Genomic DNA, 57671 nt, shown 5'->3' with positions numbered 1-57671 from the left:
GTGCGCCGCCTTGCTGAGGATGTCGAGCACATCGCCCACGCGGTAGCCGACCGGGTCCACCAGGTGAAAGCACTTGCCGCCGACCCGGTCCTGGTGGCTGATATGGTGCAACGCATCGACGACGAAATCGACCGGAACAATATTGATCCGGCCGCCTTCCAGGCCGACCATGGGCATCCAGGACGGCAGCAGCTTGCGGATGCGCTGGATCAGCTTGAAGAAATAGTACGGCCCGTCGACCTTGTCCATTTCGCCGGTCACGCTGTGGCCCACCACCATGGCCGGGCGAAATACCGTCCACGGCACCTTGCATTCGCTGCGGACGATTTTTTCGCTCTCGTGCTTGGTCCTGAAATACGGATGCTCGTAGTTTTCCGCCTCCTCGAACATGTCCTCGCGGAACACGCCTTCGTACAGGCCGGCTGCCGCAATCGAGCTGACATGGTGAAAATGCCCGGCATCGATCGCCTTGGCAAACTCGACCGTGTTGCGGGTGCCGTCGATGTTGACGGCGATCTGGCTTGGCTCGTCGGCCTCCAGGTCATAAACTGCCGCGAGGTGGTAGAAATGGCTGATTTCGCCCTTCAACTTTTTGATTTCCTCGGCCTTCACGCCAAGTTTCTTGCCCGTCAGGTCGCCATGCACCGGAATCGCCCGGCCAGCGCCCACGCCCCAGAAGTCGCGCAGTCCGGCCACCTTGCCCGCGCTCTCGGGCCGGATCAGGAAATAGACCTTGCTGCCCTTGCGCTCCAGCAGTTTCCTGACCAGCCGCTTGCCGATGAAACCGGTGGCGCCTGTGACGAAATAGTTCATTGAATTCTCCGCATTGACGTGGCTGACAAAATTTTCATTTTGTTCAGCTTTGCGGCTTTCTTCATTCAGCACAAACCCGCGAACCCGGCCCCATCCAGCGCAATTGCATAGAGCGACCCGCCTAACGATCTAGAAGCCTGTCCCTAAACACCGGCACGCCACAGGCTTACATTCTTCATGGTGTGCGGCGATGGGCCGCAGTCCTTTATTCATCCAACCCTCCAGGAGACTTTCATGGTCAAGAAACTGCAAAAAATGAGCGCCGCCCAAAAAACCGGCCCCCAACTCTCCAGCGCCGTCAAGGACTCTGCCCAGCAGATCTGGCTGGCCGGGTTGGGGGCTTTTTCCAAGGCACAAGAGGAAGGCAGCAAGGTGTTCGACACCCTGGTCAAGGAAGGCATGGCGATCCAGCGCAAGACCCAGGCCAGCGCCGAAGAAAAGATCAACGAAGCCACCAGTCGCATGAGCGACATGGCCAGCGACATCCAGTCCAAGGCAGGCAACCGCTGGGACAAGCTGGAAAACATTTTCGAGGAGCGCGTGGCCAAGGCTTTGGGCAAACTCGGCGTGCCATTGGCCCGGGACGTGAACGCACTGGCAGAACGCATCGACCTGCTCGACCAGCAGGTGCGCAAACTGAAGGGCGCTGGTGCGGCCGCAGTCTCGCCCGCCAGGCCGGCGGCAAAACCAGCCGCCAAGCCACGCGCCCAGGCCGCAGCCAAGACCGCCAAGCTGCAGGCCGCTACGCCTGCGGCCAAAAAAGCCGCGCGGCCAGCCGCCAAACGCGCAACCAAAAAATCGGCCGCCGCGCCCGCCCAGGGCAGTACAGGCGCCGTGCCAAGCGCAGCTGAATAACTTACAGCTGGCACGCGCCTGCGATGGGTTTGGCACGCAGTCGATGCTTGAGGCGCAATGACGGCCTGAGGGCGGACAGCTCCGCAAAAATGGAAAAGGGACGTCATGTCCCTATTTTTCGACGGTACGCCCAGAAATCTTTCTCGCTCGAATGCCCTGCATGCGGTTTTCCTGATTCCTTCCCACGGGCCGCTGGGGTAGAGTCAGCGAACAAAACAAACAGGGACAACTATGGTGAAAAAAGCGCCGCGTCGCACCGCCGAGCGCATCCTGGAGGTCACGCTCGAACTGTTCAACCGGTTTGGCGAGCCCAATGTATCGACCACCCTGATTTCTGCCGAACTCGGCATCAGCCCGGGCAATCTTTACTACCACTACCCGGCCAAGGACGAGCTGATCAACTCGCTGTTTGACCGCTACGAGCAGGCGCTCAATGAACTGCTCAATGCCAGCGACGGCGTGCGCAACGTCGAGGACGCCTGGTTTTTCATGCACACGCTGTTCGAGCTGATCTGGCAGCACCGCTTTCTGTACCGCGACCTGAACGACCTGCTGAGCAAGAACCGGCGGCTGGAGACGCATTTCCAGTGGGTGCTCAAGAACAAGGCGCGCGCCGTCAGGACCATGCTCGGCGGCATGGGCCGGTCTGGCGCCATGGCGATGGATTCGCGCGAAGTCGATGCCACGGCCACCAGCATGGTGGTCCTGCTGACCTACTGGCTGAGCTTTGAATATGTGCGCAATCCGCGCCATGCCCTGGAGCCGGAGAATGCCCAGTCGGCCCTGATGCGCGGCGCGCTCCATGTGCTGAGCCTGCTGATACCCTATCTGGAGCCCGCCGAGAAAAGCCATCTGCAAAGCCTGGCGGGCGCTTACAGCAGCCCGGCAAGCCTGCCGGCCTGAAGCATTGCGGCACGGGCTGCAAGACTGCATAAAAATGACGCAAGGAGACAACAACATGGCCAAATGGAACCCTTTCACCCATCCCGGCGCCTATGCCTTTGACACAGCCAGCCTGACGCAAAACTGGGCCCGGCTGCACCAGGGCGACTGTGAACCGCTGCCCACGGATGCAGCGGTGCTCAAGGCCTGGGTGCTGTTTCACAACGGCGAATTCCAGAAGGCGGCCGAGGCCGGACTGAAAGCCGGCGGCGATGGCATCACGGTGGCCAACAAGGCCACCTGCATCTACGCCAATTACCTGGAAAACAAGGAAAAATCCAAGCTCGACCTGTTCCTGGAAGCGGCGCAACGGGCCGAGGCGCAGCAGGCAGCCGACCCGAAAAATCCGAATGCCTGGTACTGGCAGGCTTACGCCCTGGGACGCTACGGCCAGGGCATCAGCGTGGCGAAAGCGCTGGCGCAGGGACTGGGCAGCAAGGTCAAGACTGCGCTGGAGCAGACCCTGCAACTCGCGCCCCGGCATGCCGATGCGCATATCGCGCTGGCCGCCTTTCATGCCGAGGTGATCGACAAGGTCGGCTCGCTGATCGGCAGCATGACCTACGGCGCCCGCAAGGACACCGGCCTGACCCTGTTCAGGGAAGCGCTGAAGCTCAATCCCGGCTCGGCCATCGCCATGACCGAATATGCCAACGGCATGGTCATGCTTGAAGGCGACAAGCGGATGAAAGAGGCCACCCGGCTCTACGAGCAGGCCGCAGCCTGCGAAGCGCTCGATGCCATGGAGCGACTGGACGTGGATATGGCCCGGGTGGAACTGCAGGACTGAAACGCTGGCCGGGCTGGCGCCGGCAAGCCTGGGCAGAGCCAACAAGACACTCTCTTTTTAATAGCTGTCAACGCATGCTGTACTTGCGGAAACGGCCTTTTTTACTGCTATTTTTGCCTGCGACGGGCAGCCATGGGCTGCGCGGCAACCTCAGCGCGGGCAGCGCACCTGGCCGCAGTAGCGCTCGCAAAACGGGCAACCGGTCATGGGCAGCCAGGCCGGTATGTTGTAGAACTGCCGGAAGGCCTCGCCCAGCACGCCCTGGCGGTAGGCCGGGTAATTGAATCCGCTGCCTTCGACCACGTAGAACGGCACGCCGTCCTGGATAAAGCCCTGCACGGCGACGCTGTCAAAGTAAGGCTTGAAGGCTTCCGGGTCGGGCTTGTCGGGCGTGAGGATTCGCACGGCCCTGCCCTGGTAGAGCGAAAAATCCACCAGCATGTCGTCCTGCCGCGCATGGAACCGGCCCACGCCGAACACCGGCATGTACTGGCGGCGCTCGAAACCATAGATTGACGCGGCGGTGTAGGAGTCGGCCATCAGCACCGCGCCCGGGCGGTCGGCCTGCCGGAGGATTTCGGCCGTCTTGACGCTTCGAACGATTTGCGGATAGATCTTGGCATTGCGCCAGGTGTCCAGCGTCGTCAGGTACAGTCCGGCGACCACCAGGACATGCAGGCCGGCAAACAGCGCCAGTCCTTTGGCGCAGGTCTTGAGGCGGTCGGCCGGCAGGGCAAACGCCAGCCAGGCAAAACCGAAGGGGTAAAACGACAGCACCCAGTGCAGGCCAATGACTTTTTTGGCCGACAGCAACATGAAAAACAGCAGGGGCACGACCACCAGGCAGGCCAGCAGGCGATGCGACCGGGCGCTGGCCCTGAGCGCCTGGCGGTGCTTCACAGCCAGCCAGACCGCCACCGGCGTGGCGAGGTAAACCATCATGCCGACATACAGCAGCGGCTTGCGCCATTCGAACGCCGCATCCTGGTTGCGGTTGTAGACGTTGAACATGATGTTCGACCAGCCGTGCGACGCGTTGTAGGCAATGTTGATGGCCGGGCCGGGCAAGGCGCAGGCTACCAGCAGGGCCAGGCCTGCCAACCGCTCGCGGCGGTAAAGCAAAAAGTACAGCCCGTAGGTCAGCCCCAGCACCACCGAGAAATACTTCGACAAAAAAGCACAGCCCAGGAACACGCCTGACAGGGCATACAGCCCGTAGGCAGCGCGGTCCAGACGGATGCGCTGGTCGGCCCGCATCAAGGCAGCCACCGACAGCATCGACCAGAAGATCAGCGGCGTGTCGGTGGTGATGATGGCGTAGAGCCAGTTCAGCGGCGCCAGCCAGAACAGCAACACCGCCCAGGCTGCCCGCACCCGGTCCAGCGGCGCCAGCGCCCACCACAGCGCCGCGCCCAGCGCCAGCGGCAGCAACACCGCCGGCAGGCGAATCGACACGACGCTGTCGCCCAGCGTGGCGCGCATCAACGCAATCAGCCAGCCGACCATCGGCGGATGGTCGGAGTAGCCCCAGTCGGGGTAAACGCCCCACCAGTAGAAAAACGCCTCGTCGCCGGAAATCGGAAAGGTGGCCGCAATCCAGAAGCGCAGCAGCAGCGACGCCAGCCCGGCGACCAGCAGCCAGCGGCTCAGCGTGGCAGAAACCGCCTGCGGGGAAGAAGCAATGACAGGATGGTGGGACATGGCAAGGATCGGATAAACAGCAGGAAAGCTGCAGACAGGCAACAGGCACGCAGCAGTCCAGGGACCGGCTGGCGATGACGTGCCGCAACGCAGTCGATAGAGAAAAAAATGAAATGGAAAACAGCTAGCGAAAACTGATGTCCCGGGCGATGGCCGCACTATAAAGCAAGGCCAGCAGGCCCATGGCCACGGCCAGCCACAGCGTCAGCAGCCGGACCATCACGGTCATGCCCAGGGCGCTGCCTGCCGCTGCGCCATAGGCCACCAGCAGCCCGGTCAGCACCGCCTCGGTGCCACCCAGGCCCGCCGGCAGGGCCGACAAGGCGCCGCCGACCATGGCCACGGCATAAAAACCTGTCGCCGTCGCCAGCCCCAGCGACAGGCCCATGTCATTGCAGACAAGCCAGACCGCCACGCCCTGCGCAGCCCAGGCGGCCAGCGTCAGGCCAAACCAGGCCAGCGGCCGCAGGCGCAGGCACGTCCAGGCGTCCTGCAGCCAGCCAGGGAGCCGAAGCCCGCCCGACCGCAACCTGAACAGCACAGCAGCCCCAAGCATTGCCGCGACCGCACCGCCCAGCAGCGGCCACACCACCCAGGCTGGCATCCGCTGTACCACGCCCTGCTCCCAGGCCCAGGCGGCGGCAGGCAGGCAGAGCAGCAGCAGGCACAGCAGGTCGGCCAGGCGCTCTGCGCCAAACAGGGCCAGGCTTTGCCGCAGGTTCAGGGGTTCGCGCGCCAGCACCAGGCCCCTGACGGCCTCGCCGACATTGCCCGGCGTGGGCGTGAACGCATAGCCAGCCAGGTACAGCCGCAGCCCCTGCAGCAGGCCGAAGTGGCGCCCGTAATGCGCCATCCAGAAGCGCCAGCGCAGGCCGCGCAGGCCGTAGTTCAGCACGCACAGGCTGGCTGCCAGCAAACCGTTCAGCGACCACAGGCGGGCCAGCGACGTGCGCGGGCTGTCGCCCCAGACCAGCAGCGCCGCCGCATACACCGTGGCCACCAGACCCAGCACCAGCAGCAACTGCTTGACCGGCAGTCTGACCTGTGGGCGTGATGGCGACGGGTCTGGCTCGGGGCGCTGCTTGTACGCCGTCAAAACCGCTGGCTCAGAAAAATGAACAGCCACAACGCGCCGGCGCCCAGCAGCCAGCCATCGCGCAGCAGGTCGCGCGCCACGTCCTCGCCCTGGCCGCGATGCACCTGGTAGGTGTAGCGCAGCAGCGCAAAAACCACCACCGGCACGGTGTACATCAGCCGCTGGCCGTGCTGGAGCTGCGCCTCGGGACTGGTGGTGAACAGGCTGTAGGTGGTCAGCGTCGCCGTCATGGTGGTGGCGATGAAGGTGTCGATCAGCGCTGGCGGGTAGCCCGCCATCACCGCCCGCTGGCTGGATTCTTCCTGGAAGCTTTCGGCCTTGCGCTTGCAAAAGCCCAGGTACAGCGTCATGAAAATCCCGGTCAGCAGCAGCCAGCGCGAAGGCGGAATCCCGACCGCGACCGTTCCGGCCAGCAGCCTGAGCATGAAACCGGCCGCAATGATGGACACATCGACCACCGCCACCTGCTTCAGGCCCCATGAGTACGCGATGTTCAGCGCCACATACAGCGCCAGCAGCAGCAGCAGCGTGCGGTTGCCGGCGGCCAGCGCAACGCCAGCGGCCAGCAGCGCGGCGGCAAGCAGCAGCGCAGGAACAGCCGTCACCGCGCCACTGGCCAGCGGACGCTTGCGCTTGACCGGATGCAGGGCGTCGCTGGCACGGTCATGCCAGTCGTTCAGGATGTACACCAGGCTGGAAACGCAGCAGAAGGCGGCAAAAGCCTGCAGGACCGAAAAGTCCAGTGCAAGAACGTCCCAGCGCTGGCTGAACACCAGTCCGGCAAACACAAAGACGTTCTTGACCCACTGGTGCGGCCGCATCAGGCGAACGAGCGCCAACAGGCTTGAAAAAGAAAAAAGCATCGTAACGACTCAGGCCTTTTTTCAAAGTTAACGCGCAATGACAGGAGTCTGTGTCGTCCCGGCACCGGATCAGGTCCGGGGTTTCAGCACCCCGGATCCATGCCAACCTGGCAAGGACATGAATTGCGGGTCAGGCCCGCCATGACAAAACAGAAAATGAAAAGCTTGGGATGCTGACCGGCGACGCACGCACGCAGCCCGGATCTGCTTTCAAGCATAACTGACTCTCCCGCCCGACGATGGCTGGCCAGCGGGCAAAAAAAAGCCTGAACGGGTCAGGCTTTGCTTGCGCCACCCGCCGGGCGGGTCTGACCGGCCGCTCAGGTCCGCACGCGTCCGTCGCCGGTCAGCATCGAAAGTTCGACAAAGCTCGACGCCACATGGTCGCCGGGTCCGAACGACACCGCAAAACCGCCAAAGGACTGGGTGCCGATGCTCTCGAGGCCGGCCATCAGCGATTCGCGGGTCGTCTTGCTTCCGGCCCGCTTGAGGCCCTCGGTGAAAAGCTTGGCGGCCAGGTAGCCCTCCATGCTGGAAAAGTTGGCCTGCACGTCCTTGTTGCCCACGGCCTTCACCGCGTCGGCGAATTCGCGCGCAATCGGACGTGCCGGGTTGTAGGGCGACGGCACGACCTGCGACACCACCACGCCCGCGCCTTCCTTGCCCAGTTCGTCGGCCAGCGCCTGCGTGCCGACAAACGACACGTTGTAGAAGGTGCCGCCGTAGCCAGCCTTGCGGGCCTCGCGGATAAAGGCCGCGCAGGCCTTGTAGGCGCCGATCTGCACCACCGCATCAGGCCCGGCGGCGACCAGGGTCTTGACGGCCTGCGCCACATCGACCGAATTGCGCTCTACCGTGGCCTGGGCCACCGGCTTGAGGCTCAGGCGCCCCAGCGCCAGGTTGACACCGTCCAGGCCGGCCTTGCCGTAGGCATCGTTCTGGTAGAACACGGCGATTTTCTTCAGCCCCAGATTGGTCAGCTGTTTCACGATCAGCGCGGTTTCGTCGTTGTACGACGCCCGCACATGAAAGGCATAGCGGCTGAACGGTTCGCGCAGGGCCATGGCGCCGGAGAACGGCGCGATGAAGGGAATTTTTTCCTTCACCGCCATCGGCAGCGCCACCACGCTGGTCGGTGTTCCGATGTAGCCAAACAGCGCGAACACGTCGTCGGCAATGAATTTTTTGGTGTTTTCGGCGCAGCGGGCCGGTTCGTAGCCGTCGTCCAGCTTGCGCAACTCGATCTGCTGCCGGCCAATGCCACCCTGGGCATTGACCTGGTCGAAATAAACCCTGGCACCCTGGTGAAACTGGATACCCAGCTGTGCGGCGGGACCCGTGAAGGCGGCCGACTGACCCAGGACGATGCGGCCTTCGGACTGGGCGCGCACGGTGGCAAAGCCGGCCAGCAGGGCTGCGCCCGAACTGATGGAAAATTTTCTGCGTGTCAGCGTCATGGCTTGAATTTCCACAAGTTGTATTGAATTTGTACGACTGTATCAAAAAGCATTATTGGTACAGGCCATTTCACCGGTCCGGGCGAACCCGGCATCAGGGTTTCCCGGGCAAATGGCCGGAAACGCTGGCCAATCGCTATAAAGTGCAGGCATGCATTCAAATTCCATCCCGCTTCCTGCGGCAACCCCGTCGGCCCGTGCGCCGCAACCGGCCAGCCTGCAGGTGCGCGGCGCCTGTCCGCACGACTGCCCGGACACCTGCTCGCTGCTGACCACCGTGGAAAACGGCGTAGCCATTCGCGTGCAGGGCAACCCCGACCATCCGCAGACCGGCGGCGTGCTGTGCAACAAGGTGTCGCGCTACACCGAGCGCACCTACCATGCCGAACGCCTGCTGAGCCCGCTGCGGCGCGCCGGCCCCAAGGGCAGCGGCCGCTTCGAGCCGGTCAGCTGGGACACAGCGCTGGGCGAGATTGCCGAACGCCTGAAAGCCATTGCCGCGCGAAACCCGGAGGCGATTGTTCCCTACAGCTACTGCGGCACCATGGGCCAGGTGCAGGGTGAAGCGATGGCCGGGCGGTTCTTCAACCGGCTGGGTGCGTCGCTGCTCGACCGCACCATCTGCGCAGCGGCCGGCGCCGAAGGCCTGACGCAGACGCTCGGCGGCAAGGTCGGCATGCGGGTGGAGTTCTTTGCTGACTCGAAACTGATCATCATCTGGGGCAGCAATTCGATTGGCAGCAACCTGCATTTCTGGCGCTATGCGCAAGTGGCCAAGCGCAATGGCGCCCGGCTGGTCTGCATCGACCCGCGCAAAAGCGAAACCGCCGAAAAATGCCATGAACACATCGCCCTGCTGCCGGGAACCGATGCCGCGCTGGCGCTGGCGCTGATGCACGAGTTGATCACCCACGACTGGCTCGACCATGACTACATCGCCCGCCACACACTGGGCTGGCCGGCGCTGCGCGAGCGCGCGCTGCAGTGGAGCCCAGAGCGCGCTGGTGGTGTGTGCGGCGTGCCGGCCGAACAGATCCGCACCCTGGCACGCGACTACGGCCAGTGTTTTGTGGACCGGCAGCCGGCGGCCATCCGCCTGAACTACGGCATGCAGCGGGTGCGCGGCGGCGGCAATGCCACCCGCGCCGTGGCCTGCCTGCCGGCGCTGATTGGCGCCTGGCGGCACCGGGCCGGCGGCCTGCTGATGAGTTCGTCCAGCCTGTTTCCGCTGGACCGTGCGGCGCTGCAGCGGCCCGACCTGCTGGCCGGGCGCACGCCGCGCACCGTGAACATGAGCACCATCGGCGACGACCTGTTGCGCCCAGGCTCGCCTGCCTTCGGCCCGAAGATCGAAGCGCTGATCGTCTACAACAGCAACCCGCTGGCGGTGGCGCCCGAGTCCGCCAGGGTGGCGCAGGGCTTGGCGCGCGACGACCTGTTCACGGTCGTGCTGGAGCAGTTCCAGACCGACACCGCCGACCAGGCCGATTTCATCCTGCCGGCCACCACGCAACTGGAGCACTGGGACCTCCACACCACCTACGGCCACACCGACGTGCTGCTCAACCGTCCGGCGATTGCGCCATTGGGCGAGAGCCGGCCGAACACCCAGGTGTTTCGCGAACTGGCCGCGCGCATGGGCTTTGCCGAGCCGTGCTTCCGGGACGACGACGAGACGCTGTGCCGCGCGGCTTTTGGCGACCGGGTGGACTTTCAGACGCTGCTGGACCAGGGTTTTGCGACCTTGCCATTGCCCGAGGCGCCGTTTGCCGACGGCGGCTTTCCCACGCCGTCGGGAAAATGCGAGTTCTTCAGCGAACGGCTGGCCGCGCAGGGCCTGGACGGGCTGCCCGACCATCTGCCCAACCATGAGGCCGCCGGCTCGTCGGCCGACTTTCCGCTGGCCATGATCTCGCCGCCGGCGCGCAACTTCATGAATTCGACCTACGTCAATGTCAAGACATTGCGCGCCATGGAGGGCGAGCCGGTGCTGGAAATGCACCCGCACGATGCCGCCGCGCGCGGCATTGCCAGCGGCGCCGTGGTGCGGGTGTTCAATGCGCGCGGCGACTACCGGGTCAAGGCAGAGGTCTCGCTGCGCGCCCGGCCCGGCGTGGTCAATGGCCTGGGCATCTGGTGGCGCAAGCTCGGCCTGGACGGCACCAACGTCAACCAGCTGACCAGCCAGCGCCTGACCGACCTGGGGCGCGGGCCGGTGTTCTACGACTGCCTGGTGCAGGTGCAGGCGGCTTGAGAAGGAACACCCGGACATGGCCTGGACCCGACGCCACCAGCTGCTGGCTGCCGCCCTGACGGCAGCCAGCCTGGCGGGCTGCGCCGATCTGGGCTACTACTGGCAGTCGGTCAACGGCCACCTGACGATGCTTAATGCCGCCCGCCCGGTGAACGACTGGCTGGGCGATGCGCAGACGCCGGCGCCGCTGAAAACCCGGCTGGCGCTGGCGCAGCGCATCCGCCGCTTTGCCGTGACCGAACTCGGGCTGCCCGACAACCCGAGCTACCAGCGCTATGCCGACCTGCACCGCAGCGCCGTCGTCTGGAACGTGGTGGCGGCGCCCGAGCTGTCGCTGACGCTCAGGACCTGGTGTTTTCCGGTGGCCGGCTGCGTCGGCTACCGGGGGTATTTCAGCGAGGCCGAGGCCCGTGCGGAGGCGGACCGGCTGGCCGCTCAGGGACTGGAAACCAGCGTCTATGGCGTGCCGGCCTATTCCACGCTGGGCTGGATGAACTGGGCCGGCGGCGACCCGCTGCTGAGCACCTTCATTGGCTACCCGGACGGCGAACTGGCGCGGCTGGTGTTTCACGAGCTGGCGCACCAGGTGGCCTACGCCCCCGGCGACACCGGGTTCAACGAATCGTTCGCCACGGCTGTCGAGCGGCTGGGCGTGGAGCGCTGGCTGGACGCGCCTGCCGGTAAGGGGAACGACGACGCCCGCCAGGCCTACCAGCGCTTTGACGGGCGGCGTCGGCAGTTCCGGGCACTGGCGGCGGCCACACGCCGGGAATTGACCGCCATTTATGAGTCAAACAAGGCTTCTGCGCAGGACCCACGGGCGCAGCTAGCTCTTAAAAAAATAGCAATGCAGCATTTCAGGGAAAAGTATGCCGAGCTGCGGGCCACCTGGGACGGTTATGCCGGCTACGACCCGTGGGTGGCGCGCGCCAACAATGCGTCCTTTGGCGCCCAGGCGGCGTATGACGAAGGGGTGCCGGCTTTCGAAGCCTTGTTTGAACGCGAAGGCCGCGACTGGCAACGCTTCTACGGCGCTGTCAGGCAGCTGGCCGCGCTGCCCCGGGCCGAGCGTGATGCACGCCTGAAGGCCGACCCCCTGCCCGCTTGGGCCGCCATGGCCGAATCCGGCCATCTGCCGCTCAGGCAGTGAGCGCCTGCCGGGGAAGCGTGAAGTAAAACGTCGCCCCGAGCCCGGGTGAGGCGTCAGCCCACAGCCGGCCGCCGTGGCGCCCGATGATGCGGCTGACGGTGGCCAGGCCGATGCCGGACCCGGGGAATTCCGACAGTGTATGCAGGCGCTCGAAGGGCAGGAACAGCTTTTCTGCATGCGCCATGTCAAACCCGGCGCCGTTGTCACGGACAAAAAACACCGGCTGGCCGGCGGCATCCAGTTGCTGGCCGACGCTGATCCGCGCCTCGGCCTTCCGGACGCTGAATTTCCAGGCATTGCCCAGCAGGTTTTCCATGACCACCCTGAGCAGCGTTTCGTCCCCCTGGGCCAGCAGGCCGTCTTGAATCTGCGTTGTGACCACACGCTCCGGCTGGCGCACTTGCCACTCGTCCAGAATACGGCGCGCCATGGCGGACAGATCGACCTGCTGGTAGCACAGGCGGGTACGCGTTACCCGCGCCAGCGACAGCAAGTCCTCGATCAGGCCGCCCATTTTCGCCACGCCTTGCTGGATACGTGTCAGGCAATGCCTGACCTTTTCGTTGCCGTCTGCCGTCAGCTGCCGGGCCAGCAGGGAGCTGAAGCCGTTGATGGTGCTCAGCGGCGCGCGCAGGTCATGCGACACCGAATAGGAAAAGGCTTCAAGCTCTTCGTTGGACCGGCGCAGGGCCTCCTCGATCAGCTTGAACTCGGTCACATCGGCGTCAATGCCAACCCAGAAGGACACTGCGCCCTGCGCGTCAAGCACCGGGGAAGCGCGGTACGCCATGGTGTGAATGCTGCCGTCATGGCACATCCAGCGCCGAATGCCGGCAAAAGGCAGGTTGCCTGCCCGCGCCAGTGTCCAGTTCTGCTTCAGATCGGCGATGTCTTCGGGGTGGAGCGCGGCGGTCCACTGCCACCCCCTCCAGTCTTTCAGCGTACCGCCCATCAGATCGAACCATGCGTGGTTCAGGTAGGTGACCTCGCCGTTCGGGTCGGTGGTCCAGATGATCTGCGGCGCCTGCTCGGCCAGGGCGCGAAACAGCGCCTCCTGGTGCGCCAGCGCGGCCGTGCGTTCGCCGACCTTCTTCTCCAGCCCGGTGTTGAGCTGGCTGACCTCCTGCATAAGGCGGGCATTTTCTATGGCAATGCACGACAGCTGTGCCATTTCTGTCGCGACGTACTCATCTTGCTGGGTGAAATCGCCTTCGTACTTGCCAGACAACTGAAGCACGCCGATATGCCGGCCATCGCGGCTTGTCAGGGGCACGGCCAGCCAGCCGCGCATCATGCGGTCCCGGTCGGCAGGGCTGCCGACCTGGCACCAGCCGGGATGCGTCTGCACTTCGGCCTGTGTCAGGCGGACCGGACGGGTGCGGTTGGTGCCACGGGTGTAGATGCTGCTGCCGTGGGCCAGCGGCAACTGGCTGCGGCAGGGTAAATAGTCGCCGGACAGCGAAAGCGCATGAACGGCATTTGTCCAGTCGCCATCCACGGCAAGGCTGACCGCCGCCTGGTGTGCGCCGATCACGCCGCGTGCCTGGTCCGCCAGTTCCTGCACCATGCCGTCGATGGTCAGGTGCACGGTGATCGCCTGGGCAGCGTCGGCGGCACGCTGCAGGGTGAACAGATGCTCGCGCACCTCCGCTTCGGCCCTGACCTGGGCCGTGGTGTCCAGCGCCAGCAGGAAACACGCCGGCTGACCGTCGAACTCGATCGCCCGGGCCATCACATCAACGAAAAACTGTGAACCGTCCTTGCGCCGATGCGGGTACGGCCCCTGCCGCTTCTGCGCGGCATCGGCTGAATCATGGGGCAGGCACGCCGGTTCGGTGCCGGTGTGAATGTCGGACAGCGTCATCGCCATGAACTCGGCTTCCGAATAGCCATACTCATCAGTGGCGGCCTGGTTGACCTTCAGAAGCTGGCCGCCCGCCGGCTCGAACACCCACATCGGCAACGGTGCCGAGGCAAACAGCGTGGCATAGCGCCTTTCGCTGTCCACCAGCGCCTGCCCGGCCCGCTTGCGCTCGGTGACGTCGCGCTGCACCGAAACCCAGTGGGTGAAGCAGCCCTTGGCATCGGCGACGGGAACGATGTCGATTTCGACCCAGAAAGCCTGTCCGCTTTTGGTGTAATTGATCAGTTCGACCCGCACCGGCTGCCAATTCCTGAGGGCTGCGCCAATACGGTCGAGTTCGGTCCGTTGTGTCAGCGGGCCCTGCAGCAGGCGCGGCGTTTTCCCAATCACCTCTTCGCGGCTGTAACCGGTGTGGCGCTCAAACGCGGCATTGACAAAAACGATGCGCGGCCCCGGTACACCCACCGGCTCGGCTTCGGTGATGACCACCATGTCGTTCAAGTGGGAAATGCTGACTTCCAGCAGCTTGAGTCGAGCCTGCGAGGCGTGCAGGCCGGTGATGTCTCGCACAATCGCGGTGTACAGCTTGCCTTCGGGCGTATCGACTTGCGAGATCGAGACCTCGACTGGAAATTCGTCTCCATTGGCCCTTAGCCCATAAATGACAGTGGCCAGGTTTCCCATGCTCCGCAGCGTCGTGCCCTTGGTTCCAAACTGATCGATCTGCCCGGCATGGTTATGGCGAAAGCGTCCAGGAATCAATCTTTCGAGCGGCTGCTGCAGCACTTCCTGCCGGGACCAGCCAAACATCTTCTCGGCCGACTCGTTGAACAGGATGATTTTTTGCCGCGCATTCACCGTGATGATGGCGTCCATGGCCGACTCCAGCACACCCGCCAGGAGCGAGGCGGTGATGGAATAGCCCATCGGCTCGCTTTCAGTCGTCATGTCCAGACCGTGAAGGGGAAAAACAGGTCATTGAATGGGCTCCCGCGACCTGTGGGCCGCTTTGCATGTGTCCGTGGCGAAATGCCGCTGGCGTTGAAGGCACAGGCCAGCCGGCCTGCAGGAACGATGTGCTGAGGTATTCTGCGGACGGCTGGTTAGCGCCAATTCAGCAAAATCAACAGCAATGTAAAGCGTTGAATTGAAAGCGCTTTACGACTCTAGGTTAACAGTTTTCATAAAAATTTACACTTTGAACGAATTCAACGTTTTATGCCGTTCCCGATTTTTCAAAAATAGTTGTCAACATTTCGCCGCAGGGCTGTCTCGCTGTCTCGCTGTCTCGCTGTCTCGCTGTCTCGCTGTCTCGCGCTGCAGTTTTATGATGCGGTCCAGTGGTCTGCCCGATTGCCCTGGTGGCAGGCGGCAAACCATCCTGACCCATTACCTACCCGGAGAACCCATGGCTGACATTCACATTCATCGCGAACACACTCTGGGGTTGCATGAAGCACGCCTGATCGCCTTCAAATGGGCCGAGCAGGCCGAAGCGGAATTTGGCATGGAATGCACCTATGAAGAAGGCACCACCAGCGACCTCGTCAGTTTCAGCCGGACCGGCGTCCACGGCACGCTGAGCGTGACGAAAGAAGGTTTCGAACTGGCAGCGAAGCTGGGTTTCCTGCTGGGCGCCTTCAAGGAAAAAATAGAAGCCGAGATTGTCAGGAACCTCGATACGCTGATTGCCAAAAAGGCCGACGTACCCAAGGTGGCGGCCAAAAAAACAGGTCACCGCAAGAAAACCGCCTGAACAACCAGGCCAGCCATGCGCTACAACCTTGCCCGGTTTGACCTGGTGTCGATCCGCCTGGCGGTGGAATGTGCCCAGACCGGCAGCCTGACGGCAGCGGCACGCGGCGCGCACCTGGCGCTGGGCGCGGCCAGCCGGCGCATCCGGGAACTGGAGGATGCGCTGGGCGAGCCCCTGTTTGACCGCCATGCGCGCGGCCTGCAGCCGACCGCCGCCGGACGCGTCTTCGTCAAGCACGGCTTGAGGCTGCTGCAAACCATGGACCAGCTCGGCGCCGAGCTGGCCGACCTGCGCCGGGGCACCGCGCACCACATCCACCTGTGCGCCAGCAGCGCAGCCATCAGCCAGTTTTTGCCGCCCCTGCTGGCGCAATACGGCCAGTTGCATCCGCAGGTGCAGATCGACGTGGAGGAACAGGTGTCCGACGCCGTGGCCACCGCGCTGCGTGAACGGCGCACCGATGTGGCCGTGTTTGTCGAGGGGCCAGCCACCGACGGGCTGGACACACGGCTGTTTCGCCAGGATGAGCTGGTGCTGGTGCTGCCCGCCGGGCACCGGCTCGCCGGAACCAAGACACCGCTGGCCTTTGCCGATGCGCTGGACGAGGAATGGATCAGCCTGACCGCCGGCGCAGCGATGCTGCAGCAGCAGCAACAGTCGGCGCTGGCCGCGCACCGGCCGTTCAGGCTGCGCATGCAGGTGCGCAGTTTCGATGCCGTGTGCCACATGGTGGCCTCTGGGCTGGGCATTGCCATCCTGCCCAAGGCGACCTGCCTGCCGATGGTCAAGGCCATGAACATCCGCTGGCGTCCGCTGGCCGATCCGTGGGCGCAGCGCCGCCTGCTGGTGGCCTGTGCAAAGGGCCAGTTGGACGCGGGCATCTTGTCGCTGCTGGATTTTCTGGCCGGGCCTTCGCAAAATGCGAACGCCGGCACGGCAAAGCAGGAATAGACGGCCCGCGCCTGCGGCGGCACACTCGCCGCCATGCCTACCCAAGACTGCTCAACCCCCTCACCCGTCCCCGGTCCGCTGGCCGGCCTGAAGGTGCTGGAACTTGGCCAGCTGATTGCCGGCCCGTTCGCCGCCAAGACACTGGCCGACTTTGGCGCCGACATCATCAAGATCGAGACGCCCGGCGCAGGCGACCCGCTGCGCAAGTGGCGGCTGCTGAAAGACGGCACCTCGGTGTGGTGGCAGGTGCAGTCGCGCAACAAGCGCTCGATTGCGCTGGACCTCAAGCAACCGGCGGCGCAGGACATCGTGCGCCGGCTGGCCACTGAATCGGACGTGCTGATCGAAAACTTCCGCCCCGGCGCGATGGAAGGCTGGGGCCTCGGCCCCGACGCGCTGCTCAAACTCAATCCGCGCCTGATCATGCTGCGCATCAGCGGCTACGGCCAGACCGGTCCCTACCGCGACAAGCCGGGCTTCGGCGTGGTGGCCGAGGCCATGGGCGGCCTGCGCCACCTGACCGCCGAGCCCGGCCGGGTGCCGGTGCGCGTCGGCGTGAGCATCGGCGACACGCTGGCCGCACTGCACGGCGTGATCGGCATCTTGCTGGCGCTGCAGGAGCGCCAGCGCTCGGGGCAAGGCCAGGTGATCGACGTGGCACTGTACGAGGCAGTGTTCAACTGCATGGAAAGCCTGCTGCCCGAATACAGCGCGTTCGGCGCGGTGCGCGGCGCGGCCGGCAGCGCCCTGCCCGGCATCGCGCCCAGCAATGCCTACCGCTGCCGGGACGCGGGCTATGCGCTCATTGCCGGCAATGGCGACAGCATTTTTAAAAGGCTGATGAATACCATCGGCCGCCCTGAATTGGGCGCGGACCCGGCGCTGGCCGACAACGCCGGCCGCGTCGCCCAGGTGGAAAAAATCGACGACGCCATCGGCCAGTGGGCCGCCCAGCGCACGGTGGACGAGGTGCTGGCGGCGCTGGACGCCGTCGCGGTGCCGGCCGGCCGCATCTACACCGTGGCCGACATCGCCGCCGACCCGCATTACCGGGCGCGCGGCATGCTGGACGAAGTGCGCATGGACGACGGCAGCCTGCTGGCCGTGCCGGGCATCGTGCCCAAGCTGTCACGCACGCCGGGCAGCCACCGCCGCAACGCACCCGGCATTGGCCAGGACACCGACGCCGTGCTGAGCGAGATGGGCCTGTCGCCCGAACAGATCAAGACCCTGAAAGACCAGGGCATCGTTGCAGGAGCAAGCCAATGACACGCATCGTGCGCCGCGCAGGGCCGCCCCAAGCAAGCACAGCCCCCTCGGGGGGCAGCGCATTACACGCAGTGAAAAGCGTGGGGGCCCTGTTCTTTAACGAAGTCGCCACGCGCGACGGCTTCCAGAACGAAGCCCGCTTCATCGCCACCGACGACAAGGTCGCGCTGGTCGATGCGCTCGGCGAGTGTGGCTACGCCAAGATCGAGGTGACATCCTTCACCTCGCCCAAGGCCATCCCGATGCTGCGCGATGCCGAGGAAGTCATGGGCCGCATCCACCGCGCACCGGGCGTCGAATACACCGTGCTGGTGCCCAACCTGCGCGGCGCCGAGCGGGCGCTCGAATCGCGCGCCGACGAACTGAACCTGGTGATGTCGGTGTCCGAGACGCACAACCTGGCGAACCTGCGCATGCCGCGCGACAAAAGTTTTGCGGCGCTGTCGGAGGTGATTCGCCATGTCGATGGCGGCACGCCCATCAATGTCTCGCTGTCGTGCGGCTTCGGCTGCCCGATGGAAGGCGATGTGCCACAGGGCGAGTTGCTGCGCTGGGCCGAGCGCTTTGCCGGTCTGGGCGTGCGCGGCTTGACGATTTGCGACACCACCGGCATGGCGCATCCGGCACAGGTCAGCCGCATGGCCGAGGCGCTGCAACAGCATTTTCCGGCCCTGCAGCTGACCCTGCACTTTCACAACACGCGCGGCATGGGCCTGGCCAATGTGCTGGCCGCCGTGCAAAGCGGCATCACGCGCCTGGACGGCTCGCTCGGCGGCCTGGGCGGCTGCCCGTATGCGCCCGGCGCCAGCGGCAACGTGACCAGCGAGGACGCCATCCACATGCTCGACGCGATGGGCTACGACACCGGCATCAACCTGCCCAAGCTGCTGGCCGTGGCGCGCATGATGCCGCAGATCGTCGGCCATGACGTGCCCGGCCAGGTCGCCAAGGCCGGACGCATCACCGACCTGCATCCGGCACCAAGCTTCGTGGCGTCGCTGCGCGCGCAGTTCGCCTGAGCGTGCAGCCCGGGCCCCGGCCCGACCCATCACCCGACAACAAACCAACCCAGAGACAGACATGAACCCTATTTCCCGCAGAACCCTCATGACCACCGTTGCAACACTGAGCGCGGCCGCCTGGCTGAACCCGGTGCGCGCGCAGCTTGCCGGCAAGACACTGACGCTGGTGGTTCCCACGGCGGCCGGCGGCACCACCGACATTGCCGCGCGCATGCTGGCCGAGCCGCTGGGCCGCATCCTGCAGACGGCGGTGGTGGTGGACAACCGGGGCGGCGGCAACGGCAACATCGCCGGCCAGCTGGTGGCGCGCGGGCCGGCCGATGGCACCAGCCTGCTGGTGCAGTATTCAGGCTACCAGTGCATCACGCCGCTGATCCAGCCGGTTGCAGGCTTCGACCCGGCCACCAGCCTGAAGCCGCTGGGCCACCTGATCGACGCGCCGCAACTGCTGGTGGTACGCGCCGATTTTCCGGCCGACACGTTTGCCGATTTCCTGAAATACGTGAAGGCCCATCCGGCCAAGGTCAACTACGCGTCCAGCGGCAACGGCTCGCTGCAGCATGTCACCACCGAACTGCTGAAGGACCTGACCAAGACCTTCATGGTGCACATCCCGTACCGTGGCACCGGCCCGGCGCTGAACGACCTGCTGGCCGGCACGGTGGACTTCACCATCACCACGCCGCCGCCGCTGCTGCCGCACATCCGCGCCGGCAAGCTCAAGGCGCTGATGGTGACCGGCCGCACGCGCCTGGCGGCCCTGCCCAGTGTGCCGACCGCCACCGAAGCCGGCGTACCCTTGGTTGCGACCTCGTGGTTTGCGGTGTATGGCCCGAACAGCTTGAGCGCCGACCTGCAGGGCCGGCTGTCGCTGGCCATCCGGCAGGTGGTGGAATCGGAAAATTTCAAAAAGCGCGCCGAAGACCAGGGTGCCAAGGCCGTCGCCATGGACGGCCCGGCGCTCGCTGCGCTGGGCACCAGCGAACGCACCATGTGGAGCCGCGTGATAAAGCTGGCCAACATCAAGGCCGACTGAAACCGCCGGGCGCACGGATAAGCTATCAAATCAATAGCTAAATACGACGGCCCTGCCTGCGGAAAAGGCTTTTTTTATGATTTTTTTGACGAAAGCCGGATCAACCGAGTTCCTTGATCTGGTCGATGTACTGCTGCATCGCCTCGTCTTGCGACGTTCCCTTGAGCCGGCTCCAGGCGTCCCATTTGGCGCGCGCCACCATGTCGCTGAAGCCAGGCTTTTTCTCCAGGTTGTCGCCCGCGCTGCCCTGCTTGTAGAGCGCGTAAAGCTTCAGGAGCGTGGCATTGTCGGGCCGCTCGCTGAGGTTTTTGGAATCCAGCATGGCTTGGTCAAAAGCCGCTTTCAGGTCTGACATGGGAAATGCTCCGTTCGATTTTTTGCAGTGAGTCCCCGAAGGGAAGGCTTCGGGTAACTGCCGGTTATCTTAGCGACAAGTTCCCCGCAAAATAGGCGGGCCTCTCCAGTCCGGAGCGGTTTTGCACAGGGGGAATGATTGATGGTCACACGCGTTACAGGGTCTTCGGCAGGCAAAAGACCAGCCCGTATCCTGCCGAAACAAACAGCGCTCCGAAAGCCGGAAAAACCTGCCGACCCCCCGCCTTGGCGAGCGTACTTGCCGGATGAACGCATGAGCAAGGTTGACACCGCCTGGCTGCGCATGGACAACCCGGGCAACCTGATGCAGATCACCGGCGTGTGGCAGCTGGCCCCTGGCGTGAAGTACGCGGCAGTCTGCGAACGCATTGAAAACACCCTGGTCCGCTACGACCGTTTCCGCCAGTGCGCGGTGCAGGACGCGACCGGTGCTTCCTGGATGGCTGACCGCCACTTTGACCTGGCGCGCCATGTGCTGCGTGAAAAGCTGCCGGCCTGCGTCCCGGGCGCCGAAGAATCAGCCCTGCAGGCGCGCGTGGCCGAACTCGCCAGCCAGCCGCTGGACCGCCACCGGCCGCTCTGGCAGTTCCACCTGATCGAGCACTACATCAGCCCCGAGGGCGTGCGCGGCAGCGCGATGATCTTGCGCATCCACCACTGCATTGCCGACGGCATTGCGCTGCTCGGCGTGATCATGTCCATGGCCGATGGCGGCGCGCCGCCGCCCGTTCCCGGCGAACAGGGCGCGGCAGCCGCACCCCAGGACGCGCAGGCGTGGATGGTCGGCAGCGTGCTCACGCCGCTGACGCATCTGGCGGTCCGGGCGCTCGATGCGCTGGGCGACGGCGCGGCGCGTTCGTTCGGCCGGCTGAACCAGCCGGGCGGCGGGCTGGGGCTCGAGCGCGGCATCGAGGCGGGCGTAAAGGGCTCGCTGGACACGGCCCGGCTGCTGCTGCAGGTGGCGGGCGATTCGGCCGCGCTGGCACTGATGCCGGACGACTCGGCCACGCGGCTCAAAGGCAAGTCCTGCGGCCGCAAGCAGGTCGCCTGGTGCCAGCCGCTTCCGCTGGATGAGGTGAAGGCGGTTGGCAAGGTGCTGGGCTGCTCGCTCAACGATGTGCTGCTCAGTTGCCTGGCCGGCGCGCTTGGCGAATACCTGAAGTCGCACGGCGACGACGTGGACGGCCAGAACATCCGCGCCATGGTGCCGGTCAACCTGCGGCAGCCATCGCCCAGCCCCACGCTGGGCAACCACTTTGGCCTGGCGCCGTTGCTGCTGCCCATCGGCATGGACAACCCGGTCGAGCGGGTCTACGAGGTGCGCCGGCGCATGGCCGCGCTCAAGGGCAGCTACCAGCCGTTGCTGGCCTTTGGCCTGCTGGCTGTGGCGGGCCTGCTGCCCAAACCTGCGCAGGACGCGATGCTCGACATCTTCTCGAAAAAGACCACGGCGGTGATGACCAATGTCCCGGGGCCGGGCGAAAAGCTGCGGTTCTGCGGCGCCACGCTGGAGCAGACTATGTTCTGGGTGCCGCAGTCGGGCGATGTCGGGCTGGGCGTGTCGATCCTGAGCTACGGTGGCGGCGTTCAGTTCGGCGTCATCACCGACAGCGCGCTGTGCCCCGAGCCGCAGCGCATCGTTGACGAATTCATGCCGGAGTTTGCCCGGCTGTCGATGGTGACGCTGATGCTGCCGTGGGACCGGGCATGAAGGCGGACTGTTGCGGCACGCACTTCATACGCATCAAATATGAATAAAAACAGCCTTCCACGCTTTATCCACGGGCACAAGATGCTATTAATTAAATAGCATCAAACCTTGAAACGCCGGGAGGCAATCTCCAGCAGGCCGTCGAAGATCAGGTTGTCGACCAGTTCGAAGCCGACCGTCATGCTGGGCGCCATTTTCCAGCCGGCGCCGCCGGTCATGATGCATTCGGGCGCCTCGCCGCAGTGGCGCGTGAGGTTGTCGACCATGCGCTGGACTGCGCCGGCAATGGCAAAGGTGCCGCCGCTGGTCAGCGCATCGCTGGTGTTGGTCGGAAAGTCGCGCACCTCGCCGGTCGGCACATGCAGCCCGGCCGTACCCGACTCGAGCGCGCGCAGCATGATGCCGTGGCCGGGCAAAATGATGCCGCCCAGAAACCTGCCCGATGCGTCGATGGCCTCGACCGTGACGGCGGTGCCCACCATCACCACCAGACAGGGCTTGCGGATGCCGCGCGCCAGCAGCCGGTGGTGCGCGCCTATCATGGCCACCCAGCGGTCGGAGCCGAGCCGCGCCGGATGGTCGTAGCCGTTGCTCAGGCCGGCCTCCTCCGGACTCGAAATCACCCAGCGGGGCAGAACGTCCCAGATTTCCATCTGCTCGGCCAGGCGCCGCTTGATGGCGTCGCCCGCCACCACGCAGCCCAGGATGGCTGAAGGCTCGGCCAGCCCATGCCAGTCTTCCTCGGCGAGCCGGTCGATGTTTTCCAGGAACACCGCGCCATGGGCCAGCAGCTTGGCGCCCAGCACCGGAGCGTCGTACTGGGCCCATTTCAGGCGGGTGTTACCCACATCAAGCGCAAGGAAAGTCATGGGGCTGAATTATGAACAGGTTTGTGCCACGGCCAGCACCTGATCGATGAAGGTTTTCCAGTCATGGGGTACCCCGCCGCGCGGGATCAGATCAGGCCGAACCAGCAGGCGCGCTGCACCGCCGCCAGCTTGTTGTCCACCTTGAGCTTGCCCATGGCGTTGGCCAGGTGAAAGTTGACGGTGCGTTCGCTGCACACCAGCATCTCGCCGGTCTTGCGCGCGGTCATGCCCTGGAACGCCATTTCCAGGCATTCCAGTTCACGCGGGCTCAGCGGGTTGCGCGCCTGGGCCAGCGCGCGCTTGAGCAGCGGCCAGATGTTCAGCGCCGACCAGGCCAGCTGCGACGGCTCGCTGCGGTCAGGCCACTGGCGCGCGCTGAACAGGTAGCATTCGAACGCGCGGCCCACGGTCAGCGGAAAGGCGATGCGCACGACACTCTGAAAGCCATGCGCCAGCCACAACCTGCGCCACTGGCCCGTGTCCCCGAAAGCCGACCGGGAAATGTCCTGCCAGGCCACCAGCGGCGCATCGGAGTCGCGCCAGGGCGCGCCGAAGTCCTGGCTGGCCGCCAGCGCCTGCGCCGCTTCGACCAGACGCGGCGGATGCACGGCCAGCACCAGCCGGCACTCCTGTCCTGCGAACGGGTCGGGACCCAGCACCACCAGCGCCTCGACCGAGTTTTCACGCAGGGACGACAGCCAGTCGCTCATGATGCCGTCCAGGCAGATGCTGTCAAAGTTAGCAGGTAGTTGCATCGGTGATAAAGGGGAAGAACAGAGACAATGATCCAAAGGGCCAGAGAAGTTTATGGGTCGATACGCAGGCTCTGGCCGAACGCCAGATGGAACAAAATTCGCCGCACCTCACAATTTTTAAAGCATGCACCAGGTCGCGGGACACTCGCGCCGCTGGAGCCGATTTTGCATGCATCGCCGTGGCGCATGCGGCTTCTGGGCCTGGTAGCGATGCTGGGCCAGCCCGTGTTCGGCTGGATCTGGTCACGCTGGCTGGTGCAGCCCTACGAAAACCTGTGGCTGCGCGGCCTGATGGGCCTGCTGGCCGCCACGCTGCTGCTGCCCGGGCTGAGCCGGGATTTTTCCAAGCCTGCCACGCAGCGGCTCATCACGCTGGTCCTGTGGATCGAAATTCCGCTTTTTTTCAGCTGGATGTACTTTTGCAATGCCGGCAGCGGCGCCTGGCTGGCCACCATCTGCACGATGATGGTGTGCTACTACCAACTGACCGACTGGCGCATCGCCACGGCAGGCACCGTGAGTGGTGCCCTGCTGTCGTGGGCGCTGTTTGCCTGGCTGATGCCGAACGGCCTGCAGGCCAACCCCGTCGATGCGGTGGTCATCGCCTTCAGCTGGACCTGCGCGCTGCTGCTCGGCCTGTCGTCGGCCAACCTGCGGCGCGACCAGCTGGCGCACACGCTGGCCACCATGGGCATCATGGCGCACGAGCTGCGCACGCCGCTGTCCACGGCATCGCTGATCGGGGACGCGCTGCAAATGGAAATCCGGCGCGAGCAGGCGCATCCTCGCGCCGCCAAGCTCGAGCAGCTGGGACAGCGCCTGCAGACCCTGGTACGCGCCATGAACCACCAGATCGACACCCAGATTGCCAATGCCAAGCTGCTGCAGCTGCCGCACTACAGCGAAGCCATCGGCGCTGCCGGCCTGGTCAGCGAAACCGTCGCGGCCTATCCCTACAGCTCCAGCCGCCAGCGCGAGTGCGTCAGGGTGGACATCCACCATGACTTCAGCTTTTGCGGCTCTCCGGCGCAGTTCTCCCAGGTGCTGATGAACCTGATGAAAAACGCCCTGCATTCCCTGGCCGCCGCCGATTCGGCATATGCCGCCGGTGCGCTGCGCATCACGGTTGACTGCGGAGCCAACGGCGGGCGCATTGCCGTGGCAGATGACGGCGTTGGTGTCGATCCGGCCTTGCTGGCGCATATTTTCAAGCCCTTTTTCTCCAGCAACCGCAGCACCGGGCATGGCCTGGGCCTGGCTTTTTGCCAGCAGGTGGTGCGCAGCGCAGGGGGCCGCATCCAGGTGAAGTCAGGTTACGCCATCGGCGCTGTCTTCACGCTGGAGCTGCCGCTCGCGCCGGCCTGAACGCTGCCGATGCCTGCATTTCAATTTCCTTGACAAAGCCCAGCACCATGTCTTTTCCCCTTTATCGCCGGCCCGGCGGCGTTGTTTTTCTCGACGATGACCCCGATTACCTGGAAATGCTGGGCGAGGTCATGCCGCCCGAATGGCACGTTCAGCTGTTCCTGCGGCCCATCGCCTGCATTGACCTGCTCAAGCAAGACAGCGCGCAGCGCGAAAACGACGCCTGGCTGCAGCAGGAAATCATCCGCCGCTGGCGCGAAGGCGCCCTGCTGATCCCGCAAATCCTGCACTACTGGCAGGTCGACGGGGCCGGGCGCTTCGGGCTGGTGCAGGTTGCCGTGGTGGACTACGCCATGCCGGCCATGAGCGGCCTGCGGGTGCTGGGCGAGTTGCAGGACTGGCCGGGTTCACGCATCCTGCTCACCGGCCGCGCTGACGAGCAGCTGGCGGTTTCGGCTTTCAACCGGGGGCTGATCAACCAGTTCATTCCCAAGCAGTCGCCGGACCTGCGCGCCTGCCTGACGCGCGCCGTCGAGGACCTGCGCCATCAGGCCGACCAGCGCTACCAGCAGATCTGGTGCGCCACGCTGTCGCCAGACCAGCTGGCGCTGCTGGCCGACCCGGTAATTTTCCAGGCATTGCAAAATGTTACGCAGCGGCAGGGCTGGACCGAACATGTCGTCATTGGCGCACCGTTTGGCATGCTGGCGCTCAACGCCCAAGGCCAGGCCAGCTGGCTGCAGCTGGAGCCTGCCGGCAACCTGGGTGAACTTGCCGAGATGGCCCTGTCGCAGGGCTGGGATGCGAGCGTCGTTCAGGACATTCGCAGCGGCCGCAGGCTGATTGACCTGGAATTGCAGCTGGCGCTGGGCGACGGCCATCAGTCGGCGCCTTGCGAAGCGTTCGTTGTGACCGGCGAAGCCGGCCGGCTTCACGCGGCCCTTTTTGCCATCGGCGAGCCATTCAGCCCGGGCTTGAGCACCAGCTACGCGCGTTTCCAGGCCAACCATGGCGAAAGGCGCTTGCCGGAAGATTAGCGTCATACCTGTTCGGTGCGGGCGCGCCGGGCAATTGGCCAGTCCCAGGGCTTGAGCACCGGCAGCAGCGTGCGCGCCGTCTGCTCGATGCGTTCCATCTCGGCTTCGGTCAGGCCGGCGTTGAGCGTCAGCCGCACCATGGCGCGGTTGCGGCTGGTGGCCGGGGCGCAGAAAATCGCGCCGAAAAGCTGGTGCGCCTCCAGTTGGTCGCGCAGCACCATGGTGGCCGGCTCGGTACCGGTTTCCAGCGCAATGATCTGCTGGCTGCCCTGGTGGATCGGGTAGCCCATGCTTGACAGGCTGGCGCGCAGCCGGCGCGTGTTGGCATGCAGCCGCACCCGCTCGGCGTTGCAGCCGCGCACCACCTCCAGCGTCGCCGCCAGGCCGGCGATCTCGTGCGGCAACAGGCAGGAGCTGAAGATGTTCGGGTAGCTGTTGTGCAGCACGTAATAGCGCATGGCGGCCGGAATGGTGAAAAAACCGGCGCGGCCGGCAAACGCCTTGGCCAGGCTGGCGGTGATGAAATGCACGCGGTCCGTCAAGCCCAGTTCGGCGCACAGCCCCGCGCCCTGCGGGCCGTGGGTCCCCAGCGAATGCGACTCATCGACCAGGATGGTGCAGCCATGCTGCTCGACCACCTCGACCATGCGGACCAGCGGGCACAGCGCGCCGGTGGTGCTGTACACCGAGTCGACGACCACCACGCCCGGCCCATGGCGCTCGATCATGCGCGACAGGTGCTCCGGGTCGTTGTGGCGAAACGCATGCGCCGGCGCACGTGCCGCACGCGCGCCCTCCCAGAGCGAGGTATGCGCCAGGCTGTCGAGGTAAACCGGTGTCTGCTCGTCGGCAATCGCCTGCAGCAGGCCGACGTTGGCCGAATAGCCCGACTGGCAGACGAAACCGTCTTCCTTGCCGACCCAGGCCGCCAGCGACGCTTCAAGGGTCCGGCACGGATGGGCGTCGAGCAGGAAAACGCCCGACTGGATCACGCTTTCGTTGTTGTGCTGCAGGCTGGCAATCTGCGCCCGGACGATGTCCGGATGGCCTGCAATGCCCAGGTAGTCATTGCCATCGAGCCGGATCGAGTTGGGTCCGGGGTTGCTGCCATGCAGGATGGGTTTCCCCCCCCACTGGCTTTCCCAGTGGGCCATGAATTTTTGTTCAAAGCGTTCTTGAAGGCGCGGCAACAGGGGTGGGTTGCGGTGAGTGACAGGGCCGGGACGGGTGGTGCGATCGAGTACTTGCATAAGACTGTTCCTTTGTTAAAAACAGACTTATTGAAAACTTTCTCACAAATAGTCACGCATCAACCCCTGCTATATCTAACAGGTTGTTGTACCCGCACCTCGTAAAAGAATGCTTGCCGCGTAGCGCTAAAAACCCCTCATCCGGCCATCATTTCTGCATCCAGGGCAGGCCCCGCATGCGCCAGCCGCCCCGTTGGCCGCGCTGGGCCTGCCCGTCAGCATCGCCTTCAAAACCTTCAAGAATGTTGTAGGCCTCCAGCCCCAGTTCGGTGGCGCGGCGGGCAGCGGCCACCGAACGAACGCCGCTTCGGCACAGCAGCACGACCCTGGTACCCGCAGGAACCGCCGCTTTCAAGGCCTCGTCAAAGCCGGCATTCAGTGCCATGCCTGGCCACTGTTTCCAGGCCACCGGAACGGCGCCCGGGACGAAACCGACCCATTCGCGTTCGGCATCGGTTCGCACATCGACCAGCACGGCCTGGCCCGCTTGCTGCCATTGCCAGGCCATCGCTGGCGCGATGTCGCCGGCATAGCCGGTGGCCGCTTGCACGCCGGCGTCTGCGGCATGGGTTATTGCATCGGTTTTCATGAAAATTCCTGTCATGGTGAAGGCCAGGGCCAGCCTATTCCCGCCACGCGAACGGCGCGGCCTCTGGCATGAAAATAAGTGTATTCGTTCAGGCTGCCGGGGGCACTGGCGCGCAAAATCAGCCCATTCTCCTCATCTTCTGGAAACCCTGATGAATGCAAAAACGGCTGACGCCCCCTATGGACAAAACGGACCTGACACCCCGGCTGGCAAGGAAGAACGCAAGACGCTGGCCGAAAAGCTGCTGCACTGGCAGGTGCCACCGGAGGTCGAACCCGGCAACGGAAAAAAGAAAGGCAAGACTTGCAGCCTGGCCGATTTCGACCCCGGCGCCAAGCCGTTTTCATCGGATGACAAGTCCCGCGACAAGGAAACGGTGGACACCCTGGCGCTTGAGCTCGACGGGCTGCAAAACCTGTTTTATGCCGACCGGCGCTTCAAGCTGCTGGTGGTGCTGCAGGGCACGGACACTTCGGGCAAGGACGGCACGCTGCGCGGTGTGTTCAGCCGCATGACGCCATTGGGCGTGCACACGGCGGCCTGGAAAGCACCCAGCGAAGACGAACGCGCCCGTGATTACCTGTGGCGCATCCACCAGAAGGTGCCGGCTGCCGGCGAGATCATGATCTTCAACCGCAGCCACTACGAAGACGTGCTGGTGCCGCCGGTCCAGGGCTGGATCACGCCGGCACAAACTGCCCAGCGCTACCAGCAGATCAACGACTTCGAGCGCATGCTCACTGAAAACGGCACGGTGATCCTGAAGTTCATGCTGCACATCAGCTTCAAGGAACAAGGCGAGCGGCTGCAGGAGCGGATTGACGACATCACCAAGCACTGGAAGTTTGCCATGGGCGACCTGGAGGCGCGCAAGCAGTGGAAGGCCTACCAGCAGGCTTATGAAGACCTGCTCAATGCCACCAGCACGCCGTGGGCGCCCTGGACGGTGGTGCCGGCCGATTCCAAGACCCACCGAAACATGATGGTCGCCCTGCTCGTTCGCCAGGCGCTGGAAAAACTTGGTCTGCGCTACCCGCCCGAAGACCCGGCGCTCAAGGGCCTCAAGGTGGTTTGAAAAACAGACAGCGGCCTGGCAAGGCCAAGGGCTTCCAGAATACATTTTTTCAAGCGTTTCAGGCCCTTTGCGCGATACCAGCTTGCATCAGCAGCTATTTTTTCAATAGCATTTGCTGCTCTGGAATCAATGCCCGCCTCCCAGGTAGGCGGCCTTCACCGCCGGGTCGTCGCGCAGCTTGGAAGCTTCGCCATGCACCGAAATGCGGCCGTTTTCCAGCACATAGCCGTAGTCGGCCACCTTCAGCGCGGCAGCGGCAAACTGCTCGACCAGCAGCATGGTGACACCGCGTGACTTCAGGTCGGCAATGATGCGGAACACTTCCTCGACCAGGATGGGCGCCAGCCCCATCGACGGCTCGTCGAGCAGCACGATCTCGGGGTTCAGCATCACGGCGCGCGCCATGGCCAGCATCTGCTGCTCGCCGCCCGACAGCGTGCCGGCCAGTTGCAGGCGCCGCTCCTTCAGGCGCGGAAACAGCTCCATGGCGCGTTCCAGGTCACCCGCCACGTCACCTTTGGGGCGGCTGCCGGTCAGGCGCGGGAAGGCGCCCAGGATGAGGTTGTCGGTCACGCTCATGGTGGCGAACACGCGCCGGCCTTCGGGCGAATGCGCCAGGCCCTGCTTGGCAATGGTGTAGGACTCCAGGCCATCGATGCGCTTGCCGTGCAGGTTGATCTCGCCGGCAGTCGGCTGGATCATTCCCGAGATGGCGCGCATGGTGGTGGTCTTGCCGGCGCCATTCGAGCCGATCAGCGTGACCACCTTGCCCTTGGGCACTTCCATCGAAATGCCGTGCAGGACCTGCACCTTGCCGTAACCGGCTTCCAGATTTTTGATACTCAACATGGTGATGTTTCCTTATGCGACCGTACCGCCGAGGTAAGCCTCGATCACTTTTTCATCAGCCTGCACATCGGCCGGCTTGCCTTCGGCGATTTTCTGGCCGAAGTCGAGCACCGAGACGGTGTCGCACAGGCCCATCACCACATCCATGTGGTGCTCGATCAGGATCACGGTGATGCCGTGGTCGCGGATCTTGCGGATGATGTCGATCAACTCCTTGATGTCGGGCGCGGTCAGGCCGGCGGCAGGCTCGTCGAGCAGCAGCAGCTGGGGGTCCAGCGCCAGCGCCCGGGCAATTTCAAGCAGGCGCTGCTTGCCATAAGGCAGGTTGCGCGCTTCCTCGTCGGCCAGATCAGCCAGGCCGACAAAAGCCAGCAGACCCATGCCGCGCTGGATGGCCGATGTTTCCTCGCGCCGGTAACGCGGCGTGTGCAGCGCCACATCGACGATATTGCTGTCGAAGGTGTGGTGCAGGCCGACCTGCACGTTTTGCAGCGCGGTCATTTCGCCAAACAGCTGCACGTTCTGAAAGGTGCGAGCAATGCCCGACAGCGCAATGTCGGACGAGGTGCGTCCGACCACCGAACGCCCGGCAAAGTCGATGCTGCCGGCCGTGGGCACATAAATGCCGGTGAGCACGTTCATCATCGTGCTCTTGCCCGAGCCGTTCGGTCCGATCAGGCCGTGGATGGTGCCGCGCCTGATATGCAGATCGACCTGGTTGATGGCTTTCAAGCCACCGAACTGCATCAAAATGCCTTGGGCCGTCAGCAGGTTGCCGCCCTTTTCTGCCGTCTGGGAACCGGCCGCGACCGAAATCGCGTCCTTGCCCATGTCAGCCTGGCCGTGCCGGACGACCGGCTTGCGCACATGGAACAGCGCGCGAACAAAGCCCACGATGCCGTTTTGCAGGTAATAGACGACAAACAGGATCATCAGGCCGAAAATGCTCAGCCGCCAGTCGGTGATCGACTGCAGCCAGAAGGCAAAGCCGGCCAGTGCAATCGTGCCGACCACCGGAATGGCCATGGCCCGGGGCGTGGTGATTTTCTTCGCGACGCCGATGATGCCGCCGACCAGCATCAGGACCGCCAGGCTTGCGGCCACGATGCGGAACAGTTCCAGGTCATCGAGCAGCTTGGGCAGGATCACGATGATGGCCGCGCCCAGCAAGGCGCCCGAGCGGGTCTTGCGCCCGCCCATGATGACGGCCAGCAAAAACAGCACTGTCAGCTCGAAGTTGTAGCTGTTGGGCGAGATGTACTGCTCCGAATACGCATACAGGCAACCGGCCAGGCCGGCAAAACCCGCGCTGATGACGAAGGCATAGACCTTGTAGCGGTAGACCGACACGCCCATGCAGTCGGACGCCACCGGGCTGCCGCGCAGCGCCTCGAAAGCGCGGCCGAGTTGTGACTTCAGGATACGGTCCACCACGACCAGCGACACCACCATGAGCGCGAACACCAGCCAGTAAAAGCCGTGCTCGGTGAGCTTTTCGCCAAAGATCGTGGGCTTGGGGATCGTGATGCCGAGCGGGCCTTCGGTGAGGAAGGTCATCTCGTTGATCAATATCTGGATGATGGTGCCGAACGCCAGCGTCACCATTGCCAGATAAGGGCCGGTCACGCGCAGCGCCGGCAGCGCCAGCAGCGCGCCAAAGCCGGCGGTCACAGCGATACTGGCCGGGATGATCAGCCACAGCGGCGCGCCCAGCTTGATGAACAGCACGCCAGCGGTGTAGGAGCCGATACCGAACAGCCCGGCATGGCCCAGCGAGACCTGGCCGGTGTAGCCGACCACGATATCCAGCCCGTAGAGCAGGATGGCGTAGATCATGATCGTGCCGATCATGTGGATGTAGTACGAATTGCTGGTGATGAGCGGTGCAGCCGCCAGCAGGGCCAGCCCGAGGATGGCGGCCAAAAGGGTCTTGCGGTTCATCGTCAAACTTTCTTGATCGCGTTTTTGCCGAACAGTCCGGCCGGCTTGAAGGCCAGCACCAGCAGCAGCAGCACCAGGCCGGGAACGTCCTTGTAGCCGGTGGACAGGTAAAAGCCGGTGGTGGTTTCAGCAACACCCAGGATGATGCCGCCGACGATGATGCCCAGGCCGCTGGTCAGCCCGCCGATGATGGCCACGGCAAAGGCCTTGAGGCCCAGCACCGAGCCCATGGTGGCACCGGTCAGCGTCAGTGGCGCGATCAGGGCACCGGCAAAAGCGGCGGTGGCTGACGACAGCGCATACGAAAAGGTGATCACCAGGCCGGTGTTGATGCCCATCAGCTTGGCTGCATCACGGTCGTTGAAGGTCGCCACCACGGCCTTGCCGTAGATCGTCTTGCGGTTGAAGAACTCGACCGCCAGCATCATCAGCACAGCGCCCACCACTACCAGGATTTCCATGGGCAGCACGTTGGCGCCCAATACTTTCAGCGGTGCTTCAGGCAGCGGCGAGGGAAACTTCAGGTCGTCGCGGCCCCAGATGTTTTCGGCGATGTTCTTGAAGATGATGCCCAGCGCAATGGTGGACATGATCCAGCCGAATTCGCTCTTGATCTTGATCGCCGGGCGCACGCCGATGCGCTCGACCAGTCCGCCCTGAAACAGGCCGAACACGATCACCAGCGGCAGCATCAGCCAGTAGTTCACGCCCATGTTGACCAGCGTCAGGCCGACCATGGCGCCCAGCATCAGTGCATCGCCCTGGCCAAAGTTCAGGGTATCGGAGGTCTGGAAGGTCAGCTGGTAGCCGAAGGCGATGACTGCATAGATCATGCCCAGCGCGACACCGCTGTAAATGAGTTGGAGCAGGATTTCCATATATTCAATTCCGCAAAAAAATCGGTCGGGTCAGGCTGCGCACAACGGCAGCGGACAATAAAAAAGCACCGCGTCAGCTGGCGCGGTGCTTTGCTTTCAACAGTTTTCTTCAGCTTACTTCTTGATGCGCACTTCGGAAGCCTTCTTCTGGTCATCCGAATAGGCATACACCACGCGCTGGCCCTTGACCTCGCCGAACACGGGGATGTTGGCCGTGATGGCTTCGTGGTCCTTGGCCGTAAACGGCTTGTTGTAGGTGGTGATCACGCCTTCGACCGGCGTCTTCAGGTCTTCCAGCGCTGCCTTGATCTTCGGGCCGTCGGTCGAATTGGCCTGCTTGATGGCGGCTGCCAGCAGGTAGATGGAGTCGTAGCCCTGCGCGGCAGACACTGGCGAGTCAATGCGCTGGTTCTTCGGGGTGAAGGTTTTCAAGTAGTTGATGATGAACGCCTGGCGCTTGGGCGTGGTCGGCTCCTGGATGAAGGTTTGCGGCATGCGCGCGCCCTCGCCGCCGGGGCCGGCATTGTCAATGTAGTTGGCCATCGACAGCGTCCAGCTGCCGACCATTGGCACTTTCCAGCCCAGCTTGGTCATCCCATTGGCGATCTGCGCCAGTTCGGGGCCGATGCCGTAGGTCAGGATGGCTTCTGCGCCGGCTTCCTTGGCCTTGAGCAGCTGCGCCGTCATGTCCACATCCTTGATGTTGAACTTCTCGATGGCTACGGGGGTGATGCCCTTGGCCTTGAGCGCGGTTTCCAGGTCGGCGCGGCCGAGCTGGCCGTAGTTGGTTGAGTCGGCCAGGATGGCGACCTTCTTGAAGCCGCGCCGTGTGATGGCTTCTTCCACGATCATCGGGGCCTGGATGCTGTCGTGCGCCGCATTGCGGAAGATATAGTTTTCAGGCTGGTCCTTGAACTGCTGCGTGATCAGGCTGCCGGTGGCCACATTGTTCATCACCGGGATCTTGGCTTCCTGGAAGAAACGCTGGGAAGCCAGTGCGACGCCGGTGTTGATGTAACCCACGGTGGCAGTAACCTTTTCCTTGTTGATCAGCTCCTGGGCAATTTGCACGCCGCGCTCGTTCTTGGCTTCGTCGTCGCGCTCCACCGCCTGCAGTTGCCGCCCCATCACGCCGCCGGCCTTGTTGATCTCATCTATTGCCAGCCGAACACCGTCGCGCATGCTCACGCCCATGGACGACGAGCCCCCGGTAAACGGACCGGCCACACCGATTTTGATCGGATCGGCCGCCATGGCCATGCCGGTAAAACTCAGGACGGCTGACGCAACCGCCAATTTGGCAAAACGTAGGTTCATGGGTGTCTCCATTGAAAGTTAGTGATACAAGAAAAATCAGTGCGGCGCCAACCAATGTCCAATACGCAGGGGCTTGGCCGTCTGCGGTATTGATGCTTGCCGGGCCGCTGCTGTTCCTGCGAATACCGGCTTGCGCATTTCACGCATTGCGCCGCGTGTGAGATTATGAAATTCTTTTCCCAGGGGTAACTTTCTGTTTTCCCCTACGCATTACTACTTAAAATATTTCGGCGAGGCAGCCTCAGGCTGACAGCAGGCAGACTGCGGTTCCAGCCATCACGCAGATGCACAATGACTTGTCAGCCGATGCTGAAGTAAAGTATGGCTTGCGGATCCGGCCACTGTGGTGCGCAGCTTGCGCATGCTGATGGCGGGGCGTTTTGTGGACCTTCACATGCAGCTTCGGCTCAAAATATTTTTGCTGTCGATCGTGCCGATGAGCATCGCCTTGGGCTCGGTAATCGTTACGGTGCACACCCAGACGGTAAAGCTGGCCAAGCAGGAACGCGATCTGGTCGAATCGACTTATCTGGCCAGCCGCGAAGCCGAGCTGCGGGCTCATGTCAAACTGGCCCAGAGTTCGATAGCGCCGCTGGTCAAGGACGCATCCAACCCGCTGCGTCAGGCGGAGGCGATGGCCATCCTGGGCCGCCTGGAGTACGGAAAAGACGGTTACTTTTTTGTCTATGACATGAAAGGAAACAACCTGGTTCATCCCCGTCAGCCAGACCTGGTAGGCAAGAATCTCTGGGATATGAAGGATCCGTTTGGCGACTCGCCCATTCAAAAGCTGCTGGAAGCGACCCGCAACGGCGGCGGCATCGTGCGCTACTACTGGGAAAAGCCATCGTCGCAGCAGGTTTCCTTCAAGCTCGGCTATGTGGAGCCGGTGCAGGCCTGGGGGTGGATGCTGGGCACCGGTTTGTACCTTGACGATATCGAACAGGCATTGCAAAAAATAGACGCGCGGGCACAGGGCAACATCCGTGAAACCGAAATCCGCATGTATACGATTGCTATCGTTTCAATCATTTTGATGGGCATGGCTGGACTGGCGCTCAACATCAGCGACAACAAAGAGTCAGGCGCCAAGCTGCGTCACCTGGCGCAGCGGGTGGTGAATTCGCAGGAGGAGGAGCGGTTGCGAGTAGCCAGAGAATTGCATGACGGCATTGTCCAGGTACTGGTGTCGTCAAAATTTTTTCTGGAAACTGCGCAGCTTCAACTGGAAAACCGGTTGACTGCGGCAAGTCAGGCAACCGAGGATACGCAAGCAGCGCCGCCAGGGACAGCGGCAAAAGCCGCCTCGACCGATCTGCAGATCATCGCTCCGCTCAAGCGTGGACTGGAACGGCTAAGCGTGGCACTTTTCGAAGTACGCCGGATTTCTCACGGCCTGCGCCCTGCTTTGCTCGACGATTTCGGGCTGGGCCCGGCCATCGAAGTGCTGACCAGTGAAGTGCAGGAACAATGCAGCATCAATATCCGGTTTTCCACGCATGGCAGACCATGCGCCATCCCGGTGAATCAAAGCACCTCGCTGTTCCGTATTTCGCAGGAAGCGCTCACCAATGCCAAGCTGCATTCGGGCGCCGCCAACGTGCGGGTCAAGCTGGTCTACCATCGCCACCAGATCAGCCTGTCGATCAAGGACGATGGCAAGGGCTTCGACCTGCGGCAAATACAAACTGACCACAGTAACGGCATCGGCTTGCGCAACATGCGCGAGCGCATGGAAGGCCTGGGCGGCACGCTGAAAATCTATGCAGATGATGACGGCACCGAAGTCCAGGCATGGCTGGACACGGCAAATGCCGATTGATACGAAAAGAACACAACAAGATGGACAAGATTCGACTCATTCTGATCGACGACCATCCTTTCGTGCGCGACGGTGTGCGCATGCGGTTGGAGGCCACTGACGATATCCGGGTGGTGGGGGAGGCCGGCAGTGTTGACGAGGCCATGCAACTGGCCGCTGACCTGGGCAAGATTGACGCGCCGCACATCGTGCTCACCGACATCAGCATGCGCGGTGCCAGCGGGATCGAGCTGACCGGCTTGTTTCAGCTCCATTTTCCGGACATTGATGTGCTGGTGCTGTCGATGCACAACAGCGTCGAGTATGTCAAGCGAGCAGTTGAGTCGGGCGCGAAAGGCTATGTGCTCAAAGACGCCCCAGCCCAGGAGCTGGTCAATGCGATCCGCGCCGTGTATGCAGGCGAGACCTTTTTCAGCCCCGAACTGCAGCACTACCTTGAAGGCTTTTCGGTGCCCGGCGGAGCCGCAAGCCCATTGACACCCAAGGAGTCGGCCACTCTGGCGTGGCTGGCCTGCGGCTACTCGAACAAGCAGATTGCCCGGGAACTGGGCATGTCGGTGCGCACGGTGGAAACCCATCGCCTCAATTTACGCCGCAAGCTGCGCATCACCGGCCACGCAGGACTGGTGAAATATGCAATCGACCACATGCTGCCGCTAAAAAAGCTGCAGGCAGGCCAGACCAGCAAGGAAGACACTTGAGAAGGCCCGCCAAAGCCGTCGCTCCGGATTTTCAGGAAATCAACACGTTTTTTGATTGACGTTTACGTAAACGTAATATCATAGCGTTCAGGCACATTCCATTCCACTGTCGTGCCCCTACAGGAGACGCTTTCCATGACCGATCTGTCCGCCGACTACAAGGCACTTGCCAGCTACCGCCCCACCAACAAGGTGCGCTTCATCACCGCCGCCAGCCTGTTTGACGGCCACGACGCTGCCATCAACATCATGCGGCGCATCCTGCAGGGCATGGGTGCCGAGGTGGTTCACCTGGGCCACAACCGCAGCGTTGACGAGGTCGTGACGGCAGCCTTGCAGGAAGACGCGCAGGGCATCGCCATCAGCTCCTATCAGGGCGGGCATGTGGAGTATTTCAAGTACATGGTGGACTTGCTGAAAAGCCGGGGCGGCGAGCACATCCAGGTGTTCGGCGGCGGCGGCGGCGTGATCGTCGGGCCGGAAATCCGTGAACTCCAGGCCTACGGCGTGGCGCGCATCTTCAGCCCCGAGGACGGCCAGCGCATGGGCCTGGCCGGCATGATTGGCGAGATGGTAATGCGTTGCGACAAGGACATCAGCGGTTATGCACCCAGCCGCGTTGAAGCCATTGAAGGCCACGACGAGATGGCCTGGCGCGCATTGGCCCAGCTCATCACCGCACTTGAAGAAAACAAGGCCGATGACGCCATTGTGCAAGCCGTGCGGGCACAAGCTGCTACTAAAACCATACCGGTTCTGGGCATCACCGGCACCGGCGGCGCGGGCAAGTCCAGCCTGACCGACGAGCTGATCCGCCGCCTGCGGCTCGACCAGGGCGACCAGTTGCGCGTAGCCCTGATCAGTATTGACCCGTCACGGCGCAAGAGCGGCGGCGCGCTGCTCGGCGACCGCATCCGCATGAACGCCATCAACCCGTGGAGCCAGGGTCAGCGCGTGTTCATGCGCTCTTTGGCCACGCGCGACTTTGGTTCCGAAATCAGCAAGGCGCTGCCTGACGTGATTGCCGCCTGCAAGGCCGCCGACTTTGATTTGATCATCGTGGAAACCTCCGGCATCGGCCAGGGCGACGCCGCCATCGTTCCGCATGTCGATGTGCCGATGTACGTGATGACGCCCGAGTTTGGCGCGGCCAGCCAGCTGGAAAAAATTGACATGCTCGACTTTGCCGAGTTTGTCGCCATCAACAAGTTTGACCGCAAGGGCGCGCTTGACGCCCTGCGCGACGTGTCCAAGCAAGTCCAGCGCAACCGCGAAGCCTGGAACACGCCGGCCGACCAGATGCCCGTGTTCGGCACCATGGCCGCGCGCTTCAACGATGACGGTGTGACCGCGCTCTACCAGGCGCTCAAAACCCGTCTGGGCGCACTGGGTTTGAACCTGACCGACGGCACGCTGCCGCTGGTCAATGTGCGCCACAGCACCAACCAGACGCCGGTCGTGCCCGCCGCCCGCACACGTTACCTGGCCGAGATCACCGACGCCGTGCGCAGCTACAAAAAGCGCGGTCACGAGCAAGCCGCGCTGGCCCGCCAAATCCAGCAGCTGCGCGCCACCTCCGGCATGCTCACTGCCAGCAAGTCAGACAAGAAAAATGCCGTGGAAGCAGTCATTGCCCTGGCGGTGGAGCGCGAGCAGACTCAGGAACCCGCCGCCAAAAAACTGCTGGCTCAGTGGCCAGAGATGCAAAAAGCCTACGCCGGCGACGAATATGTCGTCAAGATTCGCGACAAGGAAATCCGCACCCAACTGACCAGCAAATCGCTGAGCGGCACCACCATCCGCAAGGTCTGCCTGCCAACCTACGAAGACCACGGTGAAATCCTGAAATGGCTGATTCTGGACAACGTGCCGGGCAGTTACCCCTACACCGCCGGCACCTTTGCCTTCAAGCGGGAAGGCGAAGACCCAACCCGCATGTTTGCCGGCGAAGGCGACCCGTTCCGCACCAACAGGCGCTTCAAGCTGCTGAGCGACGGCATGGCCGCCAAGCGCCTGTCCACCGCCTTTGACTCGGTCACGCTGTATGGCAACGACCCGGACCCGCGCCCGGACATCTACGGCAAGGTCGGCAATTCGGGCGTGTCCATCGCCACGCTCGACGACATGAAGGTGCTGTACGGCGGCTTTGACCTGTGCAGCCCGACGACCAGCGTGTCGATGACCATCAACGGCCCGGCACCCAGCATTCTGGCGATGTTCATGAACACCGCCATCGACCAGAACCTGGACAAGTTCAAGGTGGACAACGGCCGCGAGCCGACCGATACCGAAACCGCCAAGATCCGCGAATGGGTACAGGCCAATGTGCGCGGCACGGTGCAGGCCGACATTCTGAAAGAAGACCAGGGCCAGAACACCTGCATTTTCAGCACCGAGTTCAGCCTGAAGGTGATGGGCGACATTGCCGAATACTTTGTGCATCACAACGTGCGCAACTTCTACAGCGTGTCGATCAGCGGCTACCACATTGCCGAAGCCGGTGCGAACCCGATCAGCCAGCTGGCCTTCACGCTGTCGAACGGCTTCACCTTTGTCGAAGCCTATCTGGCGCGCGGCATGCACATCGACGACTTCGCGCCCAACTTGTCGTTCTTCTTCAGCAACGGCATGGACCCGGAATACACCGTGATGGGCCGCGTCGCGCGCCGCATCTGGGCCGTGGCGATGAAGGAAAAGTACGGCGCGAATGAGCGCAGCCAGAAGCTGAAATACCACATTCAGACATCAGGCCGCAGCCTGCACGCGCAGGAAATCCAGTTCAACGACATCCGCACCACGCTGCAGGCGCTGATTGCGATCTACGACAACTGCAACTCGCTGCACACCAACGCTTTCGACGAAGCCATCACCACGCCAACCGAAGACTCCGTGCGCCGCGCCATGGCGATCCAGCTCATCATCAACCGCGAATGGGGTCTGGCCAAGAACGAGAACCCGAGCCAGGGCGCGTTCATCATCGAGGAACTGACCGAGTTGCTCGAAGAAGCCGTGCTGGCCGAGTTTCAGAACATTGCCGACCGGGGCGGTGTGCTGGGCGCCATGGAAACCGGCTACCAGCGCGGCCGCATCCAGGACGAGTCGATGCACTACGAGATGCTCAAGCACACCGGCGAGCTGCCGATCATTGGCGTCAACACCTTCCGCAACCCGCATGGCGACGCGGTGCATGACAAGTTAGAGCTCGCCCGCTCGACGGATGAAGAAAAGCAGAGCCAGCTCAAGCGCCTGGAAGACTTCCACACGCTCCACGCCAACGAAGCGCCGACGCAGCTCAAGCGTCTGCAGCAGGCGGTGATTGAAAACCAGAACGTGTTTGACGTGCTGATGGACGCGGTACGCGTGTGTTCGCTCGGCCAGATCACCAATGCGCTGTTTGAAGTCGGCGGGCAGTACCGGCGAAATATGTAAGCCTCACCAGCGCCGGTCCTGAATCCGGCGCTGAAAAAAGAAACCCGGACAACCGATGCGGATCGCGCCTCGGTAGTCCGGGTTTCTTTTTGGCCGGGCACAAAAGGCCCGAACCAGTCCCTTGGCTTAACCCTGATGCGGGCGCTTGCCAGGGTTCTTTTTGCTGCGGGTGTGTGAACCACGCTCAAGGCTGATCTTCTGGCCGTTGCCAGTGGTGATGGTGTAGCCTTTTGGCGGCACTGGCTTGGCGGCGCAGATGTCGGCCTCGACTCTGATTTTCTTGGACATGGAAAACTCCGGGTTAAAAATGGGCTGAACAGCTGATTTTATGCTACAGCGCGCCATCTCTGGCGTTTGCGCGCTAAAGCCGCGCCATCCTTACTCGATGGTGGCGCCCGATGCCTGCACAATGCCCTTCCACTTCTGGTAATCAGCCTTGAGCAGGGTGGAAAATTGTGCGGACGTCATGCTCTGCAGTTCAGCGCCCTGGGCATGGATGGCGGCTTTCATGTCCGGCGTTGCCAGCAGCTTGTTGACTTCGGCATTGACGGTGGCCACGATGGCCATGGGCGTGCCGGCTGGCATGAACAGGCCGTACCAGGTGCTGACATCGAAATCCTTGTAGCCGAGTTCAGCCACGGTGGGCACATCGGGCAACGAGGTGCTGCGGCGCGCCGACGTGACGGCCAGGGTGCGCAGCTTGCCGGCCTTGATCTGGCCCATGGCTGAAGGGAGCGACGACACCATCAGGTCCACATTGCCGGCCAGCACATCCATCATGGCCGGGTTGGAGCCCTTGTAGGGAATGTGGCGCAGCTTGATACCGGCGGCGGTATTGAAGATTTCGCCGGCCAGGTGAATGGTGGTTCCGTTCCCCGGCGAGCCGTAGGTGATCTGGTCTGGCGCCGACTTGGCAGCCGCCACCACGTCGGCCAGCGACTTGAAACGCGAGTTGACACTGGTGACGATCACCACCGGCGTGTAGGCCACATGGGCTACTGCCACCAGGTCCTTGGTCGGGTCATAGCTCAGATTCTTGTACAGCCAGGGCGCCACCACCATGTTGTCTTTCTGGCCCATCACCATGTCGTAACCGGTGGGCGCGGCGCGAGCAGCCTCTGCAATGCCGATGGTGCCGCCCGCGCCGCCACGGTTGTCGGGAATCACCGTCCATTTGCTCACTTCCGTCAGTTTGTTGGCCACCAGGCGCGACAGGATGTCGGTGCCACCGCCCGGCGGGAACGGCACGATCAGGCGGATCGGCTTGGCCGGGTAGGGCTGGGCTTGCGCAGCGGTCAGCGCGCAGGCCAGGAAAAGAAAGGAAAAAAGCTTTCGGAACATGAAAAATCTCCAGGGTGGATCTGCTGAAGGAAGGCCGGGCCCTGCGTACAGCGCGGCGGTCAGCATGCTGGCCGCCATTTTAGGGCGCGCAGTCACCACACGGCCTGCTGATATCCCTATGTTCACGGCAGACGGCCGTCTGGTACGGCGATGGCCGACGCGTTGGAAAACGTGGCGCACAGGCACCCACAGGTCGGGAGCCTGGGCTACATCGACGGCCGCAGCGGAAGGTTCACCAGCAGGTTCTGCGGCTTGAGCCTGAGCACGCCGTCAGCATTCATCATCAACCCCAGGTAGACGGGCTTGCCGGCTACGTCCGAACGCATCTCCTGCGTGTCGGCAAAGTCCAGCCGGAACAGGCTGACCAGGCGCTGCAGCCGTGCAGGTTCCACCTCCCTGCCCTCGTACAGGTCGTTCAGCAGCGCGGTCGCCTCTGCATCCAGCCCGAGATGCCAGCGCCAGGCGCTGTCGTCGATTTTCTGAAGCGGCCGGATGGTGACCCTGACGCCCAGGAAATGCCACACCCATTTTTGCAGCACGCTGGCAATGGCCTTGAGCCCCGAGCGTGCGCGGGTCAGGGTAAAAGCCAGGCCATGGCTCAGGTCGTGGGTGATTTCATGCGTCAGGTCGAGCAGGAAGGCATGCTTCTCGGCCTGCAGCCAATAGTCAGGCGCATTGTCATCGCCGAGCACCTGCAGGCTGATGCCTGGTTGCGGCGCGCCGGCTTCAGCCAGGAAACGCCCGAAGTCGCCCACACCGCCGGTCTGGCTCAGCAGGTCAAGCACTGCACGGTCGCCGCTCAGCACCTGGCCGTCCTGCGTGCTGATTCGCTGGGGGCGAAACAGCATTTCTCCGGCACGCACTTCGTAGGCGTCACCCGATTCGTGCAGCAGGTTGTGGGTGATGGCCTGCGCCAGCAGGTCGATGAACAGCGGCGGGATGGTGATGAGACCCGTTCCGTCGCGCGCGAACAGGCCCAGGTAATAGGCTTCAAGTGTGCCGGCGGCCAGCAGGCCGTCGCGAAAGCGCAAAAAGAACTGGTAGCTGTCGCCGACATCCTGGTCCTGCACCTTCTGCACGTCGGCAGGCGTGACCGGCCTGGACGGCCATGCCAGCAGGGCCGCATGCAAGGCCCGTTCGGCCGGGCAGGATTCTGGCACTGGCGCCAGTTCCGGACGGGCCAGGAAAAGCCGCAGGAAATCGTCGGTTGGCAGCAGCCAGCCGCGAGGGTTGCGCTGAAGCGGGGTGAATCCGCTGGAAGGCCAGAAATTTTGCATGGGCGCCATCGTCGCACAGCGCAGCAGCACGGCCATGAAAGGTTGTGAAAAAAATTTGATAGCTGTCCGGGCTTGCCAGCAAAGCGGAATTGACACTTTTTACCCAAAATCATGAATGGATTGGCTGGCTGCTCTTGGGAGCAAGCCACCACAGCCAGAGGCTGCGCAAGGCGCACGCCGCAGGCTGTTGCATGGAAGCACCGTGGCCAACAATCTGCGGGTTCCGAGGCTTCGCTTTCAATCCAGCGAACCCATCAAAGAAGGAACCTGACACTAACCTTTCATTACGAAAAACTACCTAAGGGTCTAACCCGGTATCTTCCACAGAGGGGTCTGGCTAGGATAAAGGCCTGTGTTTCACGAAGCCGAAGCTGTCTGTTTTCAGACGCACCGTGAAGTCAACCCAACCTGCCGGAGAGCCAATTTGCCAGTGGATTTCATTCTTGAAACGCGCAGCCTGACCAAGGAATTCAAGGGATTCATTGCGGTCAACAATGTGGACCTGAAAGTCCAGCGCGGGCACATTCATGCGCTCATCGGCCCCAATGGCGCCGGCAAGACCACCTTCTTCAACCTGCTGACCAAGTTCCTGACGCCCACGCGCGGCAGCATCACCTTCAACGGCACCGACATCACCTTTGAAAAGCCGGCGCAGACCGCCCGGCGCGGCATCGTCCGCTCGTTCCAGATCTCCGCCGTGTTCCCGCACATGACGGTGCTGGAAAACGTGCGCGCCGCGCTGCAGCGCAACGAAGGCACCTCGTTTCATTTCTGGAAATCCGAAAGTACGTTGTACCACCTGCACGACCGTGCCCGCGCCCTGCTGGATGAGGTCGATCTGGGCCAGTTTGCCGACGTGCTCACGGTCAGCCTGCCTTATGGCCGCAAGCGCGCACTGGAACTGGCGACCACGCTGGCGCTGGAGCCCGAGCTGATGCTGCTCGACGAACCCACGCAGGGCATGGGCCACGAGGACGTGGACCGGGTCACGCAGCTGATCAAGAAAGTCTCGGCCGGCCGCACCATCCTGATGGTCGAGCACAACATGAACGTGGTGTCTTCCATCGCCGACCGCATCACGGTGCTGCAGCGCGGCGCCATCATTGCCGACGGCCCGTATGCCGATGTGTCGAAGAACCCGCTGGTCATCGAGGCCTACATGGGCACGGCGGACACCGCCCTGCAAGGAGCGCACTGATCATGAGCAAAGAATTTCTGCGCATCGAAGACCTGCACGCCTGGTATGGCGAGTCGCACATCCTGCATGGCGTCAACATGACCGTGAACGAGGGCGAGGTCGTCACCCTGCTCGGCCGCAACGGCGCCGGCCGCACCACCACCCTGCGCGCCATCGTCGGCCTGACCGGCGCGCGCAAGGGCTCGATCAGGATCAACGGCGAGGAAGCCCTGAAGCTCGCACCACACAAGGTGGCCCGGCTGGGCGTGGGTTACTGCCCCGAGGAGCGCGGCATTTTCGCCAGCCTCTCGACCGAAGAAAACCTGATGCTGCCGCCAACGATCGCACCAGGCGGCATGAGCATCGACGAGATCTACGCCATGTTCCCCAACCTGAAGGAACGCGCCAACAGCCCCGGCACCCGCCTGTCGGGCGGCGAGCAGCAGATGCTGGCGGTGGCGCGCATCCTGCGCACCGGCGCGCGGCTGCTGCTGCTTGACGAAATTTCCGAAGGCCTGGCGCCGGTGATTGTCCAGAAACTGGCCGAAATGATCCTGGCGCTCAAGGCCAAGGGCTACACCATCGTGCTGGTCGAGCAGAACTTCCGCTTTGCCGCGCCGCTGGCCGACCGCTTCTACGTGATGGAGCACGGCCAGATTGTCAAGCAGTTTGCCCAGTCCGAGCTGAGCCAGAACATGGGCATGCTGCAGGAATACCTGGGCGTGTAGGCCACAAGCCTGTCCGCCTTTTTTCAACTTTTCCACTTTTTTCACTACCCACCCAGGAGACAAAACAATGAAACTCAAACTACTCGCCCTCTCGATGACCCTCGGATTTGCTGCAGTCGCTTCCGCGCAGAACACCGGCCCGGTCAAAATCGGTTTTATCACCGACATGTCCAGCCTGTATGCCGACATTGACGGCCCTGCCGGCGCCGAAATGGTCAATTGGGCTGTGCAGGACTTCGGCGGCAAGGTCTTGAACCGGCCGATTGAAGTGCTCTCGGCCGACCACCAGAACAAGGCTGACATCGCCAGCTCCAAGGCCCGCGAATGGATTGACAACGACGGCCTGTCAATGTTGATCGGCGGCACCAACTCGGGCACGGCCCTGGCCATGGCCAAGATCGCCCAGGAAAGAAAACGCCCTTTCATGGCCATTGGCCCTGGCTCGGCCCGCCTGACCAATGAAGCCTGCTCGCCTTACACCGTGCATTACGCCTACGACACCGTGGCGCTGGCCAAGGTGGCCGGCACGGCCCTGGTGAAGTCTGGCGCCAAAAGCTGGTTCTTCCTGACGGCTGACTATGCATTCGGCCACTCGCTCGAAAGCGATGCGTCCACCGTGGTCAAGGCCAACGGCGGCACCGTCGTCGGTGCGGTTCGTCACCCGCTCAATGCATCCGACTTCTCGTCTTTCCTGCTGCAGGCCCAATCGTCCAAGGCCCAGGTTCTGGCACTGGCCAATGCAGGCGGCGACTTCACCAATGCGATGAAGGCCGCGCGTGAGTTTGGCATCAACAAATCCATGAAGATTGCCGGCTTGCTGGTGTTCATCAACGACGTGCACAGCCTGGGCCTCTCCAACACCGAAGGCCTGCAGCTGGCCGACAGCTGGTACTGGAACCAGGATGACGCCTCGCGCAAGTTTGCCAAGCGCTTCTTCGAGAAATACAAGCGCATGCCTTCCAGCCTGCAGGCCGCCGACTATTCGGTCACGACGACCTACCTGAAAGCCGTGCAGGCCGCTGGCACCACGGATGGTGACAAGGTCATGAGCACCCTCAAGTCGATGAAGATCGACGACTTCTACAACAAGGGCCAGATCCGTGCCGACGGCCGGATGATCCATGACATGTACCTGTTCCAGGTCAAGTCAGCCAAGGAATCGACCGCTCCATGGGACTACTACAAACTGGTTTCCACGATTCCGGGCGAGCAGGCCTTCACCACGGCGGCCGAGTCCAAATGTGCGCTGACTAAAAAGTAAGCTGATTCCCAAGGCGGCAGGTCACAGCTGTGACTGGCCGCCTTTTTTTATTGATCTCAAGCCATGAACTGACGGACCTCCATGGAAATCTTCGGTATTCCTTATCAAGCATTTCTGGGCCAGCTACTGCTGGGCCTGGTCAACGGCGCCTTTTACGCCATGCTCAGCCTGGGTCTGGCGGTCATCTTTGGCCTGCTGGGCGTCGTCAATTTTGCGCACGGCGCGCTGTACATGCTGGGCGCGTTTGCCGCCTGGATCATGCTCGACAAATTCGGCATCAATTACTGGTTTGCCCTGTTCCTGGCGCCGCTGTTGGTGGGTGCCTTTGGCGTGGTGATCGAGCGACTCTTCCTGAAACACCTGTACAAGCTCGACCCGTTGTATGGACTGTTGCTGACCTTTGGCCTGGCGCTGATTGTCGAAGGCGTTTTTCGCGAACTGTATGGCGCGTCGGGCCAGTCCTATCCGGTGCCGGAGTTGCTGTCGGGCGCGACCAACCTGGGTTTCATGATCCTGCCGAACTACCGCGCCTGGGTGGTGGTGGTGTCGCTGGTGGTCTGCCTGGGCACCTGGTTCATCATCGAGCGCACGCGGCTGGGCGCTTATCTGCGCGCCGGAACTGAAAACTCTGCATTGGTGCAGACCTTCGGCATCAACGTGCCGATGATGGTCATGCTGACCTATGGCGCAGGCGCGGCTCTGGCCGCACTGGCCGGTGTGCTGGCAGCCCCCATCATCCAGGTCAACCCGCTGATGGGCTCGAACCTCATCATCGTGGTGTTTGCGGTGGTGGTGATTGGCGGCATGGGCTCGATTCTGGGCTCGGTCATCACCGGCCTGGCACTCGGCCTGATCGAAGGCATGACCCGGGTTTTCTACCCCGAAGCCTCGAATATCGTGGTGTTCGTCGTGATGGTGCTGGTGCTGATGGTTCGCCCGGCTGGCTTGTTTGGCAAAGAAGCGTGAACATGGCCCCCACGCTCCCCACTTCGTGTGGTTCGCTTCCCCCCGAGGGGGCCGCCCCGCCTGCAGTCCGGCAAAGCCGGTCCTGCGGCCGGAACTTGGGAATACAAGCCTCCGCACCGCATGCGCTGAATTTTGGAAACACGCAATGAACACTTCGAAAAAAATCACCCGCATCACCTACATTGCACTCTTGGCATTCCTGCTGGTCGCGCCGTTTATCGGGCTGTATCCGGTGTTTGTCATGAAGCTGCTGTGCTTTGCGCTGTTTGCCTGCGCCTTCAACCTGCTGCTGGGCTTTACCGGCCTGCTGTCGTTCGGCCATGCGGCGTTTTTCGGCTCGGCCGCCTACATCACCGGCTGGTTCGTCAAGTCGCAGGGCTGGACGCCTGAAACAGCCATTCTGGCCGGTACCGTGGGCGCCGGGCTGATCGGGCTGGTGGTCGGCATGGTGGCGATTCGCCGACAGGGCATTTACTTTGCCATGATCACGCTGGCCATTGCCCAGATGGTGTATTTCGTTTGCCTGCAGGCGCCGTTCACCGGTGGAGAAGATGGCCTGCAGGGGGTGCGGCGCGGCGAATTGTTCGGCATGATTTCACTCCGGCCAGACAACACCATGTACTACTTCGTGGTGGCTGTTTTCGTGCTGTGCTTCCTGTTCATCACGCGCATCGTCAACTCGCCGTTTGGCCAGGTGCTCAAGATGATCCGGGAAAACGAGCCACGCGCCATTTCGCTCGGCTACCAGGTGGACCGCTACAAGCTGCTGGCCTTTACCTTGTCAGCAGCGCTGGCCGGCCTGGCCGGCTCGCTCAAGACGCTGGTCATGGGCTTTGCCACGCTGTCCGACGTGCACTGGTCCATGTCCGGCGAAGTGATCCTGATGTCGCTGCTCGGCGGCGTCGGCACCTTCTTTGGCCCGGTAATGGGCGCGGGCATCGTGATTTCGCTGCAGAACCTGCTGGCCGACAAGGTCGGTTCATGGGTCACGGTCATCATTGGCGTGATCTTTGTGCTCTGCGTGCTGGCCTTCCGCAAGGGCGTGGTTGGCGAGTTGCAGGCATTCCGTGAGCGCCGCAAGGCCGCTGCACAACTGGACGCCAAACAGGCCTGAGGTTGCCGGTTCCGGAAAAAGTGCGCGCAAGGCAACTTGCAGCGCACTTTTTTCATTTTGCTAGCTTTTTAATAGCGTCTTGCGCAAGCCCACTATGCGCAAGAGCCATTTTTCTCTTGAATCCCGGCAAGGTCCGCGTTTACGTCACCTTGACGGCCCGGCCAATGAACTGGATCGGTCCGGTGGGCCGGTTGGTCGGCGAGCCATTGGCGGGCTCCAGCGTCAATTCGAACAACTGGTTGGGCTGCAGTGGCGGCAGCTTGTCCAGCGGGATGCGTACCGTCTCGCCGGGTTTGACCAGGCCCAGCGACACAGGGCCTTTCCAGTTGTCGCCCTTGGTCCAGAACTGCAATGATTTTTCAGCCGGCACGTCGCTCTGTCCCAACGGAATCAGGCTCAGCGATTGCGGGCTGCTGGCTTGAACCACCCAGCCTGGCGCCTTGTCCTGAGGCGCCACCAGCACCACCAGGTATTCAGGCGCGACCGGTGGCAACGCCCCCAGGCGCGTCGCCAGCACAGAGGCCAATACCGCAGCCGCAGCAAAACCGGTGCCAGCCAGGCCGCGCCAAAGCTTCACGCTGTGCCACCAGCCGGCGGCCTCCAGACGCCGTGAACGGCGGGGTTTGGTGACGACGTCAAGCGGCGGCGCAGACGGTGCGGCAATGGCATCAAGGCTGGCTTCAATCCGGCCCCACAACCGGGCAGAAGGCTCTACTGGATCGGCCAGTGCCGCCAGCGGCAGCAACTGTTCCTGCCAGCGCTGCACCGCCTGGCGCAGGTCTGCGTCGCCCGGCAGGCGTTGTTCAACGTCACGGCGACGCGTGGCCGACAAGGTGCCCAGCACATACTCGCCAGCCAGTTCATCACGATCAAGCGGATTCATGGCAGACCCCTGTGCGGCACACATTCATGAGTCTGCGCTGGAATTGATGAACAGCTCATGCCATGCACTCCCGCAGGCTGCCCATGCCGCGCTTGATCCAGGCCTTGACGGTGCCCAGCGGCGTCTGGGTGCGCGCGGCAATTTCGCCGTGCGAGCAACCATCGACATAGGCGTACAAAATGCAGTTTCGCCGCGCCGGCTCCAACCGCGACAGGCAATCGTTCAGCCGGCCCAGGCTGGCGTGCATTTCAAAGGCATCGGCCAGCTGGCGGTGCGCCTCCATCGAGGCCTGCGCGTCCAGCGCTTCGGCGGTTTCCTCGTCGACCGGCACCTCCCGTGCGCCATTGCGCACGCTGTTGAGCGCCAGGTTGCGGGTCACGCTGTAAATCCAGCCACGCCCGGAACCGCGCGTGGCGTCGAAGCTGGCAGCTTGGGTCCAGATGGCCATGAACGCATCGTGCAGCACGTCTTCGGCCTGCTGTCGCTGGCGCACGATGCGCAGCGCCACGCCCAGCAAATGGCGGCTTTCCTGGCGATAGATGTCCTGCAATGCCTGGCGGTCGTCCCGGGCGCAGCCGCGCAGGGCCTGCTCGTAGTCAAAGGAAGGGGCAGTGTCGGGCGCAATCGTCACAGGCAGGCTCGGTCGGCGTTGACAGGGAATGAAACGGCTGCGGCCGCTTCATGCGCCGCCCGCCGGGGGAATTTCCGTTTGATGTTAGCCGACACGCACAACGGCGTCCCGTCCCAGCAATCAGGCCGCTTTCCAGAAAATGTAGTCAGCCTGGTACTTCACGATCTCCCGGGTGCCCTTGCTGGCAGGACTGCAGACGCTGGCCGGCGCCACGCCACCCTTGAGGGCCACGCGCTGGATGTAGCTCACGCCGGTCATCGCGCCGCTGCCCATGGCCGGGTTGGCCTTGACCAGCTGGAACGGCAGGTTGCCGGTGCCGGCGGGCGCAACGGCGACCTGCGTGGCGGTGACTTTCGATCCGTCCATCGCTTCCCAGCTGGCCGGCGGGCCGTAGTATTTGCCGACCTGCTTGCCGCTGCGGTCATTGAGCATGGCGTTCGGGCCGACAAACACCCATTCGGTCATGCCGGGCGCATTGGCCTTGTCGCGGCATTCGTAGGTGATCTCGCCCACGCCGACGGTTTCCATCGCCACCTTGTGGCCGACCGGCACCTTGACCGCCTCGGGCAGGCTGTCCTGCATGAACATCGATGAGGCCATCGGCGTCATCGGCGCCATGGAGCCGCAGGCGGCCAGCAGGACAGAGGCGGAAACAGCGGCAAGGGACAGGGAAAAGCGTTGGGTTGACATGGTGGTTCTCCAAAAATGTTGAGTACGTGAAACACGTTTTCAGCAGCTTTTCTGCGCTGCTACAGGTACTACACGCCAGCAGCGCTTTTGGATGCAGTCAAGCTCAAGTATTTTTGAAGGCGGTTGCAGTAAACGCTGCCGCCTGCAGCGCAGCCTGGCAGGCCAACGGGCCGCACGCAGCCTAGCGCTCTCAATTCAATAGCTGCTCACGCCCACAGCCATTGCGCAAACCGCCAAAAAGGCTTGCAATGCGAGTCAAAAAGGCAGCGTCAGGCCGTGGAAGTCCAGCAGCTTGCCGGTGTCCGCGGGCGTCGCGCCGTTCAGCACGCCGACCAGGTCGCTGGCGGCTTCCTCGGGCGGCCGCACCTTCAGGCCGGTCTTGGCGAAGGGCTGGCTCAGCGCGGTATCGACCGTGCCCGGATGCAGCGCGACGCAGACCGACTGGCGGTTGCGCCGGGTCATTTCAATCGACGCGGTCTTGACCAGCTGGTTCAGCGCCGACTTGGAGGCGCGGTAGCCGTACCAGCCGCCCAGCGCGTTGTCGCCGATGCTGCCGACCCTGGCCGACAGGAAAGCCGCCACGCAGCGGCCCTGCTTGGGCAGCAGCGGCAGGAAATGCTTCATCACCAGGGCCGGGCCGATGGCGTTGACCTGGAACACGTGCGTCAGGTAGCCGGCGTCCAGCTGGCTGAAGCTGCGTTCGGGCTGGCCCTGCGGCCCATGCAGAAAGCCGCTGGCGACCACGATCAGGCGCAGTTCAAGCTGCTGCTCGGCGCACTGCGCCGCCACCCAGTCGGCGGCGGATTTCAAGCTGGCTTCGTCGCCGTAGTCGATGGCCGGCAGACTGTTTCGGCCCAGCGCCAGCACGGTTTGAAACCGCTCAGACGCCCCCGCCGCACCCGAGAGCCGCGCCACCAGCGCCGCGCCCAGGCCGCCGCCGGCACCGATCACCAGCGCGGCGGCGCCGACGGCTTCAGACCGACCAGGTGCAGGCGGCAAGGCGTCATACGAAGGCAGGTCAGGGTTCATTTTGCTACTTTATTAATAGCTGTTTACGCAGTCAGCACGTGCGCAAACGGCCAATTTGATGCTTGAAACACCGTTTTTCTGCTTCAAGCCTCGTCGTCCATCAGCCGCACCCGCACGCTCTTGCCCTTGACCTTGCCCATCGCCAGCTTGTGCAGGGCGTCGGCGGCAATCTTGCGGTCCACCGCCACATAGGTCGAGAACTCGTTGACGTTGATCTTGCCGATCTGTTCGCGGGTAAAGACCGTGAAGCCATCGGCCTCGCCGGTCAGCGCGCCGAGCACGTCGCCGGCGCGGATCTTTTCCTTGCGGCCGCCGACGATCTGCAGCGTGGCCATTGGCGGGCGCAGCGGCTCCTTGGCGGTGGGCGTCAGTTCTTCAACCTTGTGCCATTCGGACTCGGTCTTTTGCAGCACCTCGATCTTGCCGACCGAGCCCATTTCGTCCATCGTCGCCAGGCTGATGGCCCAGCCTTCCTCGTCGGCCCGGCCGGTGCGGCCGATGCGGTGGATGTGGATTTCGCTGTCCGGCGTCACATCGACGTTGATGACCATTTCCAGCTGCGAAATGTCCAGCCCGCGCGCGGCCACGTCGGTGGCCACCAGCACCGAGCAGCTGCGGTTGGCAAACTGCACCAGCACCTGGTCGCGCTCGCGCTGCTCCAGTTCGCCAAACAGCGCCAGCGCAATGAAACCCTTGTCTTTCAGTAGCTGCACCAGCGCCCGGCATTGCGACTTGGTGTTGCAAAACGCCAGCGTGCTGACCGGCCGGTAATGACTCAGTACCAGGGCCACGGCTTCGAGGCGCGCCTCGTCGTGGTCGGTGTCCTCGACCTGGTACCAGCGCTGGCGGATCTTGCTTTTCTCGTGCTGCGCCTGCACGGTGATGGTTTGCGGGTTCTTCATGAACTGCTGGCTGATCCTGGCGATGCCTTCCGGGTAGGTCGCCGAGAACAGCAGCGTCTGGCGCTCTTTCGGGCACTGCTTGGCGACGGTGGCAATGTCGTCAAAAAAGCCCATGTCGAGCATGCGGTCGGCTTCGTCGAGCACCAGCGTGTTCATCGCGGACAAATCCAGATGGCCGCGCGCCAGGTGGTCCATGATGCGGCCGGGCGTGCCGACGACGATGTGCGCGCCATGTTCCAGGCTGGCAATCTGGTTGCGCAGGGCGACGCCGCCGCACAGCGTCACGACCTTGATATTTTCCTCGGCGCGCGCCAGGCGGCGGATTTCGGTGGTCACCTGGTCGGCCAGTTCGCGCGTCGGACACAGCACCATCGCCTGGATGGCGAAACGCCGGGCGTTGAGGTTGGCCAGCAGCGCGATGCCGAAGGCGGCGGTCTTGCCGCTGCCGGTCTTGGCCTGGGCGATCAGGTCCTTGCCCAGCAAGGCGACCGGCAGGGCTGCGGCCTGGATCGGCGTCATCTGGGTGTAGCCGAGTTGCGTCAGGTTGGCCAGCACATGGGCCGGCAGCGACAGGGCGCTGAAATCAGTAGGAGAAGTAGTCATATTCCCTGATTATCGTGATTCGCACCATCTCCCAACGCCCGGCAAGACTGACTCGGCAAACCCCGGTAAGCTTTGGCGATGACGCCGCCTTCAATTTCCGTGCACTTTTGATGTCTGAACGCCCCATGGCACTTGATTCACCCGCCGTGCGCGATGCCGTCCAGGCGCTCGCCAGCCATGCACTGCCGGCCTTTGGCATCGCGCTGGTGTTGCTGCTTTTTGCCGTCTGTGGCTTTTGGCTATTGGTGCAGCGTTACGGCGTACACCGTGAAACCAGCCGCTTTCCGCCGCTGGCTTATCTGCTCGCCTACCTGGCGCTGGGCTTCGGGCTGATCATTGGCGCCGCCAGCCTGTTTGCCGAGATTGCCGAAAACCTGGGCGACGGCCGCAAGCTGGGCCAGCTGGACCAATTGTTCTCGGACACCATCCACGCCACAATGCCGATTGGCGTGCTCCGGGTATTTGCCGTGCTGACCCACTTTGGCGACACGCTCACGCTGACCAGCCTGTGCATCGCCGGCACGCTGTGGCTGCTGCGCCAGCGCCAGCGCGCGCTATGCCTGGCCTGGGTGCTGGCCTTCGTCGGCAATGCGCTACTGAACTGGACGGTGAAAAACATTTTTGAACGAACCCGCCCCGTGCATGACAACGCCCTGTCCTTTGCCGATGGCTGGAGTTTTCCGAGCGGCCATGCGTCGGGTTCGGTCGTGGCTTACGGCATGCTGGCGTATCTGCTGGTGCGGCTGCTGCCCGCCCGTTTTGCCAGCGTTCACCTGCCGGTGTGGGCGCTGGCAGCGGCGCTGGCCTTTACCACCGGCAGCAGCCGCGTGCTGCTGCAGGTCCACTTTGCCAGCGACGTGCTGGCCGGTTTTGCCTCCGGCTCGGCCTGGCTGGCGGTGTGCATAGGCGCGCTGGAACTCTGGCGCTACCGCCAGCGCCAACCGTGAGGCCTCCACCCGCGCAACGCCGTCGCCATCAAAAGGTCATCTGAAAACAGCACAATCAGGGCCAGACTACAAAAGGAACCCATGAGCGATTTTGACTTTGACCTGTTCGTGATCGGCGGCGGCAGCGGCGGCGTACGCGCGGCGCGCATGGCGGCCCAGCGCGGCGCCCGCGTGGCGCTGGCCGAAGTGGCCGAAATGGGCGGCACCTGCGTCAACCTGGGCTGCATCCCGAAAAAGCTTTACAGCTACGCGGCCCATTTCGCCGAAAGCTTCGAGGAATCGCATGGCTTCGGCTGGGTCGGCGAGGCGCCCGTGCTGAACTGGGACACCCTCAAGTCCAACCGCGCCCGCGAGATTTCGCGCCTCAATGGCATTTATGTGCAGTTGCTCAAAAGCGCGGGCGTGCACACCCTCAACGGCTGGGGCACGCTGGTCGATGCGCATACGGTGGACGTGGGCGGCCAGCACTACAGCGCCAAAAACATCCTGATCGCCACCGGCGGAAAACCCAGCATTCCGGAGTTTCCGGGCAGCGAGCACGTCATCAGCTCGAACGAGATGTTTGACCTGTCGCCCTTCCCGCAGCGCCTGCTGGTGGTCGGCGGTGGCTACATTGCCTGCGAATTTGCCTCGATCTTCAACGGCCTGGGCGCACAGGTCACGCAGCTCTACCGGGGCCACCAGGTGCTGCGCGGCTTTGACGAGGAAGTGCGCGGCTTCATTGCCGGCGAAATGGTCAAGAGCGGCGTGACGCTGCACCTCAACACCGACGTGGCCACCATCGCTCGCGCGGGCAAAGCGTTGCAGGTGCAACTGCTCGATGGCAGCCATATCACCGTCGATGCGGTGCTGTATGCCACCGGCCGCGTGCCGCTGATCGAAGGCCTGGGTCTTCAGGCAGCAGGCGTCGTGCAGGGCAAGGCCGGCGCCATTGAAGTGAACGACCAGTACCAGACCTCGGTACCGTCGATCTATGCCGTGGGCGACGTGACGGCGCGCGTGCAACTCACGCCGGTCGCGCTGGCCGAGGCCATGGTCGTGGTCGATGCGCTGTTCGGTCCGACCGCCGGCAAAAAGCCGCGCGGCATGAGCTACGACTTCATACCGACGGCGGTGTTCACCCATCCGAACATCGGCACGGTCGGTTATTCGGAACTCGAAGCCAGCGAAAAATTCGGCAAGATCAGCGTTTACAAAAGCGACTTCAAGGCGCTCAAGCACACGCTGAGCGGCAGCACCGAGCGCACGCTGATGAAGCTGATCGTCGAAGACGCCACCGACCGCGTGGTCGGCCTGCACATGGTCGGCGCCGACGCGGGCGAGATCGTCCAGGGCTTTGCCGTGGCGATGAAGGCCGGCGCGACCAAGGCAATTTTTGACAGCACCATCGGCATCCACCCAACCATGGCCGAAGAGTTCGTGACGATGCGCGAGGCGCTCAAGCGCTGAATGCCGCACGGCGGCATGAACCGTGCATTGCCGCCGTTGAATGCCAAAACCGCAAACTGATTGAGCCCATGCCCTACCTGCCCCCTTTCATCGCACCCATCCGCTACCGCGACCCGGCTGCAGCGCTGGCGCAGGTGCGCGCCATCTACGACCAGCAAATCGCCCACCTGCGCAGCGCCATGCAGCGCTACCTGGCCGGTGACACGCTGCCCGGCCATGTGCGGGCCTGCTACCCGTTTGTCCGCATCCACACCGAGACAGTGGCCAGGGCCATCCTGGAGACGCCCGACATCCTGCAGCTCAGCTACGGCTTTGTCGCCGGACCGGGGCACTTTGAAACCACCCTGACGCGCCCTGACCTGTACAGCGACTACTACCTGGCGCAGTTCCGCCTGCTGATGCAAAACCACGAGGTCGAACTGGAAGTGGGCACCAGCACGCAGCCGATCCCGATCCACTTTTCGTTTGCCGAGAACGACCACATCGAGGGCACGATGAGCCCGGCCCGGCGCATGCTGATGCGCGACGTGTTCGACCTGCCCGATTTGGCTTCAATGGACGACGGCATTGCCAACGGCACCTACGAGCCCAGTGCCGGCCAGCCGCTGCCGCTGTCGCTGTTCACGGCAGCGCGGGTGGACTATTCGCTGCAGCGCCTGCGCCACTACACCGGCACGTCGCCGCAGTGGTTCCAGAACTTTGTGCTGTTCACCAACTACCAGTTTTACATTGATGAATTCGTTCGGCTGGGGCATGCCGAAATGGCCGACCCGGCCAGCGAATACATCGCCTTCGTGGAGCCCGGCAATGTGGTGACGCGGCGCACCGGCCTGAGCGCACAGGAAGGCGACGAGTTGGGCTTGGCACCACCGCGCCTGCCGCAAATGCCGGCCTACCATTTGCTGCGCGCCGACCGCACCGGCACCACCATGGTCAACATCGGCGTCGGCCCGGCCAACGCCAAGAACATCACCGACCATGTCGCCGTGCTGCGCCCGCACGCCTGGATCATGCTCGGCCACTGCGCCGGCCTGCGCACCAGCCAGCAGCTGGGCGACTACGTGCTGGCGCACGGCTATGTGCGCGAAGACCATGTGCTGGACGAGGAACTGCCGCTGTGGGTGCCGATTCCGGCGCTGGCCGAGATCCAGAAGGCGCTGGAGCAGGCGGTACAGGACGTGACGCAGGCTGTTGGCACGGATTTGAAACGCATTATGCGCACCGGCACCGTGGCCAGCACCGACAACCGCAACTGGGAGTTGCTGCCGGGCAACCAGCCGCAACGCCGCTTCAGCCAGAGCCGGGCGATTGCGCTGGATATGGAAAGCGCGACGATTGCGGCCAACGGCTTTCGCTTCCGGGTGCCTTACGGCACGCTGCTGTGCGTGAGCGACAAGCCGCTGCACGGCGAGATCAAGCTGCCCGGCATGGCGAACCAGTTCTACCGCGACCGGGTGGACCAGCATTTGCGCATCGGCATGCGTGCGGTGGAGTTGCTGCGGGCCGAGGGGATCACGCAACTGCACAGCCGCAAGTTGCGGAGCTTTTCGGAAGTGGCGTTTCAGTGATTTTTGCTATGGTTTGAATAGCTGCCTACGCTTACTGATATTGCGTGAAAGTGCTCTTTTAGTGTGAATGTTTGGCTTGGCTCTGCTGGTTGATGAGCTGTTGGGGCTTTGCGGGGTTGGGCTGGCCGGGAGTTGCCCGGCGGCAAGTAGCTTTCTTTTGGCGATAGCCAAAAGAAAGCTACCAAAATAAAGGCGATCCGACTTTCCGGGTCGCCTTTCTTTTGCTTACCTATTTTTGGCGAAGCCAAGATAAGTGAGTCGCCGCCTGGCGATTCCCGGCCTGCCCAACCAGGCAGCGCCCACAGACAAAAGATCAAAAAATACAGCCAACCCAACCTTTACATAAATTCATCAACAACAAGGGATTACCCGACCATGACCGCAGCACAATGACCTGGCCCGCCCCACCGTCTGACCCGATGCCCCCTCCATTGCCTACCCATTCCCTGCCCCGCCTGGCCCCACTGGCCCTGACGCTGGCAGCGCTGCTTTCAGGCTGCGCCTCCATCACATCATCCACCCAGGCGCTGCCCGAAACACCGGTCCCCGCCGAATGGTCAGTCAGTGCGCCCTACGCCCCCGCCACGGCAGACGCCTTGTCTCTGGCCGCCTGGTGGCAGGGCTTCAACGACCCGCAACTGACCGCGCTCGTCACCCGTGCCCTGCAGGCCAACACTGACATCCGCACCGCGCAGGCCGCCCTGCAGCAGGCGCGCGCGCTGCGCGACGTGAGCGCCGCCGGCCTCGCCCCCCGGGTAGACACCTCGGCCTCGGCGCAGCGCAGCAAGTCGGGCGGCAGCCAGGCGGGCAACCTGTTCCAGGCCGGCTTTGATGCCAGCTGGGAACCCGACGTGTTCGGCGGCCGGCGCAGCGCCCTGAACGCGTCCGACGCCGATGTCCGGGCCGCCACGGCCAGCCTGGGCAATGTGCAGGTGTCGCTGGCCGCCGAAGTCGCCCTCGCCTACCTGCAGCTGCGCGGGCTGCAGGCGCAGCGCCTGATTGCCCAGGGCAGCCTGGCAGCGCAGCGGGAAACGCTGCAGCTCACCCGCTGGCGCGCCCAGGCCGGGCTGGCATCGTCGCTCGACGTCGAGCAGGGCATTGCCGCCAGCGAGCAGACCGCCGCGCAGATTCCCTTGCTCGACACCGGCATCGCGCAGGCGGCCAGCAGCCTGGCGGTGCTGACCGGCCAGTCGCCCGGCGTGCTGCGCAGCGCGCTGGCCAATGCCGCACCCGTGCCGCAGGCGGCCAGTGACCTGGCGCTGGCCATTCCGGCCGAAACCCTGCGCCAGCGCCCCGATGTGCGCGCCGCCGTAGACCGCATCG

At 63.4% G+C, this 57671-nt stretch carries 49 protein-coding genes (1 of these 49 running past the window's edge); 26 read left to right on the top strand and 23 right to left on the bottom strand.

Annotated features, from left to right (window positions below):
- A protein-coding gene (locus GZ092_RS11510) for an SDR family oxidoreductase (RefSeq protein WP_293636552.1) crosses the window boundary here: on the bottom strand, positions 1 to 813 show its 5' portion. 1182 nt of this gene lie to the left of the window's left edge; the window shows 813 of its 1995 coding nt (coding positions 1-813); its start codon is at positions 811 to 813; its stop codon lies off the left edge, out of view.
- Between the two features lie 234 nt (positions 814 to 1047).
- Here GZ092_RS11510 and GZ092_RS11505 point away from each other — a divergent pair, with 234 nt between their 5' ends.
- The 3 genes from GZ092_RS11505 (at position 1048) to GZ092_RS11495 (ending at position 3400) form a co-directional block, all read left to right on the top strand.
- Positions 1048 to 1668, top strand: coding sequence for a phasin family protein (locus GZ092_RS11505; RefSeq protein WP_293636550.1), 621 nt, complete (start codon positions 1048 to 1050; stop codon positions 1666 to 1668).
- 231 nt (positions 1669 to 1899) lie between these two features.
- Positions 1900 to 2571 (top strand): TetR/AcrR family transcriptional regulator, encoded by a 672-nt coding sequence (locus GZ092_RS11500; RefSeq protein ID WP_293636548.1) that lies wholly within the window; start codon positions 1900 to 1902, stop codon positions 2569 to 2571.
- 55 nt (positions 2572 to 2626) lie between these two features.
- Entirely contained in the window at positions 2627 to 3400 is a 774-nt protein-coding gene (locus GZ092_RS11495) for a hypothetical protein (RefSeq protein ID WP_293636546.1), read from the top strand.
- A gap of 150 nt (positions 3401 to 3550) precedes the next feature.
- Here GZ092_RS11495 and GZ092_RS11490 read toward each other — a convergent pair whose 3' ends face one another.
- The 4 genes from GZ092_RS11490 to GZ092_RS11475 form a co-directional block, all read right to left on the bottom strand.
- Positions 3551 to 5101, bottom strand: coding sequence for a glycosyltransferase family 39 protein (locus tag GZ092_RS11490; protein ID WP_293636544.1), 1551 nt, complete (start codon positions 5099 to 5101; stop codon positions 3551 to 3553).
- A 124-nt stretch (positions 5102 to 5225) separates the two neighbouring features.
- Positions 5226 to 6197, bottom strand: coding sequence for a lysylphosphatidylglycerol synthase transmembrane domain-containing protein (locus tag GZ092_RS11485; protein WP_293636542.1), 972 nt, complete (start codon positions 6195 to 6197; stop codon positions 5226 to 5228).
- Positions 6194 to 7060 carry a decaprenyl-phosphate phosphoribosyltransferase gene (locus GZ092_RS11480; protein ID WP_293636540.1) on the bottom strand — a complete coding sequence of 289 codons (867 nt, stop codon included), beginning with the start codon at positions 7058 to 7060 and terminating at the stop codon, positions 6194 to 6196. The genes GZ092_RS11485 and GZ092_RS11480 overlap by 4 nt, the downstream gene beginning before the upstream one ends.
- A gap of 320 nt (positions 7061 to 7380) precedes the next feature.
- Positions 7381 to 8517: an ABC transporter substrate-binding protein gene (locus GZ092_RS11475; RefSeq protein ID WP_293636538.1), complete on the bottom strand. Its 1137-nt coding sequence runs from the start codon at positions 8515 to 8517 to the stop codon at positions 7381 to 7383.
- 151 nt (positions 8518 to 8668) lie between these two features.
- On the opposite strand from GZ092_RS11475, the gene GZ092_RS11470 reads away from it, so the two are divergent.
- Together GZ092_RS11470 and GZ092_RS11465 are read left to right on the top strand one after the other, a co-directional pair.
- On the top strand, positions 8669 to 10771 hold the full coding sequence (locus GZ092_RS11470) for a molybdopterin oxidoreductase family protein (RefSeq protein ID WP_293636536.1): 2103 nt from the start codon (positions 8669 to 8671) through the stop codon (positions 10769 to 10771).
- A 16-nt stretch (positions 10772 to 10787) separates the two neighbouring features.
- Positions 10788 to 11921 (top strand): aminopeptidase, encoded by a 1134-nt coding sequence (locus GZ092_RS11465; protein ID WP_293636534.1) that lies wholly within the window; start codon positions 10788 to 10790, stop codon positions 11919 to 11921.
- Here the strand turns inward: GZ092_RS11465 and GZ092_RS11460 are convergent.
- On the bottom strand, positions 11911 to 14733 hold the full coding sequence (locus GZ092_RS11460; protein WP_293636532.1) for a PAS domain S-box protein: 2823 nt from the start codon (positions 14731 to 14733) through the stop codon (positions 11911 to 11913). The two genes, GZ092_RS11465 and GZ092_RS11460, sit on opposite strands and share 11 nt — an antisense overlap.
- Before the next feature lie 460 nt (positions 14734 to 15193).
- Between GZ092_RS11460 and GZ092_RS11455 the strand changes: the two genes are divergently transcribed.
- The 5 genes from GZ092_RS11455 to GZ092_RS11435 all read left to right on the top strand — a co-directional run bounded on the left by GZ092_RS11455 (position 15194) and on the right by GZ092_RS11435 (position 19819).
- Positions 15194 to 15541, top strand: coding sequence for a polyhydroxyalkanoic acid system family protein (locus GZ092_RS11455; protein ID WP_293636531.1), 348 nt, complete (start codon positions 15194 to 15196; stop codon positions 15539 to 15541).
- Positions 15542 to 15556: 15 nt separating this feature from the next.
- Positions 15557 to 16492 carry a LysR family transcriptional regulator gene (locus tag GZ092_RS11450; protein ID WP_293636530.1) on the top strand — a complete coding sequence of 312 codons (936 nt, stop codon included), beginning with the start codon at positions 15557 to 15559 and terminating at the stop codon, positions 16490 to 16492.
- Positions 16493 to 16525: 33 nt separating this feature from the next.
- Positions 16526 to 17761 (top strand): CaiB/BaiF CoA-transferase family protein, encoded by a 1236-nt coding sequence (locus tag GZ092_RS11445; RefSeq protein ID WP_293636528.1) that lies wholly within the window; start codon positions 16526 to 16528, stop codon positions 17759 to 17761.
- Positions 17762 to 17841: 80 nt separating this feature from the next.
- Entirely contained in the window at positions 17842 to 18780 is a 939-nt protein-coding gene (locus tag GZ092_RS11440; protein WP_293636526.1) for a hydroxymethylglutaryl-CoA lyase, read from the top strand.
- Between the two features lie 61 nt (positions 18781 to 18841).
- Positions 18842 to 19819 (top strand): tripartite tricarboxylate transporter substrate binding protein, encoded by a 978-nt coding sequence (locus tag GZ092_RS11435; RefSeq protein ID WP_293636525.1) that lies wholly within the window; start codon positions 18842 to 18844, stop codon positions 19817 to 19819.
- 100 nt (positions 19820 to 19919) lie between these two features.
- Here GZ092_RS11435 and GZ092_RS11430 read toward each other — a convergent pair whose 3' ends face one another.
- The gene (locus GZ092_RS11430; protein ID WP_293636524.1) at positions 19920 to 20174 is read right to left on the bottom strand and encodes an acyl-CoA-binding protein; all 255 of its coding nucleotides are present in this window, start codon (positions 20172 to 20174) and stop codon (positions 19920 to 19922) included.
- A 273-nt stretch (positions 20175 to 20447) separates the two neighbouring features.
- Between GZ092_RS11430 and GZ092_RS11425 the strand changes: the two genes are divergently transcribed.
- A complete protein-coding gene (locus tag GZ092_RS11425) occupies positions 20448 to 21905 on the top strand; it encodes a wax ester/triacylglycerol synthase family O-acyltransferase (RefSeq protein WP_293636523.1) in 1458 nt (485 codons plus the stop codon).
- Between the two features lie 101 nt (positions 21906 to 22006).
- Here the strand turns inward: GZ092_RS11425 and GZ092_RS11420 are convergent, their stop codons facing one another.
- Entirely contained in the window at positions 22007 to 22774 is a 768-nt protein-coding gene (locus GZ092_RS11420) for a type III pantothenate kinase (protein ID WP_293636522.1), read from the bottom strand.
- A gap of 86 nt (positions 22775 to 22860) precedes the next feature.
- Positions 22861 to 23529 carry a helix-turn-helix transcriptional regulator gene (locus GZ092_RS11415; protein WP_293636520.1) on the bottom strand — a complete coding sequence of 223 codons (669 nt, stop codon included), beginning with the start codon at positions 23527 to 23529 and terminating at the stop codon, positions 22861 to 22863.
- 165 nt (positions 23530 to 23694) lie between these two features.
- Between GZ092_RS11415 and GZ092_RS11410 the strand changes: the two genes are divergently transcribed.
- Both GZ092_RS11410 and GZ092_RS11405 read left to right on the top strand, forming a co-directional pair.
- Positions 23695 to 24894 carry a HAMP domain-containing sensor histidine kinase gene (locus GZ092_RS11410; RefSeq protein ID WP_293636518.1) on the top strand — a complete coding sequence of 400 codons (1200 nt, stop codon included), beginning with the start codon at positions 23695 to 23697 and terminating at the stop codon, positions 24892 to 24894.
- Positions 24895 to 24941: 47 nt separating this feature from the next.
- Positions 24942 to 25931 carry a response regulator gene (locus GZ092_RS11405; RefSeq protein WP_293636516.1) on the top strand — a complete coding sequence of 330 codons (990 nt, stop codon included), beginning with the start codon at positions 24942 to 24944 and terminating at the stop codon, positions 25929 to 25931.
- 2 nt (positions 25932 to 25933) lie between these two features.
- Here the strand turns inward: GZ092_RS11405 and cqsA are convergent, their stop codons facing one another.
- Both cqsA and GZ092_RS11395 read right to left on the bottom strand, forming a co-directional pair.
- Positions 25934 to 27181 carry an alpha-hydroxyketone-type quorum-sensing autoinducer synthase gene (gene cqsA, locus GZ092_RS11400; RefSeq protein WP_293636514.1) on the bottom strand — a complete coding sequence of 416 codons (1248 nt, stop codon included), beginning with the start codon at positions 27179 to 27181 and terminating at the stop codon, positions 25934 to 25936.
- A gap of 148 nt (positions 27182 to 27329) precedes the next feature.
- Positions 27330 to 27770, bottom strand: coding sequence for a rhodanese-like domain-containing protein (locus GZ092_RS11395; protein ID WP_293636512.1), 441 nt, complete (start codon positions 27768 to 27770; stop codon positions 27330 to 27332).
- A gap of 151 nt (positions 27771 to 27921) precedes the next feature.
- Between GZ092_RS11395 and GZ092_RS11390 the strand changes: the two genes are divergently transcribed.
- Positions 27922 to 28845, top strand: a complete 924-nt coding sequence (locus GZ092_RS11390) for a PPK2 family polyphosphate kinase (protein WP_293636510.1) — start codon at positions 27922 to 27924, stop codon at positions 28843 to 28845.
- A 126-nt stretch (positions 28846 to 28971) separates the two neighbouring features.
- Here the strand turns inward: GZ092_RS11390 and GZ092_RS11385 are convergent, their stop codons facing one another.
- From GZ092_RS11385 to GZ092_RS11370, 4 genes are all read right to left on the bottom strand, one after another.
- The gene (locus tag GZ092_RS11385; RefSeq protein WP_293636508.1) at positions 28972 to 29694 is read right to left on the bottom strand and encodes an ABC transporter ATP-binding protein; all 723 of its coding nucleotides are present in this window, start codon (positions 29692 to 29694) and stop codon (positions 28972 to 28974) included.
- A gap of 12 nt (positions 29695 to 29706) precedes the next feature.
- Positions 29707 to 31635: a branched-chain amino acid ABC transporter ATP-binding protein/permease gene (locus tag GZ092_RS11380; RefSeq protein ID WP_293636506.1), complete on the bottom strand. Its 1929-nt coding sequence runs from the start codon at positions 31633 to 31635 to the stop codon at positions 29707 to 29709.
- Between the two features lie 2 nt (positions 31636 to 31637).
- Positions 31638 to 32513, bottom strand: coding sequence for a branched-chain amino acid ABC transporter permease (locus GZ092_RS11375; RefSeq protein ID WP_293636504.1), 876 nt, complete (start codon positions 32511 to 32513; stop codon positions 31638 to 31640).
- A 114-nt stretch (positions 32514 to 32627) separates the two neighbouring features.
- Complete coding sequence (locus GZ092_RS11370; protein ID WP_293636502.1) at positions 32628 to 33830, bottom strand: ABC transporter substrate-binding protein; 1203 nt, start codon at positions 33828 to 33830, stop codon at positions 32628 to 32630.
- A gap of 394 nt (positions 33831 to 34224) precedes the next feature.
- Between GZ092_RS11370 and GZ092_RS11365 the strand changes: the two genes are divergently transcribed.
- From GZ092_RS11365 to icmF, 3 genes are all read left to right on the top strand, one after another.
- On the top strand, positions 34225 to 35652 hold the full coding sequence (locus GZ092_RS11365; RefSeq protein ID WP_293636501.1) for a cache domain-containing protein: 1428 nt from the start codon (positions 34225 to 34227) through the stop codon (positions 35650 to 35652).
- Positions 35653 to 35672: 20 nt separating this feature from the next.
- Positions 35673 to 36353, top strand: coding sequence for a response regulator transcription factor (locus tag GZ092_RS11360; RefSeq protein ID WP_293636500.1), 681 nt, complete (start codon positions 35673 to 35675; stop codon positions 36351 to 36353).
- A gap of 135 nt (positions 36354 to 36488) precedes the next feature.
- The gene (gene icmF / locus GZ092_RS11355; RefSeq protein WP_293636499.1) at positions 36489 to 39782 is read left to right on the top strand and encodes a fused isobutyryl-CoA mutase/GTPase IcmF; all 3294 of its coding nucleotides are present in this window, start codon (positions 36489 to 36491) and stop codon (positions 39780 to 39782) included.
- Between the two features lie 126 nt (positions 39783 to 39908).
- On the opposite strand, the gene GZ092_RS11350 is transcribed toward icmF, so the two are convergent.
- From GZ092_RS11350 to GZ092_RS11340, 3 genes are all read right to left on the bottom strand, one after another.
- On the bottom strand, positions 39909 to 40070 hold the full coding sequence (locus tag GZ092_RS11350) for a hypothetical protein (protein ID WP_293636498.1): 162 nt from the start codon (positions 40068 to 40070) through the stop codon (positions 39909 to 39911).
- A 90-nt stretch (positions 40071 to 40160) separates the two neighbouring features.
- Entirely contained in the window at positions 40161 to 41123 is a 963-nt protein-coding gene (locus GZ092_RS11345) for a tripartite tricarboxylate transporter substrate binding protein (RefSeq protein ID WP_293636497.1), read from the bottom strand.
- 206 nt (positions 41124 to 41329) lie between these two features.
- The gene (locus GZ092_RS11340; RefSeq protein WP_293636496.1) at positions 41330 to 42400 is read right to left on the bottom strand and encodes a DUF6352 family protein; all 1071 of its coding nucleotides are present in this window, start codon (positions 42398 to 42400) and stop codon (positions 41330 to 41332) included.
- A gap of 424 nt (positions 42401 to 42824) precedes the next feature.
- On the opposite strand from GZ092_RS11340, the gene GZ092_RS11335 reads away from it, so the two are divergent.
- The 5 genes from GZ092_RS11335 to GZ092_RS11315 all read left to right on the top strand — a co-directional run bounded on the left by GZ092_RS11335 (position 42825) and on the right by GZ092_RS11315 (position 47646).
- Positions 42825 to 43598 (top strand): ABC transporter ATP-binding protein, encoded by a 774-nt coding sequence (locus tag GZ092_RS11335; RefSeq protein ID WP_293636495.1) that lies wholly within the window; start codon positions 42825 to 42827, stop codon positions 43596 to 43598.
- Between the two features lie 2 nt (positions 43599 to 43600).
- The gene (locus tag GZ092_RS11330) at positions 43601 to 44305 is read left to right on the top strand and encodes an ABC transporter ATP-binding protein (protein WP_293636494.1); all 705 of its coding nucleotides are present in this window, start codon (positions 43601 to 43603) and stop codon (positions 44303 to 44305) included.
- Between the two features lie 67 nt (positions 44306 to 44372).
- Positions 44373 to 45566 (top strand): ABC transporter substrate-binding protein, encoded by a 1194-nt coding sequence (locus GZ092_RS11325; RefSeq protein ID WP_293636493.1) that lies wholly within the window; start codon positions 44373 to 44375, stop codon positions 45564 to 45566.
- A gap of 81 nt (positions 45567 to 45647) precedes the next feature.
- Positions 45648 to 46532 (top strand): branched-chain amino acid ABC transporter permease, encoded by an 885-nt coding sequence (locus GZ092_RS11320; protein ID WP_293636492.1) that lies wholly within the window; start codon positions 45648 to 45650, stop codon positions 46530 to 46532.
- Positions 46533 to 46677: 145 nt separating this feature from the next.
- Positions 46678 to 47646, top strand: coding sequence for a branched-chain amino acid ABC transporter permease (locus tag GZ092_RS11315; protein ID WP_293636491.1), 969 nt, complete (start codon positions 46678 to 46680; stop codon positions 47644 to 47646).
- Positions 47647 to 47785: 139 nt separating this feature from the next.
- Here GZ092_RS11315 and GZ092_RS11310 read toward each other — a convergent pair whose 3' ends face one another.
- The 5 genes from GZ092_RS11310 to dbpA all read right to left on the bottom strand — a co-directional run bounded on the left by GZ092_RS11310 (position 47786) and on the right by dbpA (position 52384).
- Complete coding sequence (locus GZ092_RS11310) at positions 47786 to 48529, bottom strand: anti-sigma factor (RefSeq protein ID WP_293636490.1); 744 nt, start codon at positions 48527 to 48529, stop codon at positions 47786 to 47788.
- Between the two features lie 55 nt (positions 48530 to 48584).
- Positions 48585 to 49160: a sigma-70 family RNA polymerase sigma factor gene (locus tag GZ092_RS11305; protein WP_293636489.1), complete on the bottom strand. Its 576-nt coding sequence runs from the start codon at positions 49158 to 49160 to the stop codon at positions 48585 to 48587.
- Positions 49161 to 49280: 120 nt separating this feature from the next.
- The gene (locus GZ092_RS11300; protein ID WP_293636488.1) at positions 49281 to 49850 is read right to left on the bottom strand and encodes a DUF3455 domain-containing protein; all 570 of its coding nucleotides are present in this window, start codon (positions 49848 to 49850) and stop codon (positions 49281 to 49283) included.
- A gap of 255 nt (positions 49851 to 50105) precedes the next feature.
- On the bottom strand, positions 50106 to 50879 hold the full coding sequence (locus GZ092_RS11295; protein ID WP_293636487.1) for an SDR family NAD(P)-dependent oxidoreductase: 774 nt from the start codon (positions 50877 to 50879) through the stop codon (positions 50106 to 50108).
- Positions 50880 to 50962: 83 nt separating this feature from the next.
- A complete protein-coding gene (dbpA, locus tag GZ092_RS11290; RefSeq protein WP_293636486.1) occupies positions 50963 to 52384 on the bottom strand; it encodes an ATP-dependent RNA helicase DbpA in 1422 nt (473 codons plus the stop codon).
- Positions 52385 to 52509: 125 nt separating this feature from the next.
- On the opposite strand from dbpA, the gene GZ092_RS11285 reads away from it, so the two are divergent.
- The 4 genes from GZ092_RS11285 to GZ092_RS11270 all read left to right on the top strand — a co-directional run.
- Entirely contained in the window at positions 52510 to 53331 is an 822-nt protein-coding gene (locus GZ092_RS11285; RefSeq protein WP_293636485.1) for a phosphatase PAP2 family protein, read from the top strand.
- Positions 53332 to 53412: 81 nt separating this feature from the next.
- Positions 53413 to 54780 (top strand): glutathione-disulfide reductase, encoded by a 1368-nt coding sequence (gorA, locus tag GZ092_RS11280; protein ID WP_293636484.1) that lies wholly within the window; start codon positions 53413 to 53415, stop codon positions 54778 to 54780.
- A 68-nt stretch (positions 54781 to 54848) separates the two neighbouring features.
- Positions 54849 to 56348 carry an AMP nucleosidase gene (locus GZ092_RS11275; RefSeq protein WP_293636483.1) on the top strand — a complete coding sequence of 500 codons (1500 nt, stop codon included), beginning with the start codon at positions 54849 to 54851 and terminating at the stop codon, positions 56346 to 56348.
- Between the two features lie 431 nt (positions 56349 to 56779).
- A partial coding sequence (locus tag GZ092_RS11270; protein WP_293636482.1) for a TolC family protein occupies positions 56780 to 57671 on the top strand: 892 nt, incomplete at its 3' end.

The sequence above is a fragment of the Polaromonas sp. genome (assembly GCF_010365105.1).
GTDB lineage: Bacteria > Pseudomonadota > Gammaproteobacteria > Burkholderiales > Burkholderiaceae_C > Polaromonas.
The sequence above is the reverse complement of the archived record's forward strand: the minus strand, read 5'-3'. Positions and strand labels throughout refer to the sequence as shown.

Bases quoted from the DNA above. Each gene is read 5' to 3' on its own strand.
- GZ092_RS11505 (WP_293636550.1), top strand. From the start codon at position 1,048: ATGGTCAAGAAACTGCAAAAAATGAGCGCCGCCCAAAAAACCGGCCCC.
- GZ092_RS11500 (WP_293636548.1), top strand. From the start codon at position 1,900: ATGGTGAAAAAAGCGCCGCGTCGCACCGCCGAGCGCATCCTGGAGGTC.
- GZ092_RS11495 (WP_293636546.1), top strand. From the start codon at position 2,627: ATGGCCAAATGGAACCCTTTCACCCATCCCGGCGCCTATGCCTTTGAC.
- GZ092_RS11490 (WP_293636544.1), bottom strand. From the start codon at position 5,101: ATGTCCCACCATCCTGTCATTGCTTCTTCCCCGCAGGCGGTTTCTGCC.
- GZ092_RS11480 (WP_293636540.1), bottom strand. From the start codon at position 7,060: ATGCTTTTTTCTTTTTCAAGCCTGTTGGCGCTCGTTCGCCTGATGCGG.
- GZ092_RS11475 (WP_293636538.1), bottom strand. From the start codon at position 8,517: ATGACGCTGACACGCAGAAAATTTTCCATCAGTTCGGGCGCAGCCCTG.
- GZ092_RS11470 (WP_293636536.1), top strand. From the start codon at position 8,669: ATGCATTCAAATTCCATCCCGCTTCCTGCGGCAACCCCGTCGGCCCGT.
- GZ092_RS11465 (WP_293636534.1), top strand. From the start codon at position 10,788: ATGGCCTGGACCCGACGCCACCAGCTGCTGGCTGCCGCCCTGACGGCA.
- GZ092_RS11460 (WP_293636532.1), bottom strand. From the start codon at position 14,733: ATGACGACTGAAAGCGAGCCGATGGGCTATTCCATCACCGCCTCGCTC.
- GZ092_RS11455 (WP_293636531.1), top strand. From the start codon at position 15,194: ATGGCTGACATTCACATTCATCGCGAACACACTCTGGGGTTGCATGAA.
- GZ092_RS11450 (WP_293636530.1), top strand. From the start codon at position 15,557: ATGCGCTACAACCTTGCCCGGTTTGACCTGGTGTCGATCCGCCTGGCG.
- GZ092_RS11445 (WP_293636528.1), top strand. From the start codon at position 16,526: ATGCCTACCCAAGACTGCTCAACCCCCTCACCCGTCCCCGGTCCGCTG.
- GZ092_RS11435 (WP_293636525.1), top strand. From the start codon at position 18,842: ATGAACCCTATTTCCCGCAGAACCCTCATGACCACCGTTGCAACACTG.
- GZ092_RS11430 (WP_293636524.1), bottom strand. From the start codon at position 20,174: ATGTCAGACCTGAAAGCGGCTTTTGACCAAGCCATGCTGGATTCCAAA.
- GZ092_RS11425 (WP_293636523.1), top strand. From the start codon at position 20,448: ATGAGCAAGGTTGACACCGCCTGGCTGCGCATGGACAACCCGGGCAAC.
- GZ092_RS11420 (WP_293636522.1), bottom strand. From the start codon at position 22,774: ATGACTTTCCTTGCGCTTGATGTGGGTAACACCCGCCTGAAATGGGCC.
- GZ092_RS11415 (WP_293636520.1), bottom strand. From the start codon at position 23,529: ATGCAACTACCTGCTAACTTTGACAGCATCTGCCTGGACGGCATCATG.
- GZ092_RS11405 (WP_293636516.1), top strand. From the start codon at position 24,942: ATGTCTTTTCCCCTTTATCGCCGGCCCGGCGGCGTTGTTTTTCTCGAC.
- cqsA (WP_293636514.1), bottom strand. From the start codon at position 27,181: ATGCAAGTACTCGATCGCACCACCCGTCCCGGCCCTGTCACTCACCGC.
- GZ092_RS11395 (WP_293636512.1), bottom strand. From the start codon at position 27,770: ATGAAAACCGATGCAATAACCCATGCCGCAGACGCCGGCGTGCAAGCG.
- GZ092_RS11390 (WP_293636510.1), top strand. From the start codon at position 27,922: ATGAATGCAAAAACGGCTGACGCCCCCTATGGACAAAACGGACCTGAC.
- GZ092_RS11385 (WP_293636508.1), bottom strand. From the start codon at position 29,694: ATGTTGAGTATCAAAAATCTGGAAGCCGGTTACGGCAAGGTGCAGGTC.
- GZ092_RS11380 (WP_293636506.1), bottom strand. From the start codon at position 31,635: ATGAACCGCAAGACCCTTTTGGCCGCCATCCTCGGGCTGGCCCTGCTG.
- GZ092_RS11375 (WP_293636504.1), bottom strand. From the start codon at position 32,513: ATGGAAATCCTGCTCCAACTCATTTACAGCGGTGTCGCGCTGGGCATG.
- GZ092_RS11370 (WP_293636502.1), bottom strand. From the start codon at position 33,830: ATGAACCTACGTTTTGCCAAATTGGCGGTTGCGTCAGCCGTCCTGAGT.
- GZ092_RS11365 (WP_293636501.1), top strand. From the start codon at position 34,225: ATGCAGCTTCGGCTCAAAATATTTTTGCTGTCGATCGTGCCGATGAGC.
- GZ092_RS11360 (WP_293636500.1), top strand. From the start codon at position 35,673: ATGGACAAGATTCGACTCATTCTGATCGACGACCATCCTTTCGTGCGC.
- icmF (WP_293636499.1), top strand. From the start codon at position 36,489: ATGACCGATCTGTCCGCCGACTACAAGGCACTTGCCAGCTACCGCCCC.
- GZ092_RS11350 (WP_293636498.1), bottom strand. From the start codon at position 40,070: ATGTCCAAGAAAATCAGAGTCGAGGCCGACATCTGCGCCGCCAAGCCA.
- GZ092_RS11345 (WP_293636497.1), bottom strand. From the start codon at position 41,123: ATGTTCCGAAAGCTTTTTTCCTTTCTTTTCCTGGCCTGCGCGCTGACC.
- GZ092_RS11340 (WP_293636496.1), bottom strand. From the start codon at position 42,400: ATGCAAAATTTCTGGCCTTCCAGCGGATTCACCCCGCTTCAGCGCAAC.
- GZ092_RS11330 (WP_293636494.1), top strand. From the start codon at position 43,601: ATGAGCAAAGAATTTCTGCGCATCGAAGACCTGCACGCCTGGTATGGC.
- GZ092_RS11325 (WP_293636493.1), top strand. From the start codon at position 44,373: ATGAAACTCAAACTACTCGCCCTCTCGATGACCCTCGGATTTGCTGCA.
- GZ092_RS11320 (WP_293636492.1), top strand. From the start codon at position 45,648: ATGGAAATCTTCGGTATTCCTTATCAAGCATTTCTGGGCCAGCTACTG.
- GZ092_RS11315 (WP_293636491.1), top strand. From the start codon at position 46,678: ATGAACACTTCGAAAAAAATCACCCGCATCACCTACATTGCACTCTTG.
- GZ092_RS11310 (WP_293636490.1), bottom strand. From the start codon at position 48,529: ATGAATCCGCTTGATCGTGATGAACTGGCTGGCGAGTATGTGCTGGGC.
- GZ092_RS11300 (WP_293636488.1), bottom strand. From the start codon at position 49,850: ATGTCAACCCAACGCTTTTCCCTGTCCCTTGCCGCTGTTTCCGCCTCT.
- GZ092_RS11295 (WP_293636487.1), bottom strand. From the start codon at position 50,879: ATGAACCCTGACCTGCCTTCGTATGACGCCTTGCCGCCTGCACCTGGT.
- dbpA (WP_293636486.1), bottom strand. From the start codon at position 52,384: ATGACTACTTCTCCTACTGATTTCAGCGCCCTGTCGCTGCCGGCCCAT.
- GZ092_RS11285 (WP_293636485.1), top strand. From the start codon at position 52,510: ATGGCACTTGATTCACCCGCCGTGCGCGATGCCGTCCAGGCGCTCGCC.
- gorA (WP_293636484.1), top strand. From the start codon at position 53,413: ATGAGCGATTTTGACTTTGACCTGTTCGTGATCGGCGGCGGCAGCGGC.
- GZ092_RS11275 (WP_293636483.1), top strand. From the start codon at position 54,849: ATGCCCTACCTGCCCCCTTTCATCGCACCCATCCGCTACCGCGACCCG.